Below are 56515 nucleotides of genomic sequence, written 5' to 3'. Positions count from 1 at the left end.
CGTCGGAATCGAAGTATTCGTCGAACGTCGGCAGTTCGGTTCTGTACGACGAACTGCTCAAGCCCGGCCTCGAGATCACCGAATGGGGCAACAAGCCCCTCGCCAACGATGCCGTCGGCGTGCAGCCCGGCGCCCCGATCACGGTGGTCGCCAGCGAGGGTGCGCTGACCAACGTCCGGATCAACAAGGCCGACGGTTCCGCCGTGGGCGGGGAGTTGAGCGAAGACGGAACCCGTTGGGTCAGTAGCGAACCGCTCGGCTACAACCGCACCTACACGCTGACCGCGGATGCGACCGGCGTCGGCGGTGCCACCACCCGCGAGGTGTCCTTCACCACGCGCGCACCGAACAATCTCACCCAGGCCTACCTCACCCCCGACAACGGCGAGACGGTGGGCGTCGGGCAGCCGGTCGCGGTGAAGTTCGACGAGTCGATCACCAACCGTCGTGCCGCGCAGGACGCCATCAAGATCACCACCGACCCGCCGGTGCAGGGCGCCTTCTACTGGATCAGTGACACCGAGGTCCGTTGGCGGCCGCAGGAGTACTGGAAGCCGGGCACCACGGTCAACGTCGCGGTGAACACCTACGGGATCGACCTCGGTGGTGGCCTGTTCGGTCAGGAGAACGTCAAGTCGACCTTCAAGGTCGGACGCTCGATGTTGATCACCGCCGACGACAACACCAAGCAGGTGACGTTCGTCCAGGACGGCAAGACGATCCGCTCGATGCCGACGTCGATGGGTAAGGACGCCACGCCGACCGACAACGGCATCTACCTGGTGTCGGACAAGCACGACAACATCATCATGGATTCGTCCACCTACGGTGTCCCGGTCGGTTCGGCCGACGGCTACCGCACGCCCGTCGACTACGCGACGCGAATGTCCTACAGCGGCATCTTCTTCCACTCCGCGCCCTGGTCGGTGTGGGCACAGGGCAACACCAACACCAGCCACGGGTGCCTGAACCTGAGTCCGGACAACGCGCTCTGGGTCATGCGCAACACCCTGCGCGGTGATCCGGTGGTCGTGAAGAACACCGTGGGCGGCACGCTTCCGGGAACCGACGGACTCGGTGACTGGAACATCCCGTGGGCGGTGTGGTCGAAGGGCAACGCCTGACCGGCCCGTCCGGACGCTGCCACTGAGCACTGATACGATCGTCGCTGACATGTTCATGTGACGATGGGACACACACCATGGTGGAACGCTCTTCCTGGGAAGACGACGATCTGACCGCACTGCGCGACCTTGCTCGCAACTTCTGCGAGAAGGAGATCAAGCCGAACATCGACAAGTTCATCGAGCAGCACCACGTCGACCGCGACCTGTGGAACAAGGCCGGCGAACTCGGACTGCTCTGCATGTCGATCCCCGAGGAGTACGGCGGCGGCGGGGGCACCTTCGCCCACGAGGCCATCCTCATCGAAGAGCAGGCGCGCGTGGCCGACTCGTCGTGGGGCGCAAGCCTGCACAACGGCATCATCGCCCACTACCTGCTGTCCTACGGCTCGGAGGAGCAGAAGAAGACCTGGCTGCCGAAGATGGCCAGCGGCGAGGTGGTCGGCGCGATCGCGATGACCGAACCCGGTACCGGATCGGATCTGCAGAACGTCAAGACGAAGGCGATCCGGCAGGGCGACGAGTACGTCATCGACGGATCGAAGACCTTCATCACCAACGGCGCTCAGGCCGACCTCATCATCGTGGTCGCCAAGACCGACGCGAGCGAGGGCGCCAAGGGCATCTCGCTGATCCTGGTCGAGGCCGATCGAGAGGGTTTCCGGCGGGGCCGGGTGCTCGACAAGGTCGGGCAGCGCGGACAGGACACCTCGGAACTGTTCTTCGACGGGGTACGCGTGCCGGTCGAGAACCTTCTCGGCAGTGAGGAGGGGCAGGGCTTTATCCAGCTGATGCAGCAACTCCCGCAGGAGCGGTTGATCATCGCGGTCGCCTCGGTGGCCGGCATGGAAATCGCACTGGCGCACACGCTGGCCTACACCAAGGAACGAACCGCGTTCGGCCGTCCCATCTTCGGGTTCCAGAACACCAAGTTCAAACTCGCCGAGGTGGCCACCGAGGCCAAGATCGCACGCGTCTTCGTCGACGACTGCATCACCAAGCATCTCGACGGCAAACTCGACATCCCGACGGTGGCGATGGCCAAGTGGTGGACCAGCGACCGGGCCATGGTCGTCGCCGACGAGTGCCTGCAGCTCTTCGGTGGCTACGGCTACATGAACGAGTACCCGATCGCCCGGATGTGGGCGGATCAGCGGGTGCAGAAGATCTACGCGGGCACCAACGAGATCATGAAGGAGATCATCGCGCGCACCCTCTGAGAGGCTGTGCGCGAGCGGTAATTCGCTTGCGTGCCGCGATAGCTTCGACGGCATGACCAAGCACGACAATGCGGACTTCCGGCAGATCGCCGAGCACGGCCTGATCCTTCGGGGTCAGGTCGGCTCGGGTCTGCACGGCGTGACCACCGGTGGCGATGACCGCGACGAGATGGGTGTGTGCATCGAAGGGCCCGAATGGGTTCTGGGCCTGCAGAAGATGCCGTTCGAGCAGTACGAGTACCGCACTCAACCCGACGGGAATCGCTCGGGCGCCGGGGATCTCGACCTGGTGGTGTACTCCCTGCGCAAGTGGGCGCGACTGGCCGCCGACGGCAATCCGACGATCCTGTTGCTGCTGTTCATCCCGGAGCAGGAATTGGTGCACCGCAACGACATCGGCCGGGAGCTACAGGAGTCGGCGTCGATGTTCCTGTCGCGGCAGATCGCCGCACGCTTCGTCGGCTACCTCACCTCGCAGAAGGAGAAGCTGCTCGGCATCCGAGCTCGGCGGACCAACCGGCCCGAGCTGATCGAGTCCTACGGGTTCGACTCGAAGTTCGCATATCACATGGTGCGCTTGGGTATTCAGGGTGTCGAGCTGCTGACCACCGGTCGGATCACGCTGCCCATCGCCGAACCCGACCGGACGTGGCTGACCGAGCTCCGGCACGGACGGCACACCAAGGCGGAAGCGCTGGATCGGGCGGACGCGTCGGTGGCGGAGCTGACCCGATTGGCCGCGCACGCCGACCTGCCCGAGTATCCCGATCGACGTCTGATCAACCGACGGCTGCTCGACTGGTACGGCCGCAGTTGGGGAGCGCCGTTGTCGGATGCGGTCCTACAGTGATCCGCTGATGTCCGCCGCGGACACCAGCGCCACCAGCGTGGGAACCACATGCGTTGCGGCGATACCGTATTCGTTGCGTCCGAGCTTGCTCGCCACTCCTGCCGCGGTGAGGATCTTCAGGTGGTGGTAGAGCTGGCCGGACGTCCCGAAGTCACCGGCCGCCTGGAGATCGGTCACCGAAGCGTTGCCGCGCAGCAGGATTCGTACGATCTCCAGGCGGGCCGGGTGGCCCAGTGCGGCAAAGACCGCCGCGGTCGATTCGGTGGGGAGGTCCAATGCCGCGGCGGCGTCGTAGTGGATGTTCCACTGCACCGGACCGGCCAGATCGACGGTGCCGGAATAACGTACGGTCTGCGCGCCGGTGGCGGTGTCGGACGTGTCGGTGCCGGGAGGGCCCGGACCATCGGAAGGTTCGGTGACCGGTCGTGGCGAACCACCGCCGCGTAGCGTCTCCTCGAGCCGGTCGACCCGCGCGGCGAGCTCGTGCAGCTCGGACTCGAGGTCACTCACACCACGCATCGTAGTGCAGCGGTCACCTGCGGATCGGTGAGCGCGCCGAGAAGCAGGCGCTGGTGGGCGAAGTCGTTCCGCGCGGCGTCGTCGGGGGAGAGGCCGCGGACCATCAAGGTGCCGACCGCGATCCGGCCGTCGGCGAACCGGTACTCGAACACCTCGGTCAGGATTCCCGGCAGGCTTCCGCCCTTGAAGCCGAGCGTCCCGCCGTCGGGTGACACGCCTTGGTACTCCAGGACGTTCCGTGCGATCGCCGCACCCGGCCCGAGGGTCCCACGGGCGATCGCGGACATGAGCGCATGCAGTGAGCCGGGCGTTGCGCCGATGGTCGAATCGGTGGCGACCGTCAGCGGCGGGGCCGTCGCGGCCAGGGAGAGCATGCGTGCCGCGTAGGCCGGGTCGTGCTGATAGCGATGCGCCGCCGAATCCCGTTGGGCCGCAGTGTGAACCGCCGGATCGAGGAGGCCCAGGTACAGACCGAGGAGACCGGGGGCCTCGTCGCCGAGACCGTAGGTGCGCATGATCGCGAGCAGTGCGCCGTCCCCGAACCGTTCCCGGAGAACGTCCGGTGCGGCGGAGTCGGAGAACCGGATCATCACGTCGACCAGCTGCCGGTAGCTCACCCGACGGGTCTGGTCGACGGCAACCCCGTTGACCTCCGGAATCCCCAAGTACCGCAGTGACTCCCGATGCGCACCTCCGTCGAGCGGGAAGTACCACCGCTCCCACTTGTCGACACTGACGGTGTCCTCGGCATGCAGGTCTCCACGCGCGACGGCCTGCGCGTAGGCGGCCAGGTGGACCAACTTGATGGCCGACGCAGTCGGGAACCGCACGCCGATGTTGTGGCCGAAGTCCTGCCCGTCGGCGGTGGTGATCGCCAGACCGTAGTCGTCGGGATGGGCTGCGAGGTAACCGATCCATCCCTGCGCGGTCGAGACGTCGGGCGGTGGGGGCGCAGCGCACCCGGCCGTCGCCGGTGCTGCCTCGGCGTGTGGTGACTCAGATGCCGTCGGGACGGTCGCGACAACGAGGCCGGCGACGGCGAGGACGACGGTTGCCCAGATGCGCATGCTGTTCCTCTCCAGATCCGTAACTACGTAACAACGTAATATCTAGAGTAGGTGAAGGTAGGGATCGGCGCCAGGGTGAGGGCGTCAGTCAGCGAAGTGCGCGCAGTCCGGCTGCGCCACGACGCAACTCCGACGCGCGGTCATGAGCGCCGGCGCGTTCGTGGGTGGCCGCGGCGGAGTCGAGGTCGGCGATCTCGGCGTCGACCAGGGCCTTCATCTCTGTCTCGGTGAGGGCACGACGTGGCGCCTCGGCGGCGCCGACACCGAGGGCCGCGGACTCGATGGCGCCGGCCCGTCCGGCGGGTATGCCCTTGGATTCGGCGTTGTCGATGGCGCCCAAGGTGGCACGGATCGCCGAGACCGCGGCGCGATCTCGTGCGCGCATGGCAGCTCGCAGAGCGGTCCGGAGACGATCGCGAATCGGCTCGGCCGCGGCGGGTTCGGATGGGCCGGATTCGGTCGGTGTCATGACGTCACGGTAGGCAGTGGGCGGTTTTCGGCGCCACCGATTATCGATCGCACCCCCGGTGCGTCGATGACGTGAGTTGCAGGAGAACCGAAGTTACTTGCGATCCTTGATGATCGACTTCACCTCGTCGGCGTCGATGTTCTTCGCGATGAGCTTGCCGGTCTTGACCTTGCGGACCGAGAAACGGTCCTTCTTCTTACCGGGGGCAACGTTGAGGCCCACCTTCTTGGCTGCCTTGTTGAGGTCCTCGAGCATGACGCGCAGATTAGAGCATGAAGATGAACAACGACGAATCGGAGAGGTCCGCACAGTCCTCGACCGGCAGGAGTGGGCGCGGTGCGTCATCATCGAACGATGCCGGCACCGTCGCATCACCGTCCGAGCCGCTCGTGACGGCCTTCGGGAGACTGATCTTCTACCACGGTCCGATGGGTGCCGGGAAGTCGACGTTCGCGCTGCAAACACACTTCAACCAGGGACAACAGGGGCGCCGCGGAGTCCTCATCACCACCCTGGACCGTTCCGGCGAACCCAGGGTGACCAGCCGTATCGGGCTGGCCGCCGACGCGGTGGTCTTCGGCGACGGGGTGGACCTGCATGCCGTCCTGACCGCACGCGCCCGCGACGGCCTGGACTACGTGGTGTGTGACGAAGCACAATTCCTGACCACCGACGACGTCGAGGCGCTGGCCCGTCTCGTCGACGACGCCGCGATCGACGTCTTCGCGTTCGGTCTGCTCACCGATTTCCGAAGCGTCCTGTTCCCGGGTTCGGCGCGACTGGTGGAACTGGCCGACGAGGTGCACCGCATGCAGGCCATCGTCCTGTGCTGGTGCGGGCGGCCGGCTTTCCTCAACGCGCGCGTCATCGACGGGGTGGTGGTGCGCTCGGGCGAGTTGGTGGCGGTGGGTGACACCGACGACGCGCCGATGATGTATCGGGCCCTCTGCCGGCGGCATCATCGCGATGGTCGTGCGGCCGGTTGAGCTCCGCATACGACGAACGCCCCGCCGGTGTTCCGGCGGGGAGTTGGTCTCGGGGTGGATGACGGGACTCGAACCCGCGACAGCCAGGATCACAACCTGGTGCTCTACCAACTGAACTACATCCACCATCGGCGTCGGGAACCAGGGATTTCTCGCCGGGTTCCAGAGCCAGGCTCATACTCTAGCGAATAGTGGGCGTCGAATACCAATCGCTTTGTGACCAGCGTGTTCAGGCCGGGCCGAGGTCGGCGACGATGCGGCCGAGCTGCTCGCTGTCGGGGCCGGGTTCGGCCACGAAGGCCGCCGCGCGGTAGTAGCGGAGCTCCCGGATCGACTCGCGGATGTCGGCGAGCGCACGATGTGCGAGCCCTTTCTCCGGCTGACCGAAGTAGATCTTCGGGTACCAGCGGCGGCACAGCTCCTTGATCGAGCTGACATCGACCATGCGGTAATGCAGGTAGGCGTCGAGGTCGGGCATGTCGCGGGAGATGAATCCACGGTCGGTCGCGATGGAGTTGCCCGCGAGGGGGACGGTGCCCGCGGTGCTGATGTGGCGGCGCAGGTAATCGAGGACCTGCTTCTCGGCCTCGGCCAGGCTGACGGTGGAGCGACGCACCTCGTCGGTGAGCCCGGATGAGGCGTGCATCTTCTGGACCACCTCGGGCATCGCCGCGAGAGCCGCGTCGTCGGCATGGATGACGACGTCGACACCCTCTCCGAGGATGTTGAGGTCACCATCGGTGACCAGCGCCGCGATCTCGATGAGTTTGTCCGAGTCGAGTCGCAGCCCCGTCATTTCACAATCGATCCACACCAGTTTGTCCTGCACCCGTCAACCTTAGCCAACGCGTTCATCGCGGCTTCGCGATGCGCGATGGGTAGGGCCCTAGGTCCCGGTTTGCGCGAACAGCCAGTTGCGGGCGGAGGTGAGTCGGTACGCGGGTTCGAACGACGCCATGTGTTCCATGGAGCCGGCGCCGGGGTTGGCCTGTAGCACGGTTCCGGTCGTGAAGGTGACGAAGTAGTCCGTCGCCGGTTGGGAGAACAGTTCCCGGGATGCGGTGGCGGTCTGCTCGCTGTTCCACGTCGCATCCCAGGTGGCCGCCGCGAACGGCACGTTGGCAGCCGTCAGCATCTGCTTCACCTCTGTTTGACCTTTGGTCGCCTTGGTGTCTCCGGCGGCGGTCGCATAGAAGAATCTGCTCCTGGTCAGGCCCTGGATCTCGGAGATGTCCCACTGACCGGACACGATGTACTCCGCAGCGAACAGGTCCGGGTTCTGGGCCGCCATGTACAGCGACATCATCGCGCCCATTGATTGCCCGGTCGCATAGACGCGGGTGGAGTCGACGCTGCTGGTCTGCTGGATGTGTGACACCAGGTCGGTGGTGGTCGTGATCCAGTCGCTCGTCGTCTGGGAGTCGTTGTTGTCGTCGATGGTCACCTCCGGGTACTCGGGGACGACGACGATGCTCGGATGCCTGGCCTGCTCCTGCGGGCTCGCCCAGATCAGCGCCCCGTACTGCGACAACGGTGCGGTGACCTCCTTGCCGACGAGACTGGAGTCGGCGATGTAGAGCACCAGCGGATACTTCTCGGACGAGTCATAGCCATCGGGCAAAAAGATGTTGTAGGGCAACGTCTTTCCGGTTGTGGTATCGGTGTAGCTCGACTGTGTGAACTTCCCGGCCACCTCGCTGCTCAGCGATGCCACCGAGGTCGTGTCCAGGCCGGCACTCAGGTCTGCCGCTGAAGTGGCCGAACCAGCCGGTGAACTCGACGCCGCCGAGGGGTCGGAGCCGTCGGTCGAACACGCAGCCGTGGTGATCGCGGCGGCTGCGGCCACGCTCACCGCAAGGATTCGGATGGTCGGACGTCTCCGGCTGCTCATGGTCTCCAGCATCGACGATGCACCTGTGCGGCGAGTCGGAACCGACTGGAAGTGGCTTGGCAGTTGTGGCCGTAAGGTGGCACCGTGACCGACGCACAGTCTCCGGCCCAGACCATCGCCAGCGGCTACGCCTTCACCGGCCCGGCCCTCGAAGTGGGGGCGGTGAGCGTCGACGGGACGGTCGATCCGAGCGCGCGGGTCCGCATCCCGTTGTCGATGATGAATCGCCACGGGCTGGTGGCCGGTGCCACCGGTACCGGTAAGACCAAGACGCTGCAGCTGATCGCCGAGCAGTTGTCGTCCAACGGGGTGCCGGTCGTCATGGCCGACATCAAGGGAGACCTGTCGGGACTGAGCAATCCCGGAACCGGCAACGACAAGATCACCGCGCGTGCCACCCAAACCGGTGACGACTGGCAGCCCGCCGCTCATCCGGTGGAGTTCGTCTCGTTGGGTGCCGACGGGATCGGCGTCCCGATCCGCGCGACAATCACCTCCTTCGGTCCGATCCTGCTGTCAAAGGTCCTCGGGCTCAACGACACCCAGGAGTCGGTGCTGGGCCTGATCTTCCACTGGGCCGACCAGAAGGGTCTGCCACTGCTCGACCTCAAGGATCTGCGGTCGGTCATCGCCTACCTCACCAGCGACGAGGGCAAGCCCGAACTCAAGGCCATCGGTGGCGTCTCCACCCAGACCGCGGGCGTCATCCTGCGCGCGCTGACCAACCTGGAGGCCGACGGCGGGGACACCTTCTTCGGTGAGCCGGAGATCGAGCCGGCCGACCTGCTGCGCACCACACCCGACGGGCAGGGCATCATCACCCTGTTCGAACTCGGTGCGCAGGCCGCACGTCCGGCACTGTTCTCCACCTTCCTGATGTGGATTCTGGCCGACCTCTTCGAATTCCTGCCGGAGGTCGGCGATCTCGACAAACCCAAACTGGTCTTTATCTTCGACGAGTCGCACCTGCTGTTCGCGGATGCCTCCAAGGCGTTCAAGGAGCAGGTCGTGCAGACCGTCAAGCTCATCCGGTCCAAGGGCGTCGGCGTCTTCTTCTGCTCGCAACTGCCCACCGACATCCCCAGCGAGGTGCTCTCCCAACTCGGCGCCCGCATCCAGCATGCGTTGCGCGCCTTCACCCCCGACGATCAGAAGGCGCTCGCCAAGACCGTGAAGACCTACCCGGTCTCGGAGGTGTACAAGCTCGATCAGGTCCTGACGTCCCTGGGGACGGGCGAGGCGGTGGTGACGGTGCTCTCGGAGAAGGGTGCGCCCACCCCGGTGGCCTGGACCGTTGTCCGCGCACCCCGATCGTCGATGGAAGCCGTTGGCGCCGACGGTATTACCGCCGCTGCGAAGGCGAGCCCGCTCTATGCCAAGTATGGTCAGGCGATCGACCGGGAATCGGCGTACGAAAAGCTGGCGGCGAAGACGCTCGCTCCGGGGGAGTCGCCGGATGCTCCCGCGCCCGCGCCGGTTCCCACACCGGCCCCGGCACCCGTTCCGGCGCCGAAGCCACAACCCGAGGAGCCGGGCATGCTGACCGAGGTGCTGACCAGCAAACCGATGCAGAGTTTCCTGCGGTCGGCGGCCAGTGCCGCCGGCCGGGAGTTCAGCCGGGCCATCTTCGGGACGGGTCGGCGCCGGAGGTGAATGTTCCGAGCGTGGTCGGCCCTTACCCGATTTCAGGTGCCCAGTCACCGATCGAGATGGATTCCCTGACCGAATCCCAGTAGGTGCCCGCGCGTGCGGCGTCCTGATCGATTCGTGCGACCGCTGTGATCATCACGTCGGCATCGTGCTCCCACTGCGTCGGAGTCGTGCCGCCCGGGCCGGAGATCACGAGTCTGCGGTGACTGCGGATCTCATCACCGAACCCCGCCGGGACGCCCGATGTGCACAACACCTCGACCGTTGCTGTGCCACAACCGATGTCGAGGAGATACTGACGTGACTCGGGATAGGCGACGGTGGAATCGCTCATCGGCGGTTCAGCCGTCTCCGAGCTTCCGATAGAACGTTCCCACGATCGGAGCGACCACGGCCCGTGGGCTGTACCCGCCTGCCACCGACATCGCCTTCGACAGCGTGCCCGGAACCACACGCATCTTGTTGTGCTCCAACGCATCCAGGCTCATCTCGGCGACCTTGTCGCTGGAATGCCAGAGAAAATCGGGGACCAGTTTGTCGACGATGGAGGCGTCCTCGGGCGACGGGGTCTGGGTGCGGACCGGCCCGGGGGCGAGCAGCGTGACGTGCACACCCTGTCCGCCGACCTCGCCGCGGAGTGATTCGCTGAAGGTGTTGACGAAGGCCTTGGTGGCCGCATAGGTGGCGTTGTTGGGGATCGGCATGTTCCCGGCGGCCGAGCCGACCATCAGGATGCCGCCCGAGCCGCGCTGCACCATCTGGGGGAGTACTGCGAGCGTGAGGTCGTGTACTGCTTCGACATTGAGCCGCACCTGTGCGCGCTCGTAGTCGGCGTCGAGCTCGGCCACCGGACCGAACGTCGCGATCCCGGCGTTGTTGGCGAGGATCGAGATCTCCCGGCCGGCGAGTTCGGCCGCGAGGATGCCGGTGGCGGTCGGATCGGAGAGGTCGGTGGGGCGGACCTCGACGGTGATGTCGTGACGTGCGCGGAGTTCTTCGGCGAGGTCTTCCAGGATGTCGCCGCGGCGGGCGACCACGATGAGCGAATGCCCCCGCCGGGCGAGTACCCGGGCGAGGGCCATTCCGATACCGGACGAGGCTCCGGTGACGACGGCGCGGGCGGTGTGCGACGGTGCAGGCACTGGCATGAGCAGTATCGTAGCCAGCGTCGGCACCCCGACCGCCCGCGCGTCGTCAGCCCTGGTCACCGGGTCTCGACTCGCCCCTCCGTTTCGACGGAGCTCAACGCGGCGGCTATCGCTCCGGGGCGGCTCGACCAGCGGGAAGGGGTGCGCCTCGTCCAGCGGGAAGGGTTGCGGCTCATCAATTGATGCCGGCGACCACCTCGGTGCCCTGCCGGATGGCGCGCTTGGCGTCGAGTTCGGAGGCGAGGTCGGCGCCACCGATCACATGGGTGGTCACCCCGGCCAAGGTCAGCGGATCGACGAGGTCCCGGACCGATTCCTGTCCGGTGCACAACACCACGTTGTCGACCTCGAGGACGCGGGTCTCGGTGACCTTGCCTTCCTCGTCGTGGAAGCTCAGGTGCAGGCCCTGATCGTCGATCTTGTCGTAGGTGGCACCCGAGATCTGTTCCACGCCTTTCATCTTCATCTGCGCGCGATGCACCCACCCGGTGGTCTTGCCCAGCGTCTTGCCCTGCTTACCGGTCTTGCGCTGCACCATGTAGACCTGGCGAATCGGGGGCAGAGGCCGCGGTTTGGTGACGAATCCGGGCTTCTCGCCGTCCTCGGTGACGCCCCATTCCTGTTCCCATTCCTTGAGATTCAGTGAGGGGGACTCGTCGGTGGTGAGGAACTCGCTGACGTCGAATCCGATGCCGCCGGCACCCATCACGGCCACCCGCTTGCCGATCTCGCGGCGTCCGAGCACGGCGTCGGCGTAGGACATCACCATCGGGTGGTCGACGCCGGGGATGTTCGGGATACGAGGGGTGACACCGGTGGCCACGATGACCTCGTCGAACTTCTCGGCGATGATGTCGTCGGCGCTGACGCGGGTGTTCAGGTGCACGGTCACCTTGAGTACCTCGAGGCGGCGGGTGAAGTACCGGATGGTCTCGTGGAACTCCTCCTTGCCGGGGATGCGTGAGGCGATGGAGAACTGGCCGCCGATCGCGCTGCCGCCCTCGTACAGGTCGACCTTGTGGCCGCGTTCGGCGGCGGCGACAGCCGCCGACAGTCCGGCCGGGCCGGCGCCGATGACCGCGACACGCTTGGCGCGGCGGGTCGGGCCGAGCAGCAGCGTCGTCTCCCGGCCGGCGCGCGGATTGACCAGGCACGAGACGTGCTTGCCGACGAAGGCGTGGTCGAGGCAGGCCTGGTTGCAGCCGATGCAGGTGTTGATCTCGTCGGATCGCCCGTCGCGGGCCTTGTTGGCCAGTTCCGGGTCGGCGAGGAACGGGCGGGCCATCTGGATCGCGTCGACGCGGCCGCGTTCGAGGATCTCCTCGGCCAACTCCGCGGTGTTGATCCGGTTGGCGGCGATCAGCGGGATCGACACCTCGTCACGCAGACGTTCGGTGAACTTCACGAACGCCCCACGCGGCACCGAGGTCACGATGGTGGGTACCTGGGCCTCGTGCCAGCCGATGTCGGTGTTGATGGCGTCGACGCCGAACTCCTGCGCCTTGCGGGCCATCAGCGCGACCTCGTCCCAGGTCTGGCCCTTGCGGATGAGGTCGGCGATCGACTGCCGCAGGATCACCGGGTAGTCGGCGGGGACCTGCCGGCGGATCTCCTTGATCACTTCGACGAGGAATCGCTGACGGTTCTCGGTGTTGCCGCCCCACTTGTCGGTGCGGTCGTTGGTGTGCGGGCAGAGGAATTGGTTGATCAGGTAACCCTCGCCGCCCATGATCTCGATCGCGTCATAGCCGGCCTCGCGAGCGAGCTTGGCCGACTGCCCGAAGGACTTGATGACGTGGTTGATGATCGGTTCGGTCATCCGCAGGTGCTTGAACGGATGGATCGGGGACGGCTCCTTGCCCGGTGCCACCTTGAACGGGGTGTAGCCGTAGCGGCCGGCGTGGATCAGCTGCATGGCGATCTTGCCGCCCTCGCGGTGCACGGCCTTGGTGACCCGGCGATGCCGGTACATGTCGACGGAGTTCGTCATCTTGCCGCCGAAGGCCATCAGGAGGCCGGTGCGGCTGGTGCCGAATCCGCCGGTGATGATGAGTCCGGCGCCGCCACGGGCCCGCTCGGCGAAGTATGCGGCGAGCTTGTCGGTGTCCCAGATCCGGTCCTCGAGACCGGTGTGCATCGACCCCATGATGATGCGGTTCTTGATGGTCATCCCGCCGATGTCGAGGGGTTCGAACAGGTTGGGGAAGTGCGGGTTGCGGTCGGTCGATGGGGCTGTCATCGAGTCACCTTTCTTCGTGGGTGGCAAGTGCCGGGAATGTGGAATGCGATGTCTGGGAGATGTCGAAATCTGATGCAGATCAGGGGTTTTCGTCGAGCTCACGTTGGAGCGCCGAGACCACCTCGTCGCACCAGTCGATGAAGGCCTCCTCGATGCGGACGCCGCCGCGCAGTACCAGGTACTGATGCAGTCGCCGGCCGGACAGGGAGTCGGGTGCGGGATAGTCGTCCTTCTCGAAACCCTGATACAGATGCAGCCGGGCGACGTGCAGCTCGCGGTGGCGTTGTAGTTCGGCGATCAACTCGGGCAGGTCGTCGCGGTGTGCCGCTCGGATCTTGAGGCCCAGGTCGTCGCGCAGTTGCTGGATGGGCGTCGGGGTGGTGACCCAGGCGTGCAGGGCATCGCGGCCTCTGTCCGACAGTGAATACACCTTCTTGTCGGGTCGCCCGTCCTGCGCGATGGGTTCGTAGGAGACGAGACCGTCGACGTGGAGCTTGCGCAGCGTCCGATAGATCTGCTGATGGGTGGCCGACCAGAAATGCCCGATCGACCGGTCGAACTGCCGGCTGATCTCGTACCCGGTGCCCGGGCGTTCGGCCAACGAGACCATGATCGCGTGCTCCAGCGCCATATGAGCACGGTATCAGTGCATCAATGCACTATGCAACGAAGTGCCTATGTGTATCGGTGCATATGGCGGGTCCACCTCAACCCGCATCGACACCGAGATGTCGGGCGAAGAATCGGGCGGCGTCGTCGCCCGCGAAGTGCGGGACGCCGGTGTGGCCGCCCATGTTGGCGTAGAGCGTCTTCTCCCTCGATCCGAAAGCGTCGAAGAGTTCGAGAGCCATCCCGCGGTCGTTCCCCTCGTCGTCCCACTGGAGGAGAACGTGTAATGGGATGGTGATCCGGCGCGCTTCGGCCATCGTGCTGCGCGGCACGTAACTGCCGGCAAAGAGGCCGGCGGCCATGATCCGTGTGTCGGTGGCGGCAAGGCGTACACCGATTGCGATCGCCCCGCCGGAGAATCCGACTCGTTCGCCGATCTCGGGGAGCTCGAGGACCTCGTCGAGCGTCGTCTGCAACTCCGGCACCGTCCGGTCGACGAGCGGCAGGATCAGGCGGTCGATGACGGTGTCCGACGGTTGTTCGCCGGCAGAGATCGCGCGGGCGAGATCGGCACGAGCGTGCTCCGTTTCGGGCAGCGGCGCCCGATCACCTGATCCGGGCAACTCGACGGAGATCGACGCGAAGCCGTAGGACGCGGCGCTGCGTGCCCGTGCTGCCAGGCGGGAGTACATGCGTCGCATGCCGATACCGCCGGGCTGACCCATCAGGATCAGCGGGACCGGCGTGGATGGCGAGGCGATCGGCGGTGTCCACAGGATGCCGGTGACATCGTCGAGGGTGAACTCGCGTTCGCCGATGCCGTCGTCGAGTGTGCGCTCAGAGGCGAAATGCATGGTCGTGCCCTTCGGGAGTGCTGCGTGTCGGCGGCGCTCCCGGGCAACCTATCGCCCGACCGTGACCCTCCGGAGGAGCACCAGTGTCATGTCGTTCACGGGTACCACCTCCACTCATTCGGGCACGGACCTCCGACGGTATCAGCGTCGCCGGTCGTCGGCTCGTCGCTATCCGGTGACCCGCGCGAACATCCGGGTTCCGCCCTCCACCGGCGCGGTGGGCAGATCCTCGGGAACGATCCACGGCGAGCGGTCGCGCAGGCGGCCGTCGCGCAGTTCGACGACGCGATCGGCGATGTCGGTGACGCGGCGATCGTGGGTGATCAGCAGGGTGGTGCGACCGGCCGCGATGCGGGCCAGCGGGGCCAGGATTCGTCCCACGCTCGCGTCATCGAGGCCCGAGGTGGGTTCGTCGAGAATGAGAACCGGGGTGTCACGAACCATGGCGCGCGCCATGGCGATTCGTTGTCGCTGCCCGCCCGAGAGGGTGAGTCCACCATCGTCGAGGACGCTGTCGTATCCATCGGGCAGGGACTGGATGAAGGGGTCGGCGTCGGCGGCGATGGCGGCCCGCACGATCTGGGCGCGGGTTGCGGTGGGTGCGCCGTAGGCGATGTTCTCGGCGACGCTGGCGCCCTTGATGATCGGGGTCTGGGGGAGCAGGGTGACGAGGTCACGGATGTCGTGGCCGGTGAGTGTCCCGTAGTCGTCGTCGCCGAGCCGGATGGTTCCCGAGTCGGGGTGCTCGAAGCGGCACAGCAATGACGCCAGGGTGGACTTGCCGACGCCGCTGGGTCCGATGAGGGCGGTGATGCTGCCGGGTCGAAGATCCAGGGACACTCGGTCGAGCACCGCGGTGGCGCCCCGATGCAGGGTCACCCCGCGCAGTGATATCGGCAGGCCGCGGCGCGGTGGTGAGGCCAGGGTGGGACTCGCACCCGGGTCCGGTCGGGCCGGCATCGGTGCGGCGTCGTCGGCGTCGTGTTCGGTCGGTTCCAGGTCCAGTACCTCGGCCACGCGCTCGGCGCTGACCGCCGCCGACGCGATCGCCAGGCGGGCGTCGGCGATTTCCTGCATCTTGGGATAGAGCAGACCCAGATAGCCGGTGAGGGCCAACAACTGGCCGATGGTGAGGTTGCCCTGGCGGACCTGCCAGACACCGGCGACGGCGATGGCCAAGGTGACCACCACCTGCCCGAACCCCATGACGGCCCCGAATCCGGCCTCGACGCGGGTCTGCGACAGCCGCGCCGTACGCCACGCCGTCCCGTGCTCGTGCAGTGTCCGGTGTTCGCGCTGCTGTTGGTTATAGGCGACGGCGGTTTCGTGGCCGATCAGGGCGGTCTGCACCGCGTCGGCGATGTCGGCGTTGGCGCCCCGTTCGTCGCGGGTGACCGCCACCTGCCGGCGCGCGAAGATCGCCGAGCAGGCCCACAGCATGGGGACCGCGGCGAGCGCGACCAGAGCCACCTGCCAGTTCATGATGAAGGCCGCGATGACAAGTCCGATCGTGTTGGTCAGGGCGATGATCATCTGCATCACGCCCGAGCCGACCAGGTACTCGACGGCCTCGAGATCGCTGGAGTGCCGGGTGACCAGGTTGCCCAGCCCCAGCCGACGATGGACAACCGGATGGAGGCGCTGGACGTGGGCGAACAACCGATCGCGGAGCCTCAGAACCACATTCTCCGACACCCCGACGGAGATGATCTGGCCGTAGTAGTCGGCTGCGGTGGAGATGGCGGTGAGGCCGAGCCACAGCGCCGCGAGTTTCGCGAACGCCAGTGCGCTGTCGGAATTCAGTGCGCCGTCGACGACGTCGGCGAGGACGAAGACCGAGATGATCTCGCAGACGGCGGCCACCCCGAGCAGTGCTCCCGCGACGGTGAAGCGTTTCCACTCTCCGCGCATGGCGGGGAGGAATCGTCGGATTGCTGTGGTGGCGTTCATGGTTTCTCCGCAGGTTCGTCGGGCATGGCCGAACCCGGCGTGACGGGCACGGTCACGCCGGGTTCACGGGAGGTCGGCGTCGACGGGCACAGGGGAGGATGACGTCGGCGCCGACCGGCCTAGGATCGAGTGATCCGGCTCACTGCCACACCCAGATCCACTGGAAGGTCCGCCAGTCCCACACCCGCACGCGACGCCGGCGGCGGGGCTGGGGCTGCTGCTGGCGTCGCTGCTGCTGCTGGGGCTGACGCTGCTGTCCTGGCATAAGGTGTTTCTCCTTCTCGATCTGGCCGGCACCGATGCCGACGAAGAAGAAACTATGGGTCCCACCTTCGCTGGCGCTGCCCGGTGGCTGGCAGTGCGCTGTCAGTGAAATCTGTACGGACGCTGTGTATTACGTCATCATGCGCGTGTTGTCCGATGTGCGGGGACGCAGGTGTGCACGGTGCGCACACCACGCATTCGGAGCGCGCTGGTGACTCGCGTAGGCCAGACTGAGGCGATGCAGAGTCCCATCGACAGTGATCGACGATTCTTCGGGTGGACGCGGGTCGACGATGCCGAGGTCGTCGCGCCCGGTGAGCGACTGAGTTGGCCGCGGACCGTCGGAATCGGGCTGCAACATGTGGTGGCGATGTTCGGTGCGACCTTCCTCGTCCCGGTCCTGACCGGGTTTCCGCCGGCCACCACGCTGTTGTTCTCGGGTATCGGCACCATCCTGTTCCTGCTGATCACCCGTAATCGGCTGCCGAGCTATCTCGGATCGAGCTTTGCCATCATCGCGCCGGTGACCGCGGCAGCGGCGTCGGATGGCCAGTCCTCGGCGCTGGGCGGCATCGTGGTGGTCGGTGCGCTGCTCGTGCTCATCGGCGTCATCGTGCACTTCGCCGGTACCCGGTGGATCGACGTGGTGATGCCGCCGATCGTCACCGGCACCATCGTCGCGCTGATCGGGCTGAACCTCGCGCCGAGCGCCAAGGACAACTTCGAGAAGCAGCCGGTCACCGCCACGGTGACCCTGGTGCTGCTGATCGCCTCGATCGCGCTCTTCCGCGGCCTGCTCGGCCGGCTGGCGATCGTCATCAGCGTCGTCCTGGGTTACCTGTTCGCATTCGCCCGCGGCGAGGTGGACACCTCCGGCATCGACAGTGCGGCGTGGATCGGGTTGCCGCACTTCCAGAGTCCGACGTTCGCGTGGTCGGTCATCCCCACCTTCCTGCCGGTGGTCCTGGTGCTGGTGGTGGAGAACATCGGGCACGTGAAGTCGGTCGCGATGATGACGGGCACCGACTACGACGACCGGATCGGTCGGGCACTGGCCGCCGACGGCCTGGCGACCGTACTGGCCGGCAGTGGGGGTGGCTCGGCCACCACCACCTACGCGGAGAACATCGGCGTTATGGCGGCGACCAAGGTGTACTCGACCGCGGCCTACTGGGTGGCCGGAATCGCCGCGATCGTCCTGGGACTGTGCCCCAAGGTCGGTGCGGTGATCGCGGCCATCCCGGCCGGCGTGCTCGGTGGCGTGACCACCGCGCTCTACGGTCTCGTCGGCATCATCGGCGTGCACATCTGGGTGAGCAATCGCGTCGACTTCGCCAAACCCATCAATCAGTTCACCGCAGCCATCCCGCTGGTCATCGGCATCGCGAACTTCACCTGGGCCATCGGCGGTGTGAGTTTCGGCGGTATCGCCATCGGTGCGGTGGCGGCACTGCTGATCTACCACGTCCTGTGGCTGTGCGGTCGTTGGCTCGGCACCGCCGGGGTCACCGCAACCTGAGCGGTACATCGAGGCCGCCGGGCAGCGGCACCACCGGCAACGGGGTCAATGCCCGCACCAGATCGTCGACGCCGAAGCCTCGATGGCCGGGAGCGTGATCATCGAGTCCGCCCAACACCTCGGCCACCGCGTCGCGTGCCCGGGTGGCCCCCCGTCCGAGGGAGTCCGCGGCCGCGTCGGCGGCCTCGGTTCCGTAGTGGCCGACGAGGCCATCGGGTCCGCGCGGCACGTACTCGGGTGGATGGCCACCCCGGATCACCTCGACCATCGCCGCAAAGGCGTCGGACTGCGGATCGTTCCAGTAGCCACCGTGGGCGCCGACGCCCTCCACCGGCGAACCGTCGCTGTAGAAACCGGTGTCGAGCCGCGTCACCCCGGGCGCCGAATCCGGGTCGGAGCCATGCGGATTGCCCGGCAGCGACTGTACGGTCTGGATCGGATCACCGGGTGCGGTCAGTGAGTACCGCGCCACGTCGGGATTGGCGTTGTCCCACGGGGTGTCGAACACGCCGGTGCCCGCCGACGACGCGTAGATGACGTTGTCGGCCCGCAGGCCGAGTTGCTCGGCCGAACCGACGACCGACCCGCCGTAGGAGTGTCCGACGAACGTTGTGGTGGCACCGGGTGCGGTGGAGGCGATCTCGGCGTCGAGGGCCTGCCCGAAGGCAACCAGACGTGGCGCCATGTCACGCGCGTAGTGGGGGTCGACGGATGTGTCGGAGGCGACATCGAGGGCATCGAACGGTGCCCGGAACGGCCCGATCGGATTGCCCGGGATCAGGTCGATGCCGAGGTTGCGCGCAGCGTCGGCATCGACAATCGTCTGGGGGAGTTCACCGTCCAGGTAGATGAACACCGGGCCGCCGGTCTGCTGCGCGAGATTCCAGGCCGACTGCCAGTTGCTGCCGCCGTACCCGTTGGCGTTGGTGCCCGTTCCGGGAACATAGACGGTGGCATTGCGAGTTCTCGCATTCAGTGAGCCCACCATCTCGATGAGTCGCGGATTCTCGCCGTCGGTGAACGAGACATAGACCCGTTCGGTGTCGACTCCTTCCGGAACCTCCTGCGCCGCAACGGGAGTCATGCTCTTCGCATTGGTAGGGATCGTCCGCTGGCCGAGGTAGGAGCGCAGAGTCGTCGCATGCGGGGTGTCGGGGCCGTGGGTGCGGATCTCTGTGGCCAGCGCGTTGCGGATGTTGATCTCGTTGGCGATGCCGCGTATGTCGAATGGCACCCCGTCGAGGTTGCCGACGCGTTGCGGGTCGGCCTGGATGAGCCGGCGCATGTCGGTGGGGGACAGCCCGGCGAGAAGCGTGCGCCGTTGCTCGATGCTCAACTGCTCCAGCCGGTCCACCATCGTGTCCGCGTCGAGAGTGCCGATACCGGGGACGGTGATGTCGGGCTGGCCACCGACCATCGCCGCGAGATCACCCCGGAGATCGTCGAGGCGGGCCCCGTAGAGTTCGTCGATCTCGTCGATGACATCGAGTCCGCGCTGTATCCGGCCCTGATGGGCGGCGGCGCCGTCGGCTCGGGCGGCCTCTCGATGTGTCACGATTCCCGTGTCGGAGACCTGATACCCGGCCCTGAGCGCCTCGGCGACCGCGAGCAGTACCACCTGCTTGGCGTGGGTCAGATCGGTTCCGGCGTCCTTGGCCTCGTCGGTGATCTGCTGCAACACATTTCGGACCTCGTCGGCGTGATCGGCCTCCTGTGCGACGCATCGCTGTGCGGCATCGTGAGTGCGGCCGAACCAGAAGAACGGCCACTGAACGGAGTCGGCGAAGGCGTGACGCGCGCCGTCGAGGGTCTGCGCGGCGCGTCCGGTGGCCTCGCCGGCGCCGGTGATCGCATCGGTGTTCCAGGCGCATAGGGCAGAGATGGTGGGGCGCATCAGCGTTCGCTCATGAAGCCGAAGATGCGTGCGACGTGTTCGTCGCTGTCCACCGACGTACTCGAGAAGCACTCGAGTGCCACGCTCATCGCGTGCAGGCGTCTGCTGATGTCGTCGAGGCAGGCCGATGCCGACTCGGGCGTCGCACGCAGAGCGGCGACGACGCGACTGGCCGGTCCTGGCACGGCGGCGAGTGCTCCCAGATCGATCTCGCCGACGACGGTGCTCTGGGTGTGCCACTGCGCGGCGATCACCGCGATGTCGTCGGGATCGAGCCCGACGCCCAGCCCACCGTCGGGAAGGACGCCGCCGATCCCGGCGTGCAGGAGATCGGCTAGGGGGTGGTCTGTCATGACTGCTCCTCCGGATGCGTGGGATGGTCGATGACATATCCGACGCACGGGAGCGCGATCGGTTCCCTGGGTGGGAACGCTTGTGGAGAAGTACGACCGATCTCGGCGCAATCGAGTGTTCTCGGGTCGCGTGGGCCGTTCGACGACCCGCGCGAGTGACCGGGACCTGCGCGAATGGTGAGGACCCGCGCGAGTGAGTGAATCCCACACCGGCCGGAGGCCGGCGGGGATGTCACAGTGCCCCCGGCAGGATTCGAACCTGCGTGAAACCATCCTGCCGTTGTAGCCGATGATGTGGCGTTTCGTGCCTCTCACCTGCTGGTACGTCACGATACACTAGTGTCACGGATTGTCACGAGTTGTCGGAAAGTGACACGCGGAACGCTCAGTGGATCGCACGAAACGAGGGGTCAAGTGGCAGGAAAGAAGGGTCACCGCGGGTGGGGATACATCCGCAAACTGCCCTCGGGACGGCTCCAGGCGTCCTACGTCGGTCCCGACCTCGTGCGCCACACGGCACCCACGACCTACACCCACCGCATCGACGCCGAGGGATGGTTGTCCAACGAGAGACGCAAGATCGAGATGGACGCGTGGGAACCGCCGGCACTGGCCCGTGAGCGCGCCAAGGCCCGCATCATCACGCTCGGCGACTATGCCGACCAGTGGGTCGAAGAACGCACCCTCAAGCCGCGCACGAGGTCGGGATACAAGGATCTCCTGCGCCTGCACATCAAGCCGGTTCTCGGCGGCCTGGCCGTCAGGAACGTGACACCGGCCGCGGTGCGGTCCTGGTACTCGGGGCTCGGCACGAAGTACCCGCGCCGGAACTCCCACGCCTACGGCCTGCTACATGCGATCCTCGCGACCGCGGTCGCCGACGGCGTGATCACTGCGAACCCGTGCTCGATCCCCAAGGCGATGAACCCGCCACGCAAGCGCGACCCGGTGGTGCCGACCGTCGCGGAAGTAGCGGAGCTGGCCGACGTCATCCGCCCCGAGCGGTTCCGGGCGATGATCCTGATCATGGCGTGGTGCGGGACCCGCTGGGGCGAGGTGACCGAACTCCGCCGATTCGACATCACCGACGACTGTGAGGTGGTCAAGGTCCGTCGTGCCGTGACACGACGTGACGGTGAATACCGTGTCGACTCAACGAAATCCGGCAACAGTCGATCGGTTGTCGTCCCCCCGCACATTCGGCAGGACGTACAACACCACCTCGACACTCACGTCGACGCCGGCCCCGACGCGCTGCTGTTCCCGTCCGCACGCGGGTCACACCTCGACGATCAGACGTTCCGCCGGGAGTACTACGCAGCCGCGATAAAGTCAATCGGCAAGCCCGCCATGACAATTCACGATCTCCGACACTTCGCCGGCACCCAGGCCGCCCGCGTCGGAAACCTCGTCGAGACGATGGGCCGCCTCGGACACTCGACGGTGCGCGCGAGTCTCATCTATCAGCAAGTCGTGAGCGGGCGAGATGCGGAAGTTGCTGCGGCACTGAGTCAACTGGCGATGGATAGGAATGATTGACGGTGGCTAAGATCTTTCGTTCGTATGTAACGGATTCCGCTGTGAGCCAACAGTTGTCACTGCTCGATGCCGCCGGCTCGCGAAGGTGGCGACAGTGTGTCGCAACCCGCTTTCATTGCCCTCACTGCTCGGGCTGGCTAGCCGACCTCCTGAACACGACGCCGCGCGTAATTGTTGGGAGTGAGATCGTCCGTGCGCCCGCGCATCCAATCGCACGAGATTCGGTGCGGCCGGACGATGAATCGCTGCGTTCGTCGATGTTCTCCAGTGCGCGTGGGGTGCTCAATTCGGTGCACCGCGTCGGCGTCGCTTACGACCATTGGCGAATCGACAAGACCGCCCGCTGGTGGTGGCTCGCAGATGACTCAGACACCGAGGTTCGGCTGTACTGCAAGTGCCGGGTACGAACGGTGGCATCACGCACGGTCACAGCAGAGAGTGCCCGCCAGGGCAACCGAGGAACTCTCGCATAAGTCCAGTTTTGTGTCGCTGTGTCAGTGTAGGTCAACAATGCTGTAGCTTTGTCTCAGGTCATGGGTGGGAACCCGAAAGCTCCGTTTGGGCTAGGAGCCACAGCCGCGAGGGGCGGTGTGATTCCCAATTCCATCGGAGAGTTCCCCAATGGCCAAATCCGCGACGCTTCGCCGTCTCGAATCCATCACTGTCGCAGCCGAATACGCTGATGTTTCCGTGCGCACTCTGCGCCGATACATCGCGTCCGGGCGGCTGACCGCGTACCGAGTAGGCCCTCGCCTGATCAAGGTCGACCTGAACGACCTCGATGCCATGATGCGCCGCGTTGGTGGTGATGCAGCATGAGCGGCCCCGATTACGAGCACCTGGACTGGCTCGACGACCTCGGACTCACCGATCACCAGGTCGACCAGATCGGGGGCGAGTGCGAGTGACCCCCGAAAAGACGCCAGCCCCGGCGACGGAACCGGGGCGTGGCAGAGATCCTCATGGTGGGCGGATCACCGCTGAGTCTATCAGCGACATCGACCTCGACGCCTACTTCGACCCCGCCGATCGCCTCATGTTGGCCCGTGAGGGCACGTTCGTCCTCGCCGTGCGCTGCCGGGCCTGCGGCGCGCCCCTGACCGCGCGACGCTCCCGTGCCCTCGGCGTCGGCCCTGACTGCCGTCGTAAGGCGGTGGGCGATGCGTGATCCGTACGTCGAAACACGCTGCTACGTACAGAGACTCGTCGGCGCAAACGGCCGTCCTGCACCAGCGGCCGGATCACCAGAATGGGTCGCACTCAGCGACGAGCACCCCGCCAAGCTGATCGCTGTTCTGACGGCCGGCACCCTGCACGTCCTCACCGAGCAGATGCAGGTTCTCGCCAGCCGCCGGGACGCAGCAAAGGATGCCGCGCTGGCTGTCTCCGAGGCCGCCGACTGGACGAGGGTGGCGAAGCGGATCCGCGACCGCGATCAGGCATACATCAAGCGGGTGATCGGATGACCCCCGAAGAGTTCTGGTCACGGCCATCACTGGCTCATGTCCTCGCGCACGCCCGCGCGTCGATGGTCTCGCCGTGGTCGCTGCTCGGCTCGGTGCTGGCCCGCGTCATCGTCTCCACCGGCCCCGACGTCGTGCTACCGCCGATCATCGGTGGCCCCGCGTCGCTGAATCTGGTTGTGGCACTGGTCGGTTCGTCGGCTGCCGGGAAGGACACCACCGAGTCTGCCGCGCGTACCTGCACCGATCTGCCCGACCTCACCGAACTGCCGCTCGGAACGGGTGAGGGAGTCGGACGCACGTTCGCCGAACCACCGGCGCCGCGTAAGGATCAACCGCCGGCCGAACGGATCGACCGGGCACTCCTGACCGCGACCGAGGTTGACACCGTGGCCGCGATCGCCGCCCGCCAGGGCTCGACGCTGCTGCCCACACTGCGTCAGCTCTACAGTGGATCGACGCTCGGCGCGGCCAACTCAAGTCCTGACCGTCGGGTGATCGTTCCAGCCCACACGTACCGGGCCGCGGTCATCGTCGGGGTGCAACCAGAGCGTGCCGGGATTCTCGCCGCCGACACCGCGGGCACCCGTCAACGGGTGTTGTGGATGCCGACCGCCGACCACGACACCCCCGACGAGACACCCGAGCCCGTCGCACCGCTACGGGTCGAACGGTCGTTGCGCGGCCGGGTCCTGGTGGTGCCCGACGAGGTGGCCGACCGGATCCGCGCGCACCGCCGTGCGGTTCTGCGCGAGGACTCCGACGTCGACCTCGGCGACGGACATCGGATGCTGACCCGACTCAAGGTCGCCGCCGGCCTGATGCTGCTCGACAGCCGTCACACCGACATCGAGATGGATGATTGGGCGCTTGCCGGCGCGATCATGCGGGTATCGGACCGGACCCGCGCTCGGGTCGACAGCACGCTCTCCGACAAGAACCGGAGGGCGAACCGGGCCAAGGCGCACGCCGTTGCCGAGCGCGACGAAGTGGTGGCCGACAGGAAACTCGCCAGGGCGAAAGAGGCCGTCATCCGGTGGCTCGATCGCCGTGGCGAACTCCCGGCGAATGAGATCCGGTCGAAGCTGAAGGCAGACCTTCGCGACTACTTCGGGGCTGCGGTCGCCGAACTCGTGGAGTCCGGTCAAGTCACCGAGACGAAGGTTGATCGGGGCTCACGCTTTCGTCTCGGCGAGGTACAGGGTGTACCAGGGGTACACCCACCATATTCGCAGGTCAGGGGCGGTGTACCCAAGGTACAGGGTGTACCCGAGCCTGACGAGCCACCAGGAGAAACGCCACCCGGTGGCATCACACCCACCACCCCCGGCATGACCGATCGAGTCCTCGAAATCCTCAACGGAAGGCCCACGAAGTGATTGACCGCGACATGTTCGACGCCATGACCAAGCTCTGCGAGGTGTACACCGGCCGCCCGTGGGACGGCACGACCGCTCACCTCATCGAGGCCACCACCCGCCAGTCCGAGGCCGGCGACATTCTGACCGCGCACACCGCGTGGCTGTCGGCCACCAGGACGGCCGTGGAGGTCCGCGGCGACCGATGGAACACCGTCTCCTGCCGAGAGCAATCCCGCCGTGACGGTGACCTCGCGACGCCACCCGAGTGGCTGGCCGAACGGTTCGAACGCGAGTCGCCGGAAGGGACGGTCAACCGGTGACCGGCCAGGCCCGCCGCGACCAGGGTCCGGTCATCGACCGTTCAGCGCTGTTCGACGAGACGGCCGTCGACGAGGAACCCGACGACGTCGACTTCCGCCACCACCACGCCGCCCAGCTGTGCGCGACGTGTCCTGTGCTCGATCGGTGCTCGGAGTGGTCGGAGGGCACGAAGCTGCACATGGTCACCGCCGGGCGGACACCCGCGAAGTCGGGGAGGCCGCGGCGGGCGGTCGAGCCGTGACGCGGCGTCGGGGCCGGTCGTGTATCGGCTGCGGGCGCAGCACGAAGTCAGTCACTCGCATGTGCCACAGGTGCCGACCTGCCAATGCGATCCCGACGGTCGCCACCGACGGACACATGATCAGCTTCGCCGGGCAGACGTACACACCAGATCAGGCACGCCGACTCGCCGACCGCATCCACGACACCATCGACAGAATCGAGAACACATGCCCCCCAACGACACCCGACGACGACGCGACAGATCGGAGAAGCCTTTCACCTGCCGACGTTGCCACGGTCCGGCGCGCGTCTACCGGGGATCGGTGCATCGTTGGACCTGCGAAGCCTGCATCACCGCCTACATAGACCGTCAGCACACCCACTGAAAGTGAAAGGAAACGCAATGGAATACAACGAGATTGACGAATCGAACGACACCGCTACTGACACCGAGGTCAACGACCAGCTGGAGGGCGCCGGTCAACCCGACCAGGCCGAGACCCCCGAGCCGCCCAGCAAACGGGAGGCCCGCTACCGCCTACAGCTACGCGAAGCGCAAGCCGAACGCGACACCCTCGCCGAGCGGCTGGAAGCGTTGCAACGCAGTGAGGTTGAACGCCTCGCCGCTGACCTCATCGAGAAACCGGCGGCACTATGGACGGCTGGCGTAAAGCTTGACACCCTCGTCGGAGACGACGGCACCATCGACGCAGACAAGGTGACCGAGGCAGTGAAGTCCGCACGAGAACAACTGGGACTACAAAGCTCTCAGCAACGCCTACGCCGCGGCCCGGTCGTCCCGATGGAAGGCACCGGCACCGACCGCTCACGGCCAGATCCATGGAAATCCGCGTTCAACGCGTAGAATGGCTGTGACGCCAGCAGAATTCGGGTGAGTCACCCACCTGGCACAACGCAGTAGCCCACGCGGGCACCGGACGACGCGAGCCGCGCACCGAGGACAAACACCCCACGGTGCGCGGCTTTCGCGTTCCGAACCCGTAAGGAGCAACACATGACCACCGAAACCACACTCACCAGCACCAAGGCATGGGCACCCGACCTCACCGCCGTAGCCGCAGCAGATGCAGTACCCGAGGCACTGATCCTTCAAACCTCCACCGTGTCCGGCAGCATCGAAGGTGACGCGCCACTCGTCCGCGTCCAGTACATCGACGACGCCACCGCGTCGTTCACCGCCGAAGGCGTGACGATCGACGAGGCCGACCCCGGATTGAGCGAATGCCTCGTGCCCACCGGCAAGGTCGCGCAAATCATCCGGCTCAGCCGCGAACAGTTCGCCCAGCCCAATGCGTCCGAACTACTGTCCACCAGCGTGGCCCGCGCAGTGACCAAGGCCGGCAACACCGCCTACATCGCGCAGGCAGCACCCACCAGCCCCGCCGTCACCCCACCCGCCGGACTGCTCAACATCCCCGGCATCGTCAACGGCGGCTCGGTCACCGGCGATCTCGACACCCTCGTCGACCTCCTCGCCACGTTGGCTACCAACGGCAGCACCCCGAGCCACATCGTGCTCTCCCCGACGGCGTGGGCATCACTGCGCAAGCTCAAGATCGGCGCCGACTTCAACAGCACACTGCTCGGCACCGGAGCGAGTGACGCACAGAAGTTCCTCCTCGACCTGCCGGTCATCGTCTCATCGGCCGCACCAGCCAACACCGGACTCGTCATCGACAAGACCGCCGTCGTCTCCGCAGTCGGAGCCGTCCAGGTATCCATCAGTGAACACGCCTACTTCGCCGCCGACTCCATCGCCGTCCGCTGCATCTGGCGATTCGGCGCCAACGTCGTCAAGCCCAGCCGCGTCGGCAAGTTCACCGTCGCCACCAGCGGCTCGTAGGTGAACAACGAGCCCGCACCTATCGTCGCGGTCGCTGAGTCGGCCGCGACGATAGTCGGCGCCATCGACGACACAACCCTGTTCATCGGGCTGAGATTTGAATGCCCAGCCCCGCTCGGCGTCATCGAGATCAGACTCAGACCCGACGACGCACACACCATCGCCGCCGACCTATCCCGACTGCTTCCCCTCGACGCAGAACAACTCGCACAGCTCATGCACCACATCCGCACCCAGGGGGAGTGATCCACCCACCTCGGCCACTCGCCCCTCTGGCATTGGCGAATGTGTGTGTCACCCCCCTACCCCCCTCCCCCCGGAAAGGTCGTCTGATGGCGAAGTACGAGACGCTGAACGAGGCCATGGTCGCCAAGGACGATCTGGCCGAGGCCGAGTTGCGGTACAAGCTGCTCTCGGAGACATTCGAAGAGATGCCCCAGCTGCGCGGGAACATCAACGGCCAGCTCGAGCGAGCCAAGGCCGAGATCCTGCGGTTACGGGCGGCCAACAAGCCCAAGCCGGAGGGTAACGACACCGGGACCGTCGTAGCGTTCGACGCGAACAGGTTCCGGAAGTCGGGAGCCTGACCCCCATACCTGTACGGGGCGGACACTTCCCGAGCAGGGCCAACGGACTGCCCTACGGTCAGACTGGTGCCGGTGTCGATCCCTCACACCGTCGACCCACGAGACCATCACCCCATATCGCATCTGGGCCACGACGTGTTGCCACCTGACCCCGAGGGTAGGCGGTACCGCTGTGGCACCGGCTCTCGTTTCGCGACGACGCGAGTGGTGGCCCTCAAGCACGGTGAGGGACTGGGCTACGTGCTGTCAGTCGGTTATGCGGTCGGACTGTTCGAGAGCGACCGGGCGCACGGTCGGATCGGTTGTGCGCAGCGTGCCCTTGCCGGGAATCGAACCCGGCAACCATTGGGATGATCACAACGGTTGACCGTCGGGGCTGTGTGGTGATGAGCACCACGGAGAGGGTCAGACAGTCAGCGGTGATACCGGCAAGGCTGTCGGTTGCGGCAAGGCTTGCCCGAGCGGGTCATGCGGCCGCATCGCGATCGGTTGATCCGGGCGCGCACGTCCATTGAAAGCGGGCCGAGTCGCTCGTGCGCCGGCGTCGGGATGGGTGTGTATGAGCCGGGGCCGGACGCGAAGACGAGAAACGCGCGGCCGTCGCTGTCGATCAGGACCTCTAGTGCCGCGTCGTCGTCGAGCTGGACCCGTCGCGTCAGATCCTCGATGGACTGATTCTCGCCGTCGGCGTACTCGATCGGCAGGCAGGCCGGGCAGCACCGCCACCGATTAGGGACGTCGAAGATGGTGCTGCAATGCAGGCACCAGCGGCGCAAGACGTACGCCATTTGCGCCCGGTACCCGCGGTAGAACGGGTCGTCGAGCGGCAGATCCTGGACCTCGAGAATGAAGGTCGCTACCTCGCTCGGGTTGCCCTCGTCTGCCAGCCGTTCTTTCGCGGCCCGCACCCCCGCGTTGAACTCGTTCATGCGATGCACCGTCCCACCACGACCGCGGCTTGCGCGAGAGCGATGACACACGCGGCCCTATTGCCGTTGCCGTGGTCGAGGTGATCCTCAAGCGCCCACAGCGCGTCGAGCAGCAGGTCGAGGACCGGTTGTGGTGTCCCGGCGTTCTGGGCGCGCTCTGCGAGGTCCCAGGCGTGAGAGATCATCTCTTCCAACGTCTTACGGCCGGGATCGGCGGCGGGCAGCGCGTGGCGGGCGACGCACGCCCAGAACTCGCGCACGGTTACGCGTGGGGCGTAGCCGCTCTTGTAGTCGCCGATCACCTCGTCGCAGATCGCATCCACGTCGTACTCGGCGTACGCGTCGGTGACCTCGCCGGTGGACTCGATCGCCGTCACGACGTCAGCGACCGCGTCATCTCGGGTCGCGAAGGCCGGCGCGCTCATGACAGCCCCAGCGCTTCGCTGGGCGTGACTCCGAGGACGTCGGCCGCAAGGAGCAGCTGCGGGACGGTGACCTTGCGGAAGCAGAGGCGTGTGCCCAGCAGGATGGCTCGGGTGTCGGCGATGATCTGGGTGGCTTCGTCGAGGGTCATCGCGCGTACCACCCAAGGTGGATGCACGCGGCCATGACGGCGATCGGCACGAGGTAGAACAACACCGCGACCACAACGGTCACGGCGTAGGTGAATATGCTGGGGGAACGGTTCATCGGGTCGCTTCCGTTGGGCCGAGGCCTCGGAAGGTGCTCCCACACCGACCGGGGCCGTTCTTGTTTCCAACGGCAGAATGTCCGGGATGACACGGTGATCGCACATGGCCAGCGATTCGGGCTGGAAATCCCTCTGACCTGCATTGATACTGTGCCCCCGGCAGGATTCGAACCTGCGACCAGCTGATTAGAAGGCAGCTGCTCTATCCCCTGAGCTACGGAGGCGTGCCGCAGCGGGCGACCCGGTCACGGCGTGGCGAGTATATCGGGTCGTATCACTGGCACCGAGTCCGGTCGGAGCCCGACCTGCGACAGGTGTCGCCCCGAGATCGCCCGGTGGACAACTGTGAGGCCGACGGCGCCCTTGAACCTGCCGGCGGCGTTCTCCGCCGGGCCGATGGCGTACTCGCTTTCGGGGGTGGAGAGGGCGCTGTCGGGGGTGGGGATCAGAGCACGCAGCGGAAGCCGAGGTGCGAGGTGGCCGAGTCGTCGGACTGCGGGGACCGCGCTGCGGGACGATACCGGCAGCAGTACTGCGGTGAGCACAGGTGCGACCCACCCTTGGTGACGCGCATGACCTGCGGCGAGGTCGTCGGAGCGAGGAGATCGGGTCGGCCCTGCGCAGACACAGTGGTCAGATCCGGCGGCACGTGCCGCGGCGTGAACACATCGGAGGTGCGTTCCCACACATTGCCGATCATGTCCAGCAGCCCGAACGGGTTGGGGTCGTAGGTGCCGACCGGCGATGTGCCACCCCATCCCTCGTTGCGGTAGGGGAACCGGCCGATCCAGGTGTTGGCCACGACCTTTCCGTCGGGATGCAACTCGTCGCCCCAGGCGTACTCGAGTCCGTCCAGCCCGCCGCGCGCCGCGTACTCCCACTCGGCCTCGGTGGGCAGACGCCGGCCCGCCCACTCGGCGTAGGCCACCGCGTCGGCGTAGGCGATCTGCACGACCGGGTGGTTCTCGCGGTCGTCGATGGCGGAGTCCGGGCCGAGCGGGTGTCGCCACGATGCGCTGGGTACCCACCGCCACCACTGCCGCCAGTCCCGCAGGTCGACGGGGCCTTCCGTGGGGGTGAACACCAGCGCCCCGGGCACCAGATCGGCCGGATCGGCGCCCGGGAAGTCGGCGGCGTCGAGTGCGCGTTCGGCAACCGTGACGTATCCGGTGGCGGTCACGAATGCCGCGTACTGGGCGTTGGTAACCGGGTGGATCTCCATGGCGAAGGCGTCGACCGACCGCTCGTGGACCGGGCGTTCCTCGGGATAGAAGCGGTTCGATCCCATCCGGAACCGCCCGCCGGGCAACTCGACCAGGTCGGTGAGCTGCCCGGAGGTGTGGCCAGTGCTCACCTCGGTCACCCCCATGTGTTCAGTCCATCGACAGCCAGGCCCGGACCTGCGCCTCGTGGTCGACGAAGCGGTCGCCCGAGACATCGACGACGACCTTGTCGATGGTGCCGCCGGTGAACTCGAAGGTACCGCGATCGGCGTAGTCGGGCGTCACCGGCGACGCGCTGTCGCGGCCCACGCAGATGCCGTCACCGACGAGGCAGAAGTTGCCGGGTTGGGTCACGATGGTGTCCGAGCCGACCGCCTTGTCGTCGACGTAGAGGGTCAGGGTGCCCTCGAAGCCGGGCATGGCCGGGTCTTTGTGCGGGCCGTCGACCTGGAACTCCGCGGTGAAGGTGTGTCGGCCCGGGGTTATCTCGTCGTCGGCGGTGATGGTCTGGACATGCGTGCCCACCCAGTTGAAGGCGTAGTTCAGCCGGTGATCCTTGATGTACAGACTGTGTCCGCCGGCCACACCGCCATGCGCGTAGAGCACGCCCTCGGCGTCGGCCGAGTCCACCTCGGCGCCGGCGACGATGGTGTAGGAGCGGCCGTTGATCGCGGCACCGGCGGATTCGGGAACGTCGGCGGTGCCGGGGAAATACTCATAGCGGCCGCGCGGCGGTGCGCCCTTCGGCCGGTCGGCGAGCACCTGTTCGAGGGCGCTGCGGTCGTCGAGCGGCAGGCCGTTGTAGATCCCCGCGTAGTAGAACCACAACTGCTTGAGCTGTTCGACGCGTTCGGGGTGCTCGGCGGCGACGTTGTACTTCTGAGCCCGGTCGGTCTCGAGGTGGAACAGCTCCCACTCGTCGGAGTCGAAGTGGCCCCACCCCGACAATGGCGGATGAACCGTCGAGGCCAGCCAGCCCTCGTGATAGATCGCGCGCTGTCCGAGCATGGTGTAGAACTGCGTGCTCTTGCCCGGGGCGTCCGGATCGGTCAGTGCGGGCGCAAAGCTCTCGCCCTCGATCTCCGCCTGCGGGTACCCATTGATCTGGTCCGGAGGCACGATGCCGAGCAGGTCGTAGACGGTCGGCACGATGTCCACCGCATGCACGTACTGCTGACGGGGCGTCGGTGAGGCCGGGATCTTTGCCGGCCACGACACCAGGCAGGTGTCGGCGACACCGCCTTCGGCGCCTGCCCAGCGCTTCCAGTAGGGGAACGGGGTGTCCAGGGCCCAGGCCCAACCGGTGTTGTAGTGGTTGTAGGAGGTCGGGCCGCCGAGGGCGTCGATCTGCTCGAGGGTCGCCGCGGTATCGCTGGGTAGGCCGTTGAAGAAGCGCCACTCGTTGAACTCGCCGTTCGGACCGCCCTCGCCGCTGGCGCCGTTGTCGGAGATGACGACGATCAGCGTGTTGTCGATCTGGCCGGACTCCTCGAGGTAGTCCAGCACGCGGCCCATGTGGTGATCCCAGTAGGAGATGTAGCCGGCGAAGATCTCGGCCATCCGGGAGAAGAGTTTCTTCTCGTCGTCGTCGAGGGTGTCCCACGGGCGAACGGTGTCGAGCTTGGGCCACGGCTGGCCTTCAGGCCCGGTGCGGTCGGGTTCGCCGTGGGGGTTGATGCCGGAGAGTTCGGTGCCCTCGGGCAGCAGACCGAGTTCGATCTGGCGGGCCAGGATCCCTTCACGGATGGCCTCGTAGCCCTCGTCGAAGACGCCCTTGTACTTGTCGATCCACTCGGTCGGGGCCTGGTGGGGCGCGTGCCCGGCCTGGGGTGCGAGATAGAGGAAGAACGGCTTGTCCGGGTCGATGGTCTTGGAGTCGCGGATGAACTCGATCGACTTGTCGGCGAGATCGGGCGCCAGGTGGTAGCCGTCCTCGGGCCGGGCCGGCGGATCGATCTGGTGGTTGTCATACACCAGATCCGGGTACCAGTTGTTCGTCTCGCCACCCAACCAGCCGTAGAAACGCTCGAATCCACGTCCGAGTGGCCAACGGCCCTTGAAGGCGGCGAGGTTGCACTCCTCACCGGGGGTCAGATGCCACTTGCCGACGCAGTAGGTGTTGTAGCCGCGTCCGGCGAGAACCTCGGAGATGAAGCCGTTCTCGAACGGGATGCGGGTGGAGATTCCCGGGAACCCCGAGGAGAACTCGGCGATGGTGGCCATCCCGTTGCTGGTCGCGTTGCGCCCGGTCAGCAGCGATGCCCGGGTCGGCGAGCACAGTGCGGTCGTGTGGAAGTTGGCGAAGGTGACACCCCGGTCGGCGATGCGTTTCATGTTCGGGGTCTCCACGGGGCCGCCGAAGATGTCCATCGTGGCGTAGCCGAGGTCGTCCCATGCCAGGAACAGCACGTTGGGCGCGTCGTCGTCGGCGCGCGGTGGGAGGTACGGGTCCCAGTCCGGGGTCGAGTCCCGGATGTCGAGTGCGATCTTGGCCTTGCCGTGCGATGCCATCGGTGCTCCTGGGTGCGTCCACAATTCCGGGTCCTGACCACCGTGGCAGCGTCATCGGGCTCCGGCGTCATACGTCTCGGATGAAATGACCGATATGTGATCGATGTGGTCGGTGCGGTGAAGCCTCGTTTGAGCCACGACGGGGCCTCGCAGCCCACCTCGCAGACCACCGGGCCGATCTGGGTCTCGTGGTGTGCGACTAGACTGGACAACCGTTGTGTCAGGGTCGTGCCCTGTGGCGTCCGACGAACTCCCGGCGGGATTCGCGGTGCACGGGCGCGATGGCTCCTGACGCCCGAACCGCTGGTAGAGAGGTTGTGGCGTGGCTGAGTTCATCTACACCATGAAGAAGGTGCGCAAGGCGCACGGTGACAAGGTCATTCTCGACGATGTCACCATGTCGTTCTTCCCGGGCGCCAAGATCGGCGTCGTGGGCCCCAACGGCGCGGGTAAGTCGTCGATCCTGAAGATCATGGCCGGCATCGACCAGCCGTCCAACGGCGAGGCCTTCCTCGATCCCGACGCGACCGTCGGCATCCTGCTGCAGGAGCCGCCGCTCAACGAGGAGAAGACGGTCAAGCAGAACGTCGAGGAGGGCATGGGCGAGATCAAGGTGAAGCTCGATCGCTTCAACGAGATCGCCGAACTGCTCGCCACCGACTACTCCGACGAACTCATGGAGGAGATGGGCAAACTCCAGGAGGATCTCGACAACGCCGACGCCTGGGACATGGATTCCCAGCTCGAGCAGGCGATGGACGCGCTGCGCTGCCCGCCCGGCGACGCGCCGGTCACCCACCTGTCCGGTGGTGAACGTCGTCGCGTCGCGCTGTGCAAGCTGCTGCTGTCCAAGCCGGATCTGCTGCTGCTCGACGAGCCGACCAACCACCTCGACGCCGAGAGCGTGCTGTGGCTCGAGCAGTTCCTCGCGAGCTACCCCGGCGCCGTCCTGGCCGTGACCCACGATCGCTACTTCCTCGACCACGTCGCGGAATGGATCTGCGAGGTCGACCGCGGCAAGCTGATCCCGTATCAGGGCAACTACTCCACCTATCTGGAGAAGAAGGCCGAGCGACTCGAGGTCCAGGGCAAGAAGGACCAGAAGCTGCAGAAGCGGCTCAAGGAAGAACTCGCCTGGGTGCGCTCGGGCGCCAAGGCCCGCCAGACCAAGAACAAGGCGCGTCTGGCCCGCTACGAGGAGATGGCCGCCGAGGCGGAGAAGACGCGCAAGCTCGACTTCGAGGAGATCCAGATCCCCACGCCGCCGCGCCTGGGTGACGTGGTGGTCGACGTCTCGCATCTCGACAAGGGCTTCGACGGGCGCGTGCTGATCAAGGACCTCTCGTTCACCCTGCCGCGCAACGGCATCGTCGGCGTCATCGGTCCCAACGGCGTGGGTAAGACGACGCTGTTCAAGACGATCGTCGGGCTCGAGGAGCCGGATTCGGGCACCGTCAAGGTCGGCGACACCGTGAAGCTCAGCTATGTCGACCAGGGGCGCGCGAACATCGACCCGAAGAAGTCGGTGTGGGAGGTCGTCTCCGACGGACTCGACTACATCGAGGTCGGCCAGAACGAGATGCCGTCGCGTGCGTACGTGTCCGCGTTCGGCTTCAAGGGTCCGGATCAGCAGAAGCGCTCGGAGGTGCTCTCCGGTGGTGAACGCAACCGCCTGAACCTGGCGCTGACCCTGAAAGAGGGCGGCAACCTGATCCTGCTCGACGAGCCGACCAACGACCTCGACGTGGAGACCCTGAGCTCGCTGGAGAACGCGCTCGAACAGTTCCCCGGCTGTGCGGTGGTCATCTCCCACGATCGCTGGTTCCTGGACCGCACCTGTACCCACATCCTGGCGTGGGAGGGCAACGTCGAGGAGGGCAAGTGGTTCTGGTTCGAGGGCAACTTCGAGGCCTATGAGGCCAACAAGGTCGACCGCCTCGGTGCCGACGCGGCCCGTCCGCACCGGGTGACCCATCGCAAGCTCACCCGCGACTGAGTTCGCGACGCAACGACACCTCACTGCACCACCACCTCACTCGCCGTCCGGGGCTTCCCGGGCGGCGAGTGTGGTTGTGCCGTGGATGACTGCCGCGGCCGCTCTGATGGCACTAGGCTCGCGGATGGACCGGTGTGTGTCGAAGCGTCTGTGAAAAGGCGCGTCCATGAGAGGGTGATCATCGTTGACGGATGTGACTTCGCTTCTGCCGCAAGTCATTCCCTGCTACCTGGCGACATCGGTTGGTGCGATCGACGAGGCCGGTGGGCGCGGCCGCTCCCGCCTGGACCCGGCGACGCTGGACTCCGGTGAGGTTGACCGCATCCGGACTCACGTGCAGGTCGCCGCCGTGCGTGGCGTCGGCGAGTCGATCATCGACGTGGTCACCGGCGGTTCTGGCGGCACCGAGATCGTGGTGATCAACGACGACATGCCGCTGTTGGTCGAGGCGGTCCTGGCGACCCTGGAGGGGCAGGGTCTGACCGTCGGTCGGATCGATCACCCGATCATCGCGGTGACCCGTGACCCGGCGGGCACGCTGACCGACATCGGTGACCACGCGCACGGTCGGGCGGAGTCGTGGATCTCGGTGTCGGCGTTGCCGGGCCGGGCGTCGGTCGACGACGACGCTCTCGCCGCGCAACTGAAGCGCGTCATCGGCATCGTCGTGGACGTCGACGAGGACGCCCCGGCGATGCGGGAGCGGCTGACGGGGTGTGGTGCCGACTGCGTGTCGATGCCCGACGGTGCGGGCGATGCGACCGCCGACATCGACCGACGCGAGCACTCCGATCTCTTCGACTGGTTGGCGGGCAATCACTTCGTCACATTGGGGTATGAGCGGATCACCGCGCGCGGCGGTGTCGAGGAGCGGCTGGGCATCTATCGGGCCGACGACGTCGATCCCAGTTTCCCCCTCGCCGACGGGGCTCGGCCGGCACCGCGGATCTCCCGGGTGTTCGTCGAGACGGGGATCCAGCGGTCCAACTATCCGATCCTCATCCAGTTGCCGACCGCCGACGCCGACGGCACCCCGACCGGCGAACACCGGTTCCTCGGGGTGTTCACCTCCTCGGGCCTGCATCAGACGGTGCTCGATGTTCCGGCGTTGCGCGCGAAGGTGCACGAGGTGGTCCGGCGGGCCGGGGTCGACGAGGATTCCTATGCCGGGCGCACCATGGTCGAACTGCTGCAGAACTACCCCCTGGTGGAGATGTTCCAGGATTCGACGTCGGAACTGAGTCGACGCGTCGACGACATGCTCGACGCGGTGGCCACCCGGTCGTTGCGTGTCTTCCTGCGCGTCAACCCGGGCGGGCAGGCCGCCACCGCCCTGATCTACCTGCCACGTGACCGCTACAACACCGCATCACGACTCGCCCTGCAATCGGAGGTGACCCGGATACTCGAGGCCTCCGACCTGGAGTACTCCGCGCGGGTCAGTGAGCGTCCCCTGGCCCAACTGCAGGTGATGGTCCGGGTGGACCCCGAGGTGGCCCGCTCCTGGGGATCGGTCGACATCGGCAGCGAGGTGCAACAACGCATGCAGGCGGCCCTCGCCGAGGCCGTGCGGAGCTGGGACGAACGTGTCCGTGAACTGATCACCGCCTCGGACGGGGTGACCTCGGCGGTTCCGGGACCATCGGCGCGGGTCGACACCGACGCGATGCTGCGACTGATCAGCTCGCTGCCCGACGACTACAAGGATCAGCGTGCGCCGACCGCGGGTGTCGCCGACCTCGCGCAGGTGGTCGGATTGGCCCCCGGTGATCTGGCCGTCACCCTGAAGGGGCGTTCGCAGGATGATTCCGCCGCTCCGCGTTGGGATTTCACACTCTATCTGTGCGGTGAGTCGGCGACGCTGACCGATGTGCTGCCGGTGCTGCACAGTCTGGGGCTCGACGTCATCGACGAGCACCCCTACCAACTGGTCCGTCCCGACGGTGCGGACTGTCATGTCTACGAGTTCGCGGTCGCGCTCGCCCCGGGGATGTCGGTCGACATGGCGACCGCCGAGGATCTCCCGCAGCGGTTCACCGAGGCCTTCACCCAAATCTGGCGTCGTAATGCCGAGGTCGACGCCTACAACGAGTTGATCATGCGGTGCGGGCTGACCTGGCGTTCGGCGGCCATGCTGCGGGCCTACGGGCGTTACCTGCGCCAGTGCGGATTCGCTTACAGCACAACGCATGTCGCCGCAACTCTGGGGCGCTACCGCGATGTCACGCGCGGCCTGGTCGACCTGTTCGAGGTGTCGTTCGACCCGGCCGTGAGCGACCCGGCACGACGTGAGACGGTGCTGGCGGCCCTGCACGAGGCGGTCGGCGAGGTCCTGTCGCTCGACGCCGACCGGATCGTCTCCGCCTTCACCTCCGTCGTCACCGCGACCGACCGGACCAATTTCTATGTGACGGGCGGACCGCAGGTGGAGTCCGACCCGGCGACGTCCGGTGGGCACCGTCCGGTGATGTCGTTCAAACTGCGTCCGCGTGACATCCCGCAGGCGCCCGAACCCCGTCCGCTGCACGAGATCTGGGTGTATTCGCCGCGGGTCGAGGGCGTGCATCTGCGGTTCGGGTCGGTCGCCCGCGGTGGTTTGCGGTGGTCGGACCGGCGTGAGGATTTCCGCACGGAGATCCTGGGTCTGGTCAAGGCGCAGGCGGTGAAGAACGCGGTGATCGTGCCGCTCGGGGCCAAGGGAGGTTTCGTGCTGGCGCGGCCGCCGGCCCCGACCGGTGACCCGGCCGCGGACCGGGATGCGTTGCGGGCCGAGGGAATCGAGTGCTACCGCAGGTTCATCTCCGGGCTCCTCGATGTCACCGACAACATCGACCGGGCCACCGGCGAGATCATCGCGGCCCGCTCGGTGGTGCGGCGCGACGGCGACGATCCGTATCTCGTGGTGGCCGCGGACAAGGGCACCGCGTCGTTCTCCGACATCGCCAACGGGGTGGCCGGTGATTACGGCTTCTGGCTCGGCGACGCCTTCGCCTCGGGCGGCTCGGCCGGTTATGACCACAAGGCGATGGGCATCACCGCGCGCGGCGCCTGGGAATCGGTCAAACGGCATTTCCGGGAGATGGGAATCGACACCCAGGCAGAGGAATTCACCGTCGCCGGGATCGGCGACATGAGCGGGGACGTCTTCGGTAACGGCATGCTGCTCAGTGAGCACATCCGGTTGGTCGCCGCGTTCGATCACCGGCATGTGTTCATCGATCCCACCCCGGACGCCGCCATGTCGTATGCCGAGCGGGCCCGGTTGTTCGCGTTGCCGCGCTCGTCGTGGGCCGATTACGACGCCACGCTGATCAGTCCCGGCGGCGGAGTCTGGTCACGGGAACGCAAGTCCATCCCGGTGAGCGCCGAGATGCGTTCGGCGCTCGGCCTTTCCGACGATGTGACGGCATTGTCGCCGCCGGATCTGATCCGGGCGGTGCTGCTCGCCCCCGTCGACCTGCTCTGGAACGGTGGCATCGGGACCTATGTGCGGGCGTCCACCGAATCCGATGCAGAGGTGGGGGACAAGGCCAACGACGCCATCCGGGTCACCGGAGAACAACTGCGCGCCAAGGTGATCGGCGAGGGTGGCAATCTCGGAGTCACCGAACGAGGCCGCATCGAGTTCGATCTGGCGGGCGGCCGGGTCAACACCGACGCGATGGACAACTCCGCCGGTGTCGACTGCTCCGATCACGAGGTGAACATCAAGATCCTCCTCGACGCCGCGGTGTCGTCGGGGGACCTCGACTCGCAGGCGCGTAACCCGTTGCTCGAGTCGATGACCGACGAGGTCTCCGCACTGGTTCTGGCCGACAACATCTCGCAGAACGCGGAATTGGGCTTCGGTCGCGCATACTCCACCGAACGCGTCGACGTCCACGGACGGCTGCTCGCGCAACTGGCGCATCGAGGGGTCAACCTGAAGCTGGAGGCGCTGCCCGATCCGGTCACCCTGCACAAGCGCCACACCTCGGATATCCATCGTGGATTGACCTCGCCCGAGTTGGCGACCCTGATGGCCCACGTGAAGCTGGCCGCCAAGGATGACCTGCTGGCCAGCGACCTACCCGACAACGACGTGTTCGACGCACAACTCGACGGCTACTTCCCGGTGGCGCTGCGCCGGCAGTTCGCCGACGGTATCCGCGATCATCGCCTGCGCCGTCAGATCGTGACGACGGTTCTGGTCAACGACGTGGTCGACCGGGCCGGGATCACCCACCTGTTCCGCCTGAGTGAGGCGACCGGCGCCGGAACCGACGAGGTGGTGCGGGCATTCGTCGTCGCCGACCAGGTGTTCGGGATGGCCGATCTCCTTGCCCGGGTTCAGGATTGCGCCGCGAGCATCGAAGCGATCGACGAGATGATGATGTACGCGCGGCGACTGCTGTTCCGCGGGTCCCGGTGGTTGCTGGCCTTCCGCCCGCAGCCGCTGGCGATGGCCGCGGAGGTGACCCGGTACTCCGAACGGGTCGCCACGCTGTCGGCGTTGCTGGACAGCTGGTTCGGGCGCGGATCGGCCACCGACGTCGACGATCGCGTCGAGCACTACCGGTCGCTGGGTGTGCCCCCGGATCTGGCACACGAGGTGGCCATCAGCCTGCACCGCTTCTGCCTGCTCGACATCGTCGACGCCGCCGAGATCGCCGACCGTGATCCCGTCGAGGTCGGTGAACTGTACTTCGCGGTGATGGAGCATTTCGGGTTGGAGGAGTTGCTCACCGCGGTTAGCAACCTCGACTACGGCGACCGCTGGCATGCGTTGGCGCGCTTGGCTCTCCGCGACGACATGCATGGCGCGCTACGCGCCCTGACCCTGAAGATCCTCGAGGTCAGCGAACCCGAGGAGCGTGCGGCGGTGAAGATCTCCGAGTGGGAGCGGTCCTTCTCGTCGCGGCTGTCCCGGGTCCGGGCGATGCTCACCGAGATCGAGGAGGCGGGCAACCTCGACCTGGCCACCCTGTCGGTGGCCGCGCGGCAACTCCGTAGCGTGATCCGGTGACCAATATGAGCTTTGAGGACGAGGGAACCGCCACCGCGAACGGCTACGTGGTCAAGGTGCCGGTGCGGTGGTCGGACATGGATGTGTTCGCCCACATCAACCATGCCCGGATGGTGACGTTGCTGGAGGAGGCCCGGATTCCGTGGCTGTTCTACGACGAACGACCCACCGCGGATCTGCGTCGCGGGTGCGTGGTGGCCGACCTGCACGTCAAGTACCAATCCCAGCTGCGCCACGACGAAGGACCGATCGTGGTGACGATGCGGGTGGAGAAGGTCCGCGCCGTGGACTTCACCGTGGCCTACGAGGTGCGCCCCCACGGGGCGTCACCGACCGACAAACCGGCGGTGATCGCCTCCACCCAGCTCGTCGCATTCGACGTCGACGGGCAGCGCCTGCGCCGGTTGACCCCCGCCGAACGGGAGTACCTGGAGTCCTTCGTCGTGACGGCGGGATCGTGACGGGCGCCGAGTGAATCCGGAACGGTTCCTCTCCCTGGACCGGGCCGAGGACAAGGCCGACGCGGTGGCCTTCCTGGCACGGGCGAGCCGACTCGACGAGTCGGCGGTGACGCGGCTGTCGGTACGCCCCGACGGGCTCATCGGAATGTGGTCGCACACCGGATTCGAGGTGCTGGTGACCCGCGCGGTCTTCGGCCGGATGGCGCCCCGCGACCTGGTATGCGATGCGTCGACGCTGCGACAGGCGTTGACCCAGGCCGAACCCGGGACCGCGGTGGACCCCGGCATGCCGTTCGACTCGGCATGGCGCGGCGCACTGCCCCTACAGACCGGCTACCGGCACGTCGACGATGTGCCCGCCCGCGCGGTGGTGGAACTGGCCCGCGACGGTGCGCGCGTGGCGCGGGAGGAGGGCAGCGCCCACGGGCCGGCGACCGGGCTGCTCGACCAGCCGGTCCTGGAGGTGGCCTCCGCCGACGGCAACCTGACGGCCGCGGTGTCGATGCGGTCGCTGTTCGCCCTGACCGCCATGGGGTTCGTGCGTGACGCCGACGGCCGGGCGATCACCGAGAACTCCGACGTCGAGGCCGTCGACCCGGCCGAACCCATCCGAATTCGTATGTCCGCGGCCTGGATTCGGATCGATGCCCGTTACGGCGCGGTGTACCAGCGCCGCCACCGCGACCTCGATGTGATGGTGCGCTGAGAGACGCGGAGCTCAGACCAGCCAGGCGGCGGAATTCGGTGCCAGGTACCCGTCGACCAGTGGTGCACTCACCAGGATCACCTCACCGGGTGGCAGGGGAACCGGGTCGGCGGTGGTGTTCAGCGCGCACACCAGTCGTCCCTCCGACCGCCGGAACGCCAGACAGCCGTCCGGGGCGCCGTACCACTCGACGGTGTCGCCGGCGAATTCCGGTCGCTGATACCGCAATTCGATCGCCTGCCGATACAGCGACAGCGTCGACGAGATGTCTTCGAGTTCACGTTCGACGGTGAACGGTGCCCACGACTCGGGCATCGGCAACCAGGTCTGCGGTGACGAGCTGAATCCGAACGGCGGTTCGGTGCCCTCCCAGGGAATCGGCACCCGGCACCCGTCGCGGCCACGCTCGGTGTGACCCGACCGTTCCCACACCGGATCCTGCAGGGCCTCGTCGGGGAGATCGGCGTTGGGCAGCCCGAGTTCGGCGCCGTTGTAGATGAACACCGTTCCGGGCAAGGCCAATTCGACCATCGCCATGGCGCGGGCGCGCGCCGATCCGACGGCGAGGTCGATGGGCGAATCGTCCCCGCCCTGATCGTCTCCACGTTGATCGATGCGGGCATAGCGGGACACCTCACGCTCGACGTCGTGATTCGACAGTGTCCAGGTGGGGGTACCCGATACCGACAACACCGCATCGAGGGAGTTCTCGATGGCATCACGTACCGATTCGGCGGTGAACTCGGCCTTCGCGAGCCGGAAATTGAATCCCAGGTGCAGCTCGTCGGGCCGCAGATACTCGGCGAATCGCTCGTTGTCCTCGACCCAGATCTCACCGACATTCGCCGCGCCCGGGTACTCGTCGATCACCGTGCGGATCTTGCGGTGGATGTCGTGCACCGCATAGTTGTTGAAGCGCGGGTCGTCGTCGCTGTTGCTCAACAGGCCGACCGACTCCAGGTCCATGTCGGGAAGATCCTCGGGCTTGGCCATGCCGTGCGCGACGTCGATGCGGAACCCGTCGACGCCACGGTCGAGCCAGAACCTCAGCGTCCGTTCGAGATCGGCGAAGACCTCGGGATTCTCCCAGTTCAGGTCCGGTTGCTCGGCGGCGAAGACGTGCAGATACCACTGCCCGGGACTGCCGTCGGCCTCGGTGACCCGGGTCCAGGCCGGCCCGCCGAAGACGCTGCGCCAGTTGTTGGGTGGCTGATCGCCGCCCTCGCCCACGCCGTCGCGGAAGATGTAGCGGGCCCGCTCGGGGCTGCCGGGTGCGGCGGCCAACGCCGCGGTGAACCATGCGTGCCGGTCGCTGGTGTGGTTGGGGACCAGGTCCATGGTGACGCGGATGCCCCGGTCGTGTGCCTCGTCGATGAGATCGTCGAAGTCGGCGAGATCACCGAACAGCGGATCGATGTCGCGCGGGTCGGAGACGTCGTAACCGTGATCGGCCATGGGGGAGCGCATGATCGGGCTCAGCCAGATCGCATCCACACCGAGCAACTCGAGATAACCGAGTTTGTCGATCACGCCCGCGAGATCGCCGACGCCGTCGCCGTCGAGGTCGGAGAACGACCGTGGATAGATCTGATAGAACACCGCCGACTGCCACCAGGTGGTGTCGGCGGGATCGAGTTGCGGCACCACCACCTGATCGGCGACTGCGGCCACGGCCGGTTCCTGTTCCGGTTCGGAATCGGTCTCCGGGGTCTCGGTGTCGGAGACGTCGGTGTCGGGGGCGCCGGTGTCGGGGATCTCGGCGTCCGAGATCTCGGGTGTGACGTCTTCCGCAGGTGCGACGCTCTCGGCGGGATCGGCGTGGACTGCCGTGACGTCGTCACCGGCCTCGTCGTCAACAGCCTCGTCGTCGGATGCCTCATCGTCGGCCACCTCGGCCACCTCGTCATCGGCCGGCGGGGTGTCATCGGTTGCCGCAGAGCCGACCGCGGGTTCGGTGGGAGCTACGTCCTCGCCGACCTCGGCGTCCGCGTCGACATCCTGCCCGGCACCCTCGTGCCCGACGACGGCATCACCGGAGGGTGTGGTGGCTGCCGGCCCGCCCGGCTCTTCCGACGGCGCGGCCGAACCATTCTCGATATCCGATACGGGATGATCGGGGTCGGACGAGTCGGCGCTCGATGTCTCATCGCTCACGTCGCAATTGTGCACCACCTGTGATTTCAGTGAGGAATTGAGGTTGGTGCGGCGCGTCGCTGCCCGGGCGTGTCGCGTCGGGCCGATGCCCTCCGGGCGCACTCAGAACGGCGAGTTCACCATCGACTGCGCGGCCATCTCCATGTAGTCGACGAGGGCCCGGCGGTGCGCGTCGTCGAGGGTGTCGGAGTCGATCGAGGCGATCGCGATGTGCATGCAGCGCAGCCAGGCATCGCGCTGGATCGGGCCGATGGTGTACGGATGATGACGCATCCGCAGCCGTGGGTGGCCTCGTTCCTCCGAATAGGTGCGGGGACCGCCCCAGTACTGCTCGAGAAACATCCGCAGACGTCGTTCGGCCGGCCCGAGATCCGCCTCGGGGTACATCGGCCGGAGAATGTCGTCCTTGGCGACCTCGGCGTAGAACGCGTGGGTCAGGCGTTCGAAGGTCTCGGCGCCACCGACCTCGTCGTAGAAGGAGCGTTGGTCGGGTGCTTGGGCGGGCTGCTGTGCACTCACCCGTCCATTGTCCCTCACTCCCGATTGGGAGTGCACGAGCGCGTTCGACGTGGTCCACTTGACGCGACCGGTGCGCGCACGGGAGACGGCTATGACACGCAGAAGTCCACGGCAGGTTCGCGATGTGACGATGCTGCACGCGACCCGACGACCCGAGGTGCCCCGACGATCCGAGGTGCCCCGACGACCCGAGGTGCTCGGTGCGGATGCGGCCGTGGGCACGGCAGTCCCGGACACCGCTTCGATGCGTTCGACCCCCGGGATCTGGGGCCGCCGACGGGTGCTGCTGCTCAACGCGACCTACGAGCCGCTGACCGCGGTCTCGCTGCGCCGCGCGATCGTCCTCATCCTGCGTGAGCGTGCCGACGTCGTTCACGCCGCGGCCCCCGGACTGGCCGTGCATTCGGCCGACACCGCCGTCGCGGTGCCGTCGGTGATCCGCCTGCGGACCTATGTGCGGGTGCCGTACCGGGCGACCATCCCGATGACGCGCGCCGCGCTGATGCATCGCGACCGGTTCCGCTGCGGCTACTGCGGCGCCAAGGCGACCACCATCGATCACGTCCTGCCGCGCAGTCGCGGGGGCGGCCACACCTGGGAGAACTGCGTGGCCTGCTGTGCCGGCTGCAACCATCGCAAGGCCGACCATCTGCTCAGCGAGTTGGGATGGACCCTGCACACCCCACTCGTGGCGCCCAAGGGGCGGCATTGGCGATTGCTGGCGACCGTCAAGGAGATCGATCCGGCCTGGGCGCGCTACATCGATGTGGGCGCCGCCTGAGTCCCGCGAAATCGTCTACGACGCGTTGTAGGCCCCACTGGGACGTGAGTGTCGTCGTGGGCTAGATTGATCACACGACCTGCTGGGCGGGTCGCCTACCGGCAGCCCCCGGACACCGATCGAAAGGATGTCATGGATAGCGCGATGGTCGGCATCGGAGTCGTCGTCACGGTCGTTTGCGTCGTGATGGTGGTTCTCTGTGTCATCTCGATGGTGTTCTCGAACGGCCTGAAGTACCCGAAGGTGCAGGAGTACACGCTCGATCAGCCGTGGACGCGAGATCCGTTGCTGTTCAGCGCGACCGAGATCGAGCCGATGGCTCTCCCGCACCATGCAGAAGCGACCGATGTGGATGGAGGCTCGGCCAGTGGCAAGTGGTGAGGTAACCCAGGCAGGGACCGAGGGGGGCGTCAAGCTCTCCCCGTCCACCGCGCTCCCGATGGGAACGGTGATCACCAACAGCGGACGCGTGTCGTCGACCCGTTTCCCCGGTCAGTCCCCGAGCACCCCGCCGTTCAGTCAGGCCGACCTCATCGACCTCGACGATGCGCTGAAGGCCGCCAGCGAGAAGGCAATGGTGCGTTTCTCGGTGTACATCGGTGATCTCGGCTCCGACGCGGTCGCCGACGCCCGCGCGGTCCTCGCGCAGGCCCCGGAACCGGCCAACGGTGCACTCATCGCGGTGTCGCCGAATTCGCACGATGTGGTCGTGGTGTCCGGTGCCCGGGTCGCCGACCGCGTCAATGACCGGGTCGCCCAACTCGGCGTCACCGCCGCGATCGGCAGCCTCCGGTCCGGCAACCTCATCGACGGTCTGGTCTCGGCACTGCATGTGATCGCCACGGCGGCCGCAAACCAGTAGCGACGTCCCCGACACAACCTCACGTCGGCCGCTCATCCCTGGTGGATGAGCGGCCGACGTCGTTGTTGTGGGCGATGGGTGATCAGTGAGTGACCAGGACCTTCTCGGTGGCCTGTGCGCCGGCGTCCGGCCGCTGATCGATCGGATCGTCGTCGGCCGAGCCGATGGTGTCGTCTCCGTCCACCATGTCGGATTCGTTGAACGGGGCACGGCCGGAGAGCACCTCGTCGACGCGGTCCTTGTCGACGGTCTTCGTCCACGATCCGACCAACAGGGTGGCCACGGCGTTGCCGGAGAAGTTGGTGACCGCCCGCGCCTCGGACATGAACCGGTCGATACCCACGATCAGCCCGACATCGTCGAGCATCTCCGGACGGTGTGCCTGCAGACCGCCGGCGAGGGTGGCCAGGCCCGCGCCGCTGACGCCGGCGGCGCCCTTGGACGCGATGATCATGAACGCCAGCAGTCCGAGCTGCTCGGGGATCGACAGCGGATCACCCATGGCGTCGGCGATGAACAGCGAGGCCATCGTCAGATAGATCGCGGTGCCGTCCAGGTTGAACGAGTACCCGGTCGGGACGACGACGCCCACGGTGGTCTTCTGCACGCCGAGGTGCTCCATCTTGGCGATGAGGCGGGGGAGTGCGGATTCCGACGACGAGGTCGCGAAGATCAGGATGTACTCCCGGGCCAGGTAGCGCACCAGGCGGAAGATGGACACGCCGGCGACGGTGCGCAGCAGCACGCCGAGCACCCCGAACACGAACACCAGGCAGGTCAGGTAGAACGCGACCATGAGCACCAGCAGCTGACCGACGGCCGCCCATCCGGTCTGACCGACCACGCTCGCGATCGCGCCGAACGCGCCGATCGGGGCGACCCACAGCACCATGGTCAGCACCTTGAACACCAGCTTCTGGAAGTACGACACCGCGGTCAGGACCGGCTCACCGCTGCGACCCATGGCCTGGATGGCGAATCCGACGAGCAGTGCGACGAACAGGGCCTGCAGGACGCTGCCCTCGGTGAGTGCCGACAGCATCGAGGTCGGGATGATGCCCTCGATGAAGGCCATCGTGCCGCCGGATTCGTGCGCCTGCTCGGCCAGCTCGGCGCCCTTGCCCGCCACCGACGAGATGTTCAGGCCCTCACCGGGTTTGATGATGTTGCCGACCACCAGACCGATCGCCAGGGCGACGGTCGACATCGCCAGGAAGTAGACGAAGGCGAGTCCGCCGACCTTGCCGACGGTGGCCGCCTTCCGTACCGAGCCGATCCCCAGCACGATGGTGCAGAAGATCACCGGCGCGATCATCATCTTGATCAGGCTGACGAACATCGTCCCGAGGACGCCGAGATCCTTGCCGAGTTCCGGCCAGATCAGGCCCACCGCCACACCGGCGATCACCGCGACGATCACCGCGATGTAGAGCCAATGCGTGCGATCGCGCTTCTTCCCCGAGGGGGACGCCGGGAAATCGGCGGTGCCCGCCGCCTTCGCTCTGATGGTCATCTCGACTGCCTTTCGTTCCTCCGCCCCCGCCGATGCGAGGAGGTGCTGGGTAAGAATTGTTCGATGACCCGGTGATGCCGGTCACCCTTGAGTTCATTTCGTTCAGTGGCACACATCACCGGACGCGGAGCACACTGGCTGGCGATCACCGGCACACGTCCGGAGAAAGAGGTGATGCGACGATGAGCAGGCTGATGCCGCGCTCCCTGGCCGGGCAGGCGGTGGCCCTGCAGGTGGCGGTGGTGGTGGCCATCGTGGTGTGCGGCAGCGTGCTGGCCGCCGTCGACGCCCGCGCCGACGCCAACCGCGCCGCGCGCGAGGAGGTGAGCGCGGTGGCGGTCAGTCTGGCCGACGCGCCCTGGACCGCGGCGGCACTGAGCTCGGCCGATCCCACCGCCACCCTGCAGCCGGTCACCGAGCAGATCCGACGCGCCACCGGCGTCGCGTTCATCACGATCATGGACACCACGGGTCGCCGCTTCACCCACACCACCCCGTCGCTCATCGGGCAGCGCTATATCGGCACCACCGAGCCGTCGCTGCGCGGGGAGATCTACACCGAGACCTACACCGGCACGCTCGGTCCGTCGATCCGCACCGTCGCGCCGGTGCGCGACGCCGGTGGGAAGGTGGTCGGGCTGGTCGCCGTCGGGATCACCCAGTCCACGCTCACCGAGGACTGGGTGTCGCAGCTCCCGCTCATCGCCACCATCGGGATCGCCGCGCTGGTGATCGCACTGATCGGACTGTGGGCCATCCGCCGCCGATTACTGCGCCACACAGGCGGATTGGCGCCGTCGGAGTTGCGGGTGATGTACGACCACCACGACGCGGTGCTGCACGCCGTCCACGAGGGCCTCATCGTCCTCGAGGGTGGGAAACCGGTCCTGGTCAACGACGAGGCCCACCGGCTGCTGGGCGACGGGCGCGGGGGCCGTGAACCGGCCGATGGTGATGCCGCGGTGGATATTCCGTCGTTCCTCACCGGCGGCCACGAACCGCTGCGCGACACCCTGTACGCCGCGAACGGTCGCGTGTTGGTGGTCAACCGCGCACCCGTGCCCGGTCGCGATGACGGTGCGGTGGTCACCATCCGGGATCGCACCGAGTTGTCCGAGGCGGTGGGAGAACTCGATTCGATGACGCGCTTCGCCGAGGCGCTGCGCTCGCAGGCACACGAATCGGGGAATCGGTTGCACACCATGGTCGCGTTGATCGAGATGGGCCGAACCGAGGAGGCCGTGCGGCTGGCCACCGAAAGCCTGGAGGTGTCACAGCATCTCGTCGACCGGATCACCGACGCCGTCGCCGAACCGACCCTGGCGGCGCTGCTGCTCGGAAAGTCGGCGCAGGCCGCCGAACGGGGTATCGCGTTCGCCCTCACCGAGGACTCGATGGTCGATGATGGTGCCACACAACGACTCTCGCCGGCGGAGATGATCACGGTGGTGGGCAACCTGGTGGACAACGCACTCGACGCGTGCGATCCGGAGGATCCGTGGGTCGAGGTGACCGTACGCGGCGACGCCGGTGGTCTGCGCATCGTGGTGGCCGATTCCGGCGGTGGGATGTCGCCCGACGTCTTCGCCCGGGCGCAGCAACGCGGCTACTCGACCAAGGCCGGCGGTGACGAGGCCGGCCGGGGGATCGGGCTGGCGCTGGTGGCCCAGGTCGTCGCCGGCCATGACGGGGTGATCGTCGCCGAGAACACCTATGGGTCGGTGGTCACCGTGGAGATCGGGTCGGCCGCCGCACCCGCCGTGGGGGTGGGGTCGTGATCGCGGTGATGATCGTCGAGGACGAACCCCTGATCGCCGCCGGACATCGCGAATACCTGTCCCGCGTCGGTGGATTCGAGGTGATCGCCGAGTGTCGCACCGCGCAGGACGCACTGCGGCGGGCCACCGGGGCGGCCGCGACCGGTGCACCGATCGACCTGGTGTTGCTGGATCTGGGGCTCCCCGACGCGCGTGGCGTCGACCTCGCCGCCGCTCTGGGCGGTATCCGCCCGGCACCCGACATCATCGCGATCACCGCCGCCCGCGATCTCGACTCGGTGCGCAGCGCGATGGGTCACGGAGTGCTGCTCTACCTCATCAAGCCGTTCACCTACGCGGCGTTCAAGGAGAAGCTCACCCAGTATCTCGGCTACCGCGCAGCGCTGTCCGGACACGGGGACGCGGTGAGCCAACGGGAGGTCGACCAGGCGCTGGCGCAACTGCGCACCGTCGGCGACCGGCGGACCGCCGCGAAGGGACGCGCACCCGACACCGAGGATGCCGTCGCACGTGCGGTGCGCGACAGCGCCGCCGGACTCACCGCATCGGAAGTCGCTGCGGGCGTGGGTAGTTCGCGGGTGACGGCTTGGCGCTACCTGGAGCATCTGGCCGACGACGGCACCGTGGACCGGGTCACCGAATACGGGCGCACCGGTCGGCCGCAGGTCCGATACGTGTGGCGGGTGCGGTGAGCACCCGCCACACGATGTCGCCGATCTCGGGTCGAACTCAGCTCGCGTCGAACTCGCGGGCCTTCAGGGAACGTTCTACTCCCGCACGGCCTTCGGAGATCAGGCGCTTGAGTGCCGACGGATGGTCGCCGGCCAGGAACTCCTCGGCCGCCGTCAGTGCGTCGGCGCTGATGTCCCACGACGGATACAGACCGACCACCACCGTCTGGGCGACCTCGCTCGAGCGGCGTGACCAGACGCCCGGCGCGGCGTCGAAGTACTTCGCCACGTAGTCGTCGAGGAGGCCGTCCTGACCCGGGCGGGCGAATCCGGCGACGACCGCACGGGTGTAGATGTTGGAGGCCGTGTCGTCGTCGATGGCCTGAGCCCAGGCGTCGGCCTTGGCCTCCGGCAGCGGCCGGGCCGCCCGCGCGGTAGCGGCCTGACGGGCGCCGGCGGCGGTGTTGTCGCGGTCGGCCTCGGCGTCGATGACCGGCGTCGAATCCGGATCGGTGTCGATGGCACCGGCGGTGGCCAGGGCGATCACGATCTTCCAGCGCAGATCCGTGTCGACGGTCAGTCCGGGCAGGTCGTAGTCGGCGGGGTCGTCGCCGTCGAGCAACGACTGCAGCATCTGCGTCTGATCGTCGTTGACCCGGCAGGTGAGCAGGGTGTTGACGAAGGCCAGCTGGTGATCGGAGCCGGCCTCGGCGCCCTTGGCCAATTCGAGCAGTCGGGCGCTGAATCCGGGACGGCCGGTGGTGGCCGCCCACGCCGGATCCGCGTAGGCGTCGATGGCGGTGGTCGCCTGCAGCAGAACGCGTTGCACCACACCGATCTCCGTCTCGGACGCGATGCCGCGTTCGACGAGTTCGACGAAGTCCCGGGCGCGCATCTCGGCCTGACGGGTCATCTCCCAGGCCGCCGACCACACCAGCGTGCGCGGCATGGAGTCGGTGATGTCGCCGATCCGTGCGGTGGCGGTCGCCAGGGACTGCTCGTCCAGCCGGATCGAGGCGTAGGTGAGGTCGTCGTCGTTGAGCAGGATCAGCGCGCCGCGGGGCACGCCCACCAGGTCGGCGACATCGGTGCGTTCGCCCTCGACGTCGAGTTCGGCACTGTGGGTGCGCACCAGCGCGCCGGAGCCGTCATCGTCGTAGACGCCGACCCGCAGGCGGTGCACACGGGTCTCACCGGCGCCGGGTGCGGCACCGTCCTGGACGATGGTGAACCGGGTGAACGCGCCGTCGTCGTCGAGCTCGAAATCCGGTCGGATGACGTTGATCCCGGTGGTGCGCAGCCACTGGTCACCCCAGTCGGACAGGTCGCGTCCCGACGACTTCTCCAGCGCGGCAAGCAGATCCGAGAAGGTGGCGTTACCGAACTTGTGGGCGGTGAAGTAGTCGCGCAGGCCGGCGAGGAAATCCTCGAGGCCCACGTAGGCGACGAGCTGTTTGAGTACCGAGGCGCCCTTGGCGTAGGTGATGCCGTCGAAGTTCACCTCGACCGCGGCGATGTCGGGGATGTCGGCGGCCACCGGGTGCGTCGAGGGCAACTGATCCTGGCGGTAGGCCCAGGACTTCTCGACGTTGGCGAAGGTGGTCCACGCACTCTCGTATTCGGTGGCCTCGGCCTGGCACAGGACCGAGGCGAAGGTGGCGAAGGACTCGTTGAGCCACAGGTCATCCCACCAGGTCATGGTGACCAGGTCGCCGAACCACATGTGGGCCATCTCGTGCAGCACGGTCTCGGCGCGACGCTCGTAGAGGTACTTGGTGACCCGGGACCGGAACACGTAGTCCTCGAGGAAGGTCACCGCGCCGGCATTCTCCATCGCACCGGCGTTGAACTCGGGCACGAACAGCTGGTCGTACTTGTCGAAGGCGTACGGGATGCCGAAGTTCTTGTGGTAGAACGCGAAGCCCTGCTTGGTCTCGGTGAACAGCCGCTCCGGATCCATGAACTCGGCCAGCGATGCGCGGCAGTAGATGCCCAGCGGGATGTCGCCGTGCTCGTCACTGTAGGTGTCGGTCCACTCCGCGTACGGCCCGGCGATGAGGGCCACCAGATAGGTGCTCATCGTCGGTGTCTCGCGGAAACGGTGGATGCCCGGTTCGGCCACCAGATCGTTGACCACTGCGGCGTTGGAGATGACCTTCCAGTCCTCCGGCGCGGTCACCGTCAAGGTGTAGGTGGCCTTGAGGTCGGGCTGGTCGAAACAGGCGAACATGCGCTTGGCGTCCGCGGTTTCGAACTGCGAATACAGATACACCGAGTCGTCGGTGGGGTCGACGAAGCGGTGCAGACCCTCACCGGTGTTGGAGTAGGCGCAGTCGGCGACGACGACCAGTTCGTTGTCGGCGGCCAGATCCGGCAACGCGATGCCGACCGATTCGTCGAAGTCGGACACGTCGAGCTCGGTGCCGTTGAGGGTGGCCGAGATCAGGTTCGGTGCCACCAGGTCGATGACGGTCGAGGATCCCGCGGTGGCGGTGAAGGTCACGGTGGTGGACGACCGGAAGGTGGTGGAGCCGGGGGCCCCGTTGCCGTCGGTCAGATCGAGGTCGATGCCGTAGTGGGAGACGGTCACGGTGGCGGCACGCTCGCGGGCCGCATCACGCGTCAGATTCGGAGCAGTCACAGTGGCCAGCTTAGCCATCCACCCGTCGTGTCCGGGGTACGGTCGGTGCCGGCGGAATCAGCGGGCACACCCCGGAGTTGTAGAAACAGGGTTGTGGAAACAGCCACGGTGTGCGTGCCGGGATTCCGGTTCGCGCACCGAAGTCAGACAAACCCGTCAGACAAACCCGACGAAGGGATGACCGCATGTCGACCGATCGCGTGGATTTCTGGTTCGATCCGCTGTGTCCGTGGTGTTGGATCACCTCCCGCTGGATTCTCGAGGTCGAGAAGGTGCGCGACATCGACGCGAACTTCCACCTCATGAGCCTCGCGGTCCTCAACGAGGGACGCGATATCCCCGAGGATTATCGTGAGCGACTCGCCAACGCGTGGAAGCCGGTGCGGGTGATCGCCGCGGCCGCCGCGAAACACGGCGACCAGATCCTGGCGCCGCTCTACACCGCGATGGGCACCAAGATCCACAACGAACAGAACAAGGATTTCGACGTCGTCATCGCCGAGTCGCTGGCCGATCTCGGTCTCGAGCCGGAGTTGGCACAGGCCGCGGAGTCCACGGAATTCGACGATGCCGTTCGCACCAGCCACCACGCGGGCATGGACAAGGTCGGCGACGACGTGGGCACCCCGACCATCCACATCAACGACGTGGCGTTCTTCGGTCCGGTGCTCTCACGCATCCCGCGCGGGGAGACCGCCGGCACGGTGTGGGACGGCGCGCTGGCGTTGGCGTCCTACCCGCACTTCTTCGAACTCAAGCGCAGCCGCGGTGAGGACCCGGAGTTCGACTGAAACACCGACCGAGCAGACCGGCCGAGCAGATCGACCGAGCAGATCGGCGGCGCAATCCTGGTCTGCCAGAACGCGGTCGGTGGGTGCGATGATGTGGCGCACCGACCGCGTTCTATAGTGTCGGCATGCGCGTATACCTCGGTGGAGATCATGCTGGTTTCGAACTGAAGACGGCCATCGCTGAGCATCTTCGGGGTGCCGGTCACGAGGTCATCGATTGCGGTGCCCACACCTATGACGCCCTCGACGACTATCCCGCCTTCTGCATCGCGGCCGCCGAGAAGGTTGTCGCCGATCCGGGCAGCCTCGGAATCGTGCTGGGCGGCAGCGGAAATGGCGAGCAGATCGCCGCGAACAAGGTGCCGGGTGCGCGCTGCGCGCTCGCGTGGAGCATCGAGACCGCCCAGTTGGCGCGGCAACACAACAACGCCCAGCTGATGGGCATCGGTGGGCGGATGCACACCACCGAGGAAGCGCTCGCGATCGTCGACGCCTTCCTCGCCGCCGAGTGGTCCGGCGAAGAGCGTCACCAGCGTCGTATCGACATCCTGTCGGAGTACGAGCGCACCGGCGTGGCACCGGCCGTTCCCGAGGCCTGAGCCGAGATCGGGTTGACCGATGCCCGAGGGGCATACGCTGCACCGCATCGCGCGGCGTCAGCAGAAGCTGTTCGGTGGGCAGCGCGTCGCGGTGTCGAGCCCGCAGGGTCGCTTCGCCGAGGGGGCCGCGCTCGTCGACGGGTGGGAGTTCCACCGGGCGCAGGCCTGGGGTAAACACCTGATCCAGGGCTACCGCGACGGACGGCGGTCTCAACTCGTCCACGTGCACCTGGGACTGTACGGGTCGTTCACCGAACTCCCGGTACCGATGGGGGAGCCGGTGGGTCAGGTCCGGATGCGGATCGAGGGTGCCGAGGTCGGGACCGATCTGCGCGGCCCCACCGCCTGCGAGCTGTACACACCCGCCGATCTCGACGACCTCGTCGCACGCCTGGGCCCCGACCCGTTACGGCGCGACGGTGACCCGGAACGCATGTGGCGGGCGATCCACCGATCGCGGCGACCGATCGCCGCGCTGCTGATGGATCAGAAGGTGATCGCCGGCGTCGGGAACGTGTATCGCGCCGAGGTGCTGTTCCGGGCCCGGCTCGATCCGCAGCGCCCGGGCACCGCCATCGACCACGAGACGCTCACCGCCCTGTGGGCGGATCTGGTGTCATTGATGCGAATCGGTGTGCGGCGCGGGCGAATTCACGTGGTGGCGCCGGAGGACGATCACGGGCCAGGCTCGTACGCACCGGATCGCCCGCGCACCTACGTCTACCGGCGCACCGGAGAGCCGTGCCGGATCTGCGGTACCCCGATCGCGCAGACCGAGCTCGAGGGTCGAAACCTCTACTGGTGCCCGAGTTGTCAGCAGTGAGACTTGTCAGCAGTGAGGCTTGTCAGCAGTGAGGCGCGGGCGCCGACGGCGGGATCAGCGCGATTCGAGGCGCTGGGCCATCACCAGAAGCTCGTCGCGCTGAGCGCCGCTGGCAGTGCGATGAATGCGGTCGTACAGATCGCGATGGCCGGTGGAGGAGGACAGGAAACGTTCACGGAAACGTGCGAACGACATGTGCTGGTACTTCTTTCAACTTCTCGATTGTGTCGATCGGCCGGTCGGGCGGACTGCGGGTGAGCGAGCGCTGCCGACACCAAGGCCTCTTCCCATTGTTCGCGTTACATCTGTGTTAATCAACGTGTTCGGCGATGATTCTGCTCACCCGGCCGCCTCGGGTGTGCCGGTCTCAGGCGGCGCTCAGCCGTCTCGTCGACGGTTCTCATCCGCGATGGACAGGATGGAGTCATGAGCGCAGCCGACGTGACGGCCACCGGCGACTGGCCGCCCGCACACCATGTCACCGCACTGGTGGTCGGTGGCACCGGGGAGTCATCCGCCGACGACACCCGCACCGAGGTGAGCGGTGTCCTGTCCGGGGTCACCGAGGCCCTCGACGACCGATTCGATCCTCGCTGGGTGGCCTACCCGGCGAGCTACGGTCCGGCCCCGCACCTGGACGGGATCAGCTACGCAGACAGCGTCGCCGAGGGGATGCGCAGACTCGATGCGGCGCTCGCGGCCGAGACCGGTCCGGTGGTGCTGATCGGCTATTCCCAGGGGGCCGTGGTGATCCGGCGCCTGCTGGCCGACATCGCCGCCGACCCGCGTCGACGCCCGGTGGCCGACCGGGTGCTGGCCGTGGGTCTGGTGGCCGATCCGCATCAGCCGCCCGGGGTGGTCCCGGGATGTGACGGATGGGGTGTGGCCGGTCGCGGGCCGGCGTTGCCGGCGTCGATCCCGGTCTGGTGGGTGGGGACCGCCGAGGACATGATCTGCAATGCCGGGCACGATTCGTTCATCCGGGACATCGCCGATCTCACCGACTCGCTGACCGTCGCCGATCCCCGGCGATGGCTGGGCGCCATGTGGGAAACGTTGCGCACCAACTCCTTTCAGAATGCGCTGCGGACCTCGCCCGGACCGGTGCAGTGGCGACGCGACATCACCCGGTTGTGGTCGGCGGCGCGGGAAGTGCGCGGGTATCTGCCACGGGTGATCACCTGGCGGGGGATGGTCATCCGGAACGCGACCGGCGGCCGCCACACCGCCTACCGTGACGAGCCGTATCACCGGGCACCGATCACCGACCCGCTGACCACCGGTTGCCAGGCACTCGCCCAGTGGCTGCAGGTCCAGGTGACCTTCGCGATCGGTGCCGAAGCGGAGAACCCTGCCGACATCACCGCCGACCCGCGCAGCGACGCCGTGGCCTGATCACCTCCGCTCGAGTCGAGGGATTCGGGCCGGTGAGCGACACTTGTATGCGTCTCGGGACGCCTCGTGCCCGCGATTCGTAGAGCACTCGAGCGGAGCATCCACGGTGGATCATTTCGACATCGTCGTCATCGGGTCCGGGCCTGCCGGGCAGAAGGCGGCGATCGCCGCCGCCAAACTGGGTAAGCGAGCGGCCATCGTCGAGAGACGTCACATGATGGGCGGCGTCTGCATCAACACCGGCACGATCCCGTCGAAGACGTTGCGGGAGGCCGTGCTGTACCTGACGGGTCTCAATCAACGCGAGTTGTACGGACAGTCCTACCGGCTCAAGACCGACATCACCGTCAGCGACCTCACCGCGCGGACCATGCACGTCGTGGGCAAAGAGATCGACGTCATCCAGAACCAGTTGGCACGCAACGGGGTGAGCATCTTCACCGGCAGTGCGCAGTTCACGAGTCCGCACGAGATCATCATCGAAGACGCGACCGGCGACCTCA

56 protein-coding genes and 2 tRNA genes (2 of these 58 running past the window's edge) are annotated in these 56515 nt (G+C 66.8%); 31 read left to right on the top strand and 27 right to left on the bottom strand.

Annotated features, from left to right (window positions below):
* The 3 genes from ABLE94_RS05500 to ABLE94_RS05490 form a co-directional block, all read left to right on the top strand.
* Nucleotides 1–1124, top strand: the 3' portion of a protein-coding gene (locus tag ABLE94_RS05500; protein ID WP_348803300.1) for a L,D-transpeptidase. It extends 85 nt beyond the left edge of the window; only the last 1124 of its 1209 coding nucleotides appear in the window; its start codon lies off the left edge, out of view; its stop codon occupies nucleotides 1122–1124.
* 77 nt (nucleotides 1125–1201) lie between these two features.
* A complete protein-coding gene (locus ABLE94_RS05495) occupies nucleotides 1202–2344 on the top strand; it encodes an acyl-CoA dehydrogenase family protein (protein WP_348803301.1) in 1143 nt (380 codons plus the stop codon).
* A 52-nt stretch (nucleotides 2345–2396) separates the two neighbouring features.
* Nucleotides 2397–3194: a DNA polymerase beta superfamily protein gene (locus ABLE94_RS05490; RefSeq protein ID WP_348803303.1), complete on the top strand. Its 798-nt coding sequence runs from the start codon at nucleotides 2397–2399 to the stop codon at nucleotides 3192–3194.
* On the opposite strand, the gene ABLE94_RS05485 is transcribed toward ABLE94_RS05490, so the two are convergent.
* The 4 genes from ABLE94_RS05485 to ABLE94_RS05470 form a co-directional block, all read right to left on the bottom strand.
* Nucleotides 3186–3704, bottom strand: a complete 519-nt coding sequence (locus ABLE94_RS05485) for an ArsR/SmtB family transcription factor (RefSeq protein ID WP_348803304.1) — start codon at nucleotides 3702–3704, stop codon at nucleotides 3186–3188. The genes ABLE94_RS05490 and ABLE94_RS05485 overlap by 9 nt on opposite strands.
* A complete protein-coding gene (locus ABLE94_RS05480; protein WP_348803305.1) occupies nucleotides 3701–4780 on the bottom strand; it encodes a serine hydrolase in 1080 nt (359 codons plus the stop codon). The genes ABLE94_RS05485 and ABLE94_RS05480 overlap by 4 nt, the downstream gene beginning before the upstream one ends.
* An 88-nt stretch (nucleotides 4781–4868) precedes the next feature.
* Nucleotides 4869–5249, bottom strand: coding sequence for a hypothetical protein (locus tag ABLE94_RS05475; RefSeq protein WP_348803306.1), 381 nt, complete (start codon nucleotides 5247–5249; stop codon nucleotides 4869–4871).
* A gap of 93 nt (nucleotides 5250–5342) precedes the next feature.
* Nucleotides 5343–5504 (bottom strand): hypothetical protein, encoded by a 162-nt coding sequence (locus tag ABLE94_RS05470; RefSeq protein ID WP_348803308.1) that lies wholly within the window; start codon nucleotides 5502–5504, stop codon nucleotides 5343–5345.
* Nucleotides 5505–5638: 134 nt separating this feature from the next.
* On the opposite strand from ABLE94_RS05470, the gene ABLE94_RS05465 reads away from it, so the two are divergent.
* The gene (locus tag ABLE94_RS05465) at nucleotides 5639–6235 is read left to right on the top strand and encodes a thymidine kinase (RefSeq protein WP_348808273.1); all 597 of its coding nucleotides are present in this window, start codon (nucleotides 5639–5641) and stop codon (nucleotides 6233–6235) included.
* 53 nt (nucleotides 6236–6288) lie between these two features.
* Here ABLE94_RS05465 and ABLE94_RS05460 read toward each other — a convergent pair.
* From ABLE94_RS05460 to ABLE94_RS05450, 3 genes are all read right to left on the bottom strand, one after another.
* Nucleotides 6289–6361, bottom strand: a tRNA-His gene (locus ABLE94_RS05460).
* 103 nt (nucleotides 6362–6464) lie between these two features.
* Nucleotides 6465–7064 (bottom strand): oligoribonuclease, encoded by a 600-nt coding sequence (gene orn, locus ABLE94_RS05455; RefSeq protein ID WP_348803310.1) that lies wholly within the window; start codon nucleotides 7062–7064, stop codon nucleotides 6465–6467.
* A gap of 57 nt (nucleotides 7065–7121) precedes the next feature.
* On the bottom strand, nucleotides 7122–8126 hold the full coding sequence (locus ABLE94_RS05450; RefSeq protein ID WP_348803311.1) for a carboxylesterase family protein: 1005 nt from the start codon (nucleotides 8124–8126) through the stop codon (nucleotides 7122–7124).
* 84 nt (nucleotides 8127–8210) lie between these two features.
* Here ABLE94_RS05450 and ABLE94_RS05445 point away from each other — a divergent pair, with 84 nt between their 5' ends.
* Nucleotides 8211–9779 (top strand): helicase HerA-like domain-containing protein, encoded by a 1569-nt coding sequence (locus tag ABLE94_RS05445; protein ID WP_348803312.1) that lies wholly within the window; start codon nucleotides 8211–8213, stop codon nucleotides 9777–9779.
* A gap of 22 nt (nucleotides 9780–9801) precedes the next feature.
* Here ABLE94_RS05445 and ABLE94_RS05440 read toward each other — a convergent pair whose 3' ends face one another.
* From ABLE94_RS05440 to ABLE94_RS05410, 7 genes are all read right to left on the bottom strand, one after another.
* Nucleotides 9802–10110: a hypothetical protein gene (locus ABLE94_RS05440; RefSeq protein ID WP_348808218.1), complete on the bottom strand. Its 309-nt coding sequence runs from the start codon at nucleotides 10108–10110 to the stop codon at nucleotides 9802–9804.
* Between the two features lie 7 nt (nucleotides 10111–10117).
* Nucleotides 10118–10924 (bottom strand): mycolate reductase, encoded by an 807-nt coding sequence (cmrA, locus tag ABLE94_RS05435; RefSeq protein WP_348803315.1) that lies wholly within the window; start codon nucleotides 10922–10924, stop codon nucleotides 10118–10120.
* Between the two features lie 175 nt (nucleotides 10925–11099).
* Nucleotides 11100–13163 (bottom strand): oxidoreductase, encoded by a 2064-nt coding sequence (locus ABLE94_RS05430; protein ID WP_348808217.1) that lies wholly within the window; start codon nucleotides 13161–13163, stop codon nucleotides 11100–11102.
* A gap of 79 nt (nucleotides 13164–13242) precedes the next feature.
* On the bottom strand, nucleotides 13243–13794 hold the full coding sequence (locus ABLE94_RS05425) for a PadR family transcriptional regulator (RefSeq protein WP_348808216.1): 552 nt from the start codon (nucleotides 13792–13794) through the stop codon (nucleotides 13243–13245).
* Nucleotides 13795–13870: 76 nt separating this feature from the next.
* Entirely contained in the window at nucleotides 13871–14626 is a 756-nt protein-coding gene (locus tag ABLE94_RS05420) for a dienelactone hydrolase family protein (RefSeq protein WP_348808215.1), read from the bottom strand.
* A gap of 168 nt (nucleotides 14627–14794) precedes the next feature.
* Nucleotides 14795–16576: an ABC transporter ATP-binding protein gene (locus tag ABLE94_RS05415; RefSeq protein ID WP_348808214.1), complete on the bottom strand. Its 1782-nt coding sequence runs from the start codon at nucleotides 16574–16576 to the stop codon at nucleotides 14795–14797.
* 139 nt (nucleotides 16577–16715) lie between these two features.
* Nucleotides 16716–16841: a hypothetical protein gene (locus tag ABLE94_RS05410; protein ID WP_348808213.1), complete on the bottom strand. Its 126-nt coding sequence runs from the start codon at nucleotides 16839–16841 to the stop codon at nucleotides 16716–16718.
* 237 nt (nucleotides 16842–17078) lie between these two features.
* On the opposite strand from ABLE94_RS05410, the gene ABLE94_RS05405 reads away from it, so the two are divergent.
* Nucleotides 17079–18359, top strand: a complete 1281-nt coding sequence (locus tag ABLE94_RS05405; RefSeq protein WP_348808212.1) for a uracil-xanthine permease family protein — start codon at nucleotides 17079–17081, stop codon at nucleotides 18357–18359.
* Here ABLE94_RS05405 and ABLE94_RS05400 read toward each other — a convergent pair.
* Nucleotides 18346–20253 (bottom strand): alpha/beta hydrolase, encoded by a 1908-nt coding sequence (locus tag ABLE94_RS05400; protein WP_348808211.1) that lies wholly within the window; start codon nucleotides 20251–20253, stop codon nucleotides 18346–18348. The genes ABLE94_RS05405 and ABLE94_RS05400 overlap by 14 nt on opposite strands.
* Complete coding sequence (locus ABLE94_RS05395) at nucleotides 20253–20606, bottom strand: hypothetical protein (protein WP_348808210.1); 354 nt, start codon at nucleotides 20604–20606, stop codon at nucleotides 20253–20255. The genes ABLE94_RS05400 and ABLE94_RS05395 overlap by 1 nt, the downstream gene beginning before the upstream one ends.
* Nucleotides 20607–21020: 414 nt before the next feature.
* Here ABLE94_RS05395 and ABLE94_RS05390 point away from each other — a divergent pair, with 414 nt between their 5' ends.
* From ABLE94_RS05390 to ABLE94_RS05345, 11 genes are all read left to right on the top strand, one after another.
* Nucleotides 21021–22145, top strand: a complete 1125-nt coding sequence (locus tag ABLE94_RS05390; RefSeq protein ID WP_348808209.1) for a tyrosine-type recombinase/integrase — start codon at nucleotides 21021–21023, stop codon at nucleotides 22143–22145.
* A 621-nt stretch (nucleotides 22146–22766) separates the two neighbouring features.
* Entirely contained in the window at nucleotides 22767–22964 is a 198-nt protein-coding gene (locus ABLE94_RS05385) for a helix-turn-helix domain-containing protein (RefSeq protein ID WP_348808208.1), read from the top strand.
* Nucleotides 22965–23181: 217 nt separating this feature from the next.
* The gene (locus ABLE94_RS26400; protein WP_425476149.1) at nucleotides 23182–23313 is read left to right on the top strand and encodes a DUF6011 domain-containing protein; all 132 of its coding nucleotides are present in this window, start codon (nucleotides 23182–23184) and stop codon (nucleotides 23311–23313) included.
* Nucleotides 23306–23611 (top strand): DUF2742 domain-containing protein, encoded by a 306-nt coding sequence (locus tag ABLE94_RS05380; RefSeq protein ID WP_348808207.1) that lies wholly within the window; start codon nucleotides 23306–23308, stop codon nucleotides 23609–23611. The genes ABLE94_RS26400 and ABLE94_RS05380 overlap by 8 nt, the downstream gene beginning before the upstream one ends.
* On the top strand, nucleotides 23608–24987 hold the full coding sequence (locus ABLE94_RS05375; protein WP_348808206.1) for a hypothetical protein: 1380 nt from the start codon (nucleotides 23608–23610) through the stop codon (nucleotides 24985–24987). The genes ABLE94_RS05380 and ABLE94_RS05375 overlap by 4 nt, the downstream gene beginning before the upstream one ends.
* An 11-nt stretch (nucleotides 24988–24998) precedes the next feature.
* On the top strand, nucleotides 24999–25289 hold the full coding sequence (locus tag ABLE94_RS05370; protein ID WP_348808205.1) for a hypothetical protein: 291 nt from the start codon (nucleotides 24999–25001) through the stop codon (nucleotides 25287–25289).
* Nucleotides 25286–25531, top strand: a complete 246-nt coding sequence (locus ABLE94_RS05365) for a transcriptional regulator (RefSeq protein WP_348808204.1) — start codon at nucleotides 25286–25288, stop codon at nucleotides 25529–25531. Before ABLE94_RS05370 ends, ABLE94_RS05365 begins: the two co-directional genes overlap by 4 nt.
* Before the next feature lie 384 nt (nucleotides 25532–25915).
* Nucleotides 25916–26377, top strand: a complete 462-nt coding sequence (locus ABLE94_RS05360; protein ID WP_348808203.1) for a hypothetical protein — start codon at nucleotides 25916–25918, stop codon at nucleotides 26375–26377.
* A 150-nt stretch (nucleotides 26378–26527) separates the two neighbouring features.
* The gene (locus tag ABLE94_RS05355) at nucleotides 26528–27376 is read left to right on the top strand and encodes a phage major capsid protein (RefSeq protein WP_348808202.1); all 849 of its coding nucleotides are present in this window, start codon (nucleotides 26528–26530) and stop codon (nucleotides 27374–27376) included.
* A complete protein-coding gene (locus ABLE94_RS05350) occupies nucleotides 27377–27622 on the top strand; it encodes a hypothetical protein (RefSeq protein ID WP_348808201.1) in 246 nt (81 codons plus the stop codon). It begins immediately after the preceding gene.
* Nucleotides 27623–27708: 86 nt separating this feature from the next.
* A complete protein-coding gene (locus ABLE94_RS05345) occupies nucleotides 27709–27963 on the top strand; it encodes a hypothetical protein (RefSeq protein WP_348808200.1) in 255 nt (84 codons plus the stop codon).
* 413 nt (nucleotides 27964–28376) lie between these two features.
* On the opposite strand, the gene ABLE94_RS05340 is transcribed toward ABLE94_RS05345, so the two are convergent.
* The 6 genes from ABLE94_RS05340 to ABLE94_RS05315 all read right to left on the bottom strand — a co-directional run bounded on the left by ABLE94_RS05340 (nucleotide 28377) and on the right by ABLE94_RS05315 (nucleotide 33317).
* Nucleotides 28377–28892 (bottom strand): hypothetical protein, encoded by a 516-nt coding sequence (locus ABLE94_RS05340; RefSeq protein ID WP_348808199.1) that lies wholly within the window; start codon nucleotides 28890–28892, stop codon nucleotides 28377–28379.
* Nucleotides 28889–29317 carry a hypothetical protein gene (locus ABLE94_RS05335; protein ID WP_348808198.1) on the bottom strand — a complete coding sequence of 143 codons (429 nt, stop codon included), beginning with the start codon at nucleotides 29315–29317 and terminating at the stop codon, nucleotides 28889–28891. Before ABLE94_RS05335 ends, ABLE94_RS05340 begins: the two co-directional genes overlap by 4 nt.
* The gene (locus ABLE94_RS05330) at nucleotides 29314–29466 is read right to left on the bottom strand and encodes a hypothetical protein (RefSeq protein WP_348808197.1); all 153 of its coding nucleotides are present in this window, start codon (nucleotides 29464–29466) and stop codon (nucleotides 29314–29316) included. The genes ABLE94_RS05335 and ABLE94_RS05330 overlap by 4 nt, the downstream gene beginning before the upstream one ends.
* A gap of 268 nt (nucleotides 29467–29734) precedes the next feature.
* A tRNA-Arg gene (locus ABLE94_RS05325) sits at nucleotides 29735–29807 on the bottom strand.
* Nucleotides 29808–30028: 221 nt separating this feature from the next.
* Nucleotides 30029–30871: a formylglycine-generating enzyme family protein gene (locus ABLE94_RS05320; RefSeq protein WP_425476148.1), complete on the bottom strand. Its 843-nt coding sequence runs from the start codon at nucleotides 30869–30871 to the stop codon at nucleotides 30029–30031.
* 85 nt (nucleotides 30872–30956) lie between these two features.
* Nucleotides 30957–33317 carry an arylsulfatase gene (locus ABLE94_RS05315; RefSeq protein WP_348808195.1) on the bottom strand — a complete coding sequence of 787 codons (2361 nt, stop codon included), beginning with the start codon at nucleotides 33315–33317 and terminating at the stop codon, nucleotides 30957–30959.
* A gap of 322 nt (nucleotides 33318–33639) precedes the next feature.
* Here ABLE94_RS05315 and ettA point away from each other — a divergent pair, with 322 nt between their 5' ends.
* The 4 genes from ettA (at nucleotide 33640) to ABLE94_RS05295 (ending at nucleotide 41485) form a co-directional block, all read left to right on the top strand.
* The gene (ettA, locus tag ABLE94_RS05310; protein WP_348808194.1) at nucleotides 33640–35313 is read left to right on the top strand and encodes an energy-dependent translational throttle protein EttA; all 1674 of its coding nucleotides are present in this window, start codon (nucleotides 33640–33642) and stop codon (nucleotides 35311–35313) included.
* Nucleotides 35314–35506: 193 nt separating this feature from the next.
* Nucleotides 35507–40318: an NAD-glutamate dehydrogenase gene (locus ABLE94_RS05305; protein ID WP_425476145.1), complete on the top strand. Its 4812-nt coding sequence runs from the start codon at nucleotides 35507–35509 to the stop codon at nucleotides 40316–40318.
* Between the two features lie 5 nt (nucleotides 40319–40323).
* Complete coding sequence (locus ABLE94_RS05300; protein WP_348808272.1) at nucleotides 40324–40779, top strand: acyl-CoA thioesterase; 456 nt, start codon at nucleotides 40324–40326, stop codon at nucleotides 40777–40779.
* A 10-nt stretch (nucleotides 40780–40789) separates the two neighbouring features.
* Nucleotides 40790–41485 (top strand): DUF8010 domain-containing protein, encoded by a 696-nt coding sequence (locus ABLE94_RS05295; RefSeq protein WP_348803330.1) that lies wholly within the window; start codon nucleotides 40790–40792, stop codon nucleotides 41483–41485.
* A gap of 12 nt (nucleotides 41486–41497) precedes the next feature.
* Here ABLE94_RS05295 and ABLE94_RS05290 read toward each other — a convergent pair whose 3' ends face one another.
* Nucleotides 41498–43255, bottom strand: coding sequence for a glycoside hydrolase family 13 protein (locus tag ABLE94_RS05290; RefSeq protein ID WP_425476147.1), 1758 nt, complete (start codon nucleotides 43253–43255; stop codon nucleotides 41498–41500).
* A gap of 486 nt (nucleotides 43256–43741) precedes the next feature.
* On the bottom strand, nucleotides 43742–44158 hold the full coding sequence (locus ABLE94_RS05285) for a globin (protein WP_348803332.1): 417 nt from the start codon (nucleotides 44156–44158) through the stop codon (nucleotides 43742–43744).
* Nucleotides 44159–44402: 244 nt separating this feature from the next.
* Between ABLE94_RS05285 and ABLE94_RS05280 the strand changes: the two genes are divergently transcribed.
* From ABLE94_RS05280 to ABLE94_RS05270, 3 genes are all read left to right on the top strand, one after another.
* Nucleotides 44403–44939 carry an HNH endonuclease gene (locus ABLE94_RS05280; protein ID WP_348803897.1) on the top strand — a complete coding sequence of 179 codons (537 nt, stop codon included), beginning with the start codon at nucleotides 44403–44405 and terminating at the stop codon, nucleotides 44937–44939.
* Between the two features lie 132 nt (nucleotides 44940–45071).
* The gene (gene ctaJ, locus ABLE94_RS05275; RefSeq protein WP_348803333.1) at nucleotides 45072–45320 is read left to right on the top strand and encodes an aa3-type cytochrome oxidase subunit CtaJ; all 249 of its coding nucleotides are present in this window, start codon (nucleotides 45072–45074) and stop codon (nucleotides 45318–45320) included.
* Entirely contained in the window at nucleotides 45307–45801 is a 495-nt protein-coding gene (locus tag ABLE94_RS05270; RefSeq protein ID WP_425476144.1) for a DUF5130 domain-containing protein, read from the top strand. The genes ctaJ and ABLE94_RS05270 overlap by 14 nt, the downstream gene beginning before the upstream one ends.
* 82 nt (nucleotides 45802–45883) lie before the next feature.
* On the opposite strand, the gene ABLE94_RS05265 is transcribed toward ABLE94_RS05270, so the two are convergent.
* A complete protein-coding gene (locus ABLE94_RS05265) occupies nucleotides 45884–47314 on the bottom strand; it encodes a cation:dicarboxylate symporter family transporter (RefSeq protein ID WP_348808192.1) in 1431 nt (476 codons plus the stop codon).
* Nucleotides 47315–47496: 182 nt separating this feature from the next.
* Between ABLE94_RS05265 and ABLE94_RS05260 the strand changes: the two genes are divergently transcribed.
* A complete protein-coding gene (locus tag ABLE94_RS05260) occupies nucleotides 47497–49092 on the top strand; it encodes a sensor histidine kinase (RefSeq protein ID WP_348803336.1) in 1596 nt (531 codons plus the stop codon).
* Nucleotides 49089–49784, top strand: a complete 696-nt coding sequence (locus ABLE94_RS05255) for a response regulator (RefSeq protein WP_348803337.1) — start codon at nucleotides 49089–49091, stop codon at nucleotides 49782–49784. The genes ABLE94_RS05260 and ABLE94_RS05255 overlap by 4 nt, the downstream gene beginning before the upstream one ends.
* 37 nt (nucleotides 49785–49821) lie before the next feature.
* On the opposite strand, the gene pepN is transcribed toward ABLE94_RS05255, so the two are convergent.
* Entirely contained in the window at nucleotides 49822–52404 is a 2583-nt protein-coding gene (pepN, locus tag ABLE94_RS05250) for an aminopeptidase N (protein WP_348803338.1), read from the bottom strand.
* Nucleotides 52405–52589: 185 nt separating this feature from the next.
* On the opposite strand from pepN, the gene ABLE94_RS05245 reads away from it, so the two are divergent.
* The 3 genes from ABLE94_RS05245 to ABLE94_RS05235 all read left to right on the top strand — a co-directional run bounded on the left by ABLE94_RS05245 (nucleotide 52590) and on the right by ABLE94_RS05235 (nucleotide 54617).
* Nucleotides 52590–53195 (top strand): mycothiol-dependent nitroreductase Rv2466c family protein, encoded by a 606-nt coding sequence (locus ABLE94_RS05245; RefSeq protein WP_348803339.1) that lies wholly within the window; start codon nucleotides 52590–52592, stop codon nucleotides 53193–53195.
* Between the two features lie 125 nt (nucleotides 53196–53320).
* Complete coding sequence (locus tag ABLE94_RS05240) at nucleotides 53321–53794, top strand: ribose-5-phosphate isomerase (protein ID WP_348803340.1); 474 nt, start codon at nucleotides 53321–53323, stop codon at nucleotides 53792–53794.
* A gap of 19 nt (nucleotides 53795–53813) precedes the next feature.
* A complete protein-coding gene (locus ABLE94_RS05235) occupies nucleotides 53814–54617 on the top strand; it encodes an Fpg/Nei family DNA glycosylase (protein WP_348808191.1) in 804 nt (267 codons plus the stop codon).
* Between the two features lie 54 nt (nucleotides 54618–54671).
* Here the strand turns inward: ABLE94_RS05235 and ABLE94_RS05230 are convergent, their stop codons facing one another.
* Nucleotides 54672–54812: a hypothetical protein gene (locus tag ABLE94_RS05230; RefSeq protein WP_348803342.1), complete on the bottom strand. Its 141-nt coding sequence runs from the start codon at nucleotides 54810–54812 to the stop codon at nucleotides 54672–54674.
* Between the two features lie 231 nt (nucleotides 54813–55043).
* On the opposite strand from ABLE94_RS05230, the gene ABLE94_RS05225 reads away from it, so the two are divergent.
* Nucleotides 55044–56012 (top strand): PE-PPE domain-containing protein, encoded by a 969-nt coding sequence (locus tag ABLE94_RS05225; protein WP_348803343.1) that lies wholly within the window; start codon nucleotides 55044–55046, stop codon nucleotides 56010–56012.
* Nucleotides 56013–56118: 106 nt separating this feature from the next.
* Nucleotides 56119–56515: the beginning of a Si-specific NAD(P)(+) transhydrogenase gene (gene sthA, locus ABLE94_RS05220; RefSeq protein WP_348803345.1), read on the top strand. 1049 nt of this gene lie beyond the right edge of the window; only the first 397 of its 1446 coding nucleotides appear in the window; it begins with the start codon at nucleotides 56119–56121; its stop codon lies off the right edge, out of view.

Source organism: Gordonia sp. VNK1, assembly GCF_040049135.1.
Lineage (GTDB): Bacteria > Actinomycetota > Actinomycetes > Mycobacteriales > Mycobacteriaceae > Gordonia > Gordonia oleivorans.
Note: the sequence above shows the minus strand (reverse complement) of the source record. Positions and strands in the feature narration are given on the sequence as shown.

Bases quoted from the DNA above. Each gene is read 5' to 3' on its own strand.
- ABLE94_RS05495 (WP_348803301.1), top strand. From the start codon at position 1,202: ATGGTGGAACGCTCTTCCTGGGAAGACGACGATCTGACCGCACTGCGC.
- ABLE94_RS05490 (WP_348803303.1), top strand. From the start codon at position 2,397: ATGACCAAGCACGACAATGCGGACTTCCGGCAGATCGCCGAGCACGGC.
- ABLE94_RS05480 (WP_348803305.1), bottom strand. From the start codon at position 4,780: ATGCGCATCTGGGCAACCGTCGTCCTCGCCGTCGCCGGCCTCGTTGTC.
- ABLE94_RS05475 (WP_348803306.1), bottom strand. From the start codon at position 5,249: ATGACACCGACCGAATCCGGCCCATCCGAACCCGCCGCGGCCGAGCCG.
- ABLE94_RS05470 (WP_348803308.1), bottom strand. From the start codon at position 5,504: ATGCTCGAGGACCTCAACAAGGCAGCCAAGAAGGTGGGCCTCAACGTT.
- ABLE94_RS05450 (WP_348803311.1), bottom strand. From the start codon at position 8,126: ATGAGCAGCCGGAGACGTCCGACCATCCGAATCCTTGCGGTGAGCGTG.
- ABLE94_RS05440 (WP_348808218.1), bottom strand. From the start codon at position 10,110: ATGAGCGATTCCACCGTCGCCTATCCCGAGTCACGTCAGTATCTCCTC.
- cmrA (WP_348803315.1), bottom strand. From the start codon at position 10,924: ATGCCAGTGCCTGCACCGTCGCACACCGCCCGCGCCGTCGTCACCGGA.
- ABLE94_RS05430 (WP_348808217.1), bottom strand. From the start codon at position 13,163: ATGACAGCCCCATCGACCGACCGCAACCCGCACTTCCCCAACCTGTTC.
- ABLE94_RS05425 (WP_348808216.1), bottom strand. From the start codon at position 13,794: ATGGCGCTGGAGCACGCGATCATGGTCTCGTTGGCCGAACGCCCGGGC.
- ABLE94_RS05420 (WP_348808215.1), bottom strand. From the start codon at position 14,626: ATGCATTTCGCCTCTGAGCGCACACTCGACGACGGCATCGGCGAACGC.
- ABLE94_RS05415 (WP_348808214.1), bottom strand. From the start codon at position 16,576: ATGAACGCCACCACAGCAATCCGACGATTCCTCCCCGCCATGCGCGGA.
- ABLE94_RS05410 (WP_348808213.1), bottom strand. From the start codon at position 16,841: ATGCCAGGACAGCAGCGTCAGCCCCAGCAGCAGCAGCGACGCCAGCAG.
- ABLE94_RS05405 (WP_348808212.1), top strand. From the start codon at position 17,079: ATGCAGAGTCCCATCGACAGTGATCGACGATTCTTCGGGTGGACGCGG.
- ABLE94_RS05400 (WP_348808211.1), bottom strand. From the start codon at position 20,253: ATGCGCCCCACCATCTCTGCCCTATGCGCCTGGAACACCGATGCGATC.
- ABLE94_RS05395 (WP_348808210.1), bottom strand. From the start codon at position 20,606: ATGACAGACCACCCCCTAGCCGATCTCCTGCACGCCGGGATCGGCGGC.
- ABLE94_RS05385 (WP_348808208.1), top strand. From the start codon at position 22,767: ATGGCCAAATCCGCGACGCTTCGCCGTCTCGAATCCATCACTGTCGCA.
- ABLE94_RS26400 (WP_425476149.1), top strand. From the start codon at position 23,182: ATGTTGGCCCGTGAGGGCACGTTCGTCCTCGCCGTGCGCTGCCGGGCC.
- ABLE94_RS05380 (WP_348808207.1), top strand. From the start codon at position 23,306: ATGCGTGATCCGTACGTCGAAACACGCTGCTACGTACAGAGACTCGTC.
- ABLE94_RS05375 (WP_348808206.1), top strand. From the start codon at position 23,608: ATGACCCCCGAAGAGTTCTGGTCACGGCCATCACTGGCTCATGTCCTC.
- ABLE94_RS05370 (WP_348808205.1), top strand. From the start codon at position 24,999: ATGTTCGACGCCATGACCAAGCTCTGCGAGGTGTACACCGGCCGCCCG.
- ABLE94_RS05360 (WP_348808203.1), top strand. From the start codon at position 25,916: ATGGAATACAACGAGATTGACGAATCGAACGACACCGCTACTGACACC.
- ABLE94_RS05355 (WP_348808202.1), top strand. From the start codon at position 26,528: ATGACCACCGAAACCACACTCACCAGCACCAAGGCATGGGCACCCGAC.
- ABLE94_RS05345 (WP_348808200.1), top strand. From the start codon at position 27,709: ATGGCGAAGTACGAGACGCTGAACGAGGCCATGGTCGCCAAGGACGAT.
- ABLE94_RS05340 (WP_348808199.1), bottom strand. From the start codon at position 28,892: ATGAACGAGTTCAACGCGGGGGTGCGGGCCGCGAAAGAACGGCTGGCA.
- ABLE94_RS05335 (WP_348808198.1), bottom strand. From the start codon at position 29,317: ATGAGCGCGCCGGCCTTCGCGACCCGAGATGACGCGGTCGCTGACGTC.
- ABLE94_RS05330 (WP_348808197.1), bottom strand. From the start codon at position 29,466: ATGACCCTCGACGAAGCCACCCAGATCATCGCCGACACCCGAGCCATC.
- ABLE94_RS05320 (WP_425476148.1), bottom strand. From the start codon at position 30,871: ATGGGATCGAACCGCTTCTATCCCGAGGAACGCCCGGTCCACGAGCGG.
- ABLE94_RS05315 (WP_348808195.1), bottom strand. From the start codon at position 33,317: ATGGCATCGCACGGCAAGGCCAAGATCGCACTCGACATCCGGGACTCG.
- ABLE94_RS05300 (WP_348808272.1), top strand. From the start codon at position 40,324: ATGAGCTTTGAGGACGAGGGAACCGCCACCGCGAACGGCTACGTGGTC.
- ABLE94_RS05280 (WP_348803897.1), top strand. From the start codon at position 44,403: ATGCGTTCGACCCCCGGGATCTGGGGCCGCCGACGGGTGCTGCTGCTC.
- ctaJ (WP_348803333.1), top strand. From the start codon at position 45,072: ATGGATAGCGCGATGGTCGGCATCGGAGTCGTCGTCACGGTCGTTTGC.
- ABLE94_RS05265 (WP_348808192.1), bottom strand. From the start codon at position 47,314: ATGACCATCAGAGCGAAGGCGGCGGGCACCGCCGATTTCCCGGCGTCC.
- ABLE94_RS05260 (WP_348803336.1), top strand. From the start codon at position 47,497: ATGAGCAGGCTGATGCCGCGCTCCCTGGCCGGGCAGGCGGTGGCCCTG.
- ABLE94_RS05245 (WP_348803339.1), top strand. From the start codon at position 52,590: ATGTCGACCGATCGCGTGGATTTCTGGTTCGATCCGCTGTGTCCGTGG.
- ABLE94_RS05240 (WP_348803340.1), top strand. From the start codon at position 53,321: ATGCGCGTATACCTCGGTGGAGATCATGCTGGTTTCGAACTGAAGACG.
- ABLE94_RS05235 (WP_348808191.1), top strand. From the start codon at position 53,814: ATGCCCGAGGGGCATACGCTGCACCGCATCGCGCGGCGTCAGCAGAAG.
- ABLE94_RS05230 (WP_348803342.1), bottom strand. From the start codon at position 54,812: ATGTCGTTCGCACGTTTCCGTGAACGTTTCCTGTCCTCCTCCACCGGC.
- ABLE94_RS05225 (WP_348803343.1), top strand. From the start codon at position 55,044: ATGAGCGCAGCCGACGTGACGGCCACCGGCGACTGGCCGCCCGCACAC.